This is a genomic window from Actinomycetota bacterium, assembly GCA_030684515.1.
Lineage (GTDB): Bacteria > Actinomycetota > Actinomycetes > S36-B12 > S36-B12 > UBA11398.
On sequence record JAUXVJ010000010.1, the window covers coordinates 1 to 49,252 of the forward strand.

Here is a 49,252-nt window from a genome sequence, read left to right on the forward strand (position 1 = left end):
GTAGCAGAGGGGCCAGGCGCATGGCTCCTGGCACCTCTGCTTTTTCATCTCATCTGGTGCAGGGCTGTTTTATTTTCAAACAGGTTGCAGGATCAGTTCTCAGTGCCTACCGTCCTAAGCCAACGCCCACTTTGTACAGATTCCTGATCGGAGCATCGCATTGTCTTCAGCACAACCACTCGCAGGTCGCGTCACCATCATCACGGGGGCCGGTCGAGGTATCGGTCGGGGTCACGCACTTGAATTTGCCAGACTTGGCTCGGCCGTTGTCGTCAATGACTTCGGTGGAGCTGGCGACGGTAGTGGCGGCTCACACGAGCCTGCCGACGAGGTGGTAGCTGAGATCAAAGCGATGGGCGGCCAGGCTGTTGCACAGTTCGGCGATGTCTCAGATCCCAAGTGCGCAGATGAACTGGTAGCTCTTGCCCTCAGCGAATTCGGCGATATCAATGCCCTGGTGAACAACGCCGGCAACCTGCGCGACAAGACGATCGTCAACATGGAAGTCGAAGACTTCGAGTCCGTCATCAATGTGCATCTCAAGGGAACCTTCCTGACCACCCGCGCAGTCGGCCGCTACTGGCGCGACGCGGTCAAGGAAGGCAAGGCTGCTGCGCCACGCATCGTCAACACGACTTCAGGAAGCGGGCTGTTCGGCAACTTCGGTCAGGGCAACTACTCACCTGCCAAGGCCGGCATCGCTGCCTTCACGATTGTCACCTCACTTGAGTTTGCAAAGTTCGGTGCGACGGCGAACTGCATTGCCCCAGTGGCCAAGACTCGACTACTCGGCACAGTTGGCGCTGTCGAACTCAAGGAGGGCTATGACCCCTTCAACCCTGACTACATCTCCAATGCGGTCAGCTGGCTGGGTGGACCTGATTGCACCGTCACAGGTCGCGCCTTCAGCGTGGTCGGTGGATACATCGGTGTCGGCGAGGGCTGGCAGATCGGTGATCGGGTATTCAATGAAAGTGGTCCACTCACCTACGACATGATCAATGAGCAGCTGCCGGCGGCCGTTGCGAACTCCAAGCCCAATGCCAGCCCCGGTGCCTCGCACCCCTACTCAATGCAGGACTAACCATGCCACTTGATTTCAATGCCATCGGTCAGAAGACAGAGCCAACGCAAATCAGTTGGGACTCCGATCGCGCGCTCATCTATGCACTTGGCGTAGGCGCCGGTCAGGAAGATGCCCTGAAGGAACTCCAGTTCACCACCGAGAACTCCGATGGCCATCCGCAGCAGGTCCTGCCTACCTTTGCTGTGGTGATGGGCGCAGGTGCAGCGCGTGGACCTGGCATCAACTATGGCGACTTCGATCGCAGCAAGTTGCTCCACGGTCAGCAGGCCATCCGCCTGTTCAAGCCGATCCCCGTGGCTGGCGTGGGCATGCAGTCCTCCGAGCTCACAGGCATCTACGACAAGGGCAGCGGCGCACTGGTCACGATGACCACCACCATCACCGACACTGACGGCAATGTGCTCGTTGAATCATCCAATGGCTCCTTCATTCGTGGCGAGGGCGGCTTCGGAGGCAACCCAAGCCCGAACGAGGAATGGGATCAGCCCACCCGTCCGGCAGATCACGTCATCACTCAGCAGACGCGCCCAGATCAAGCGCTGATCTATCGCCTGTCAGGTGACCGCAACCCCCTGCACAACGATCCGGTGTTCGCAGCCCGGGGCGGCTTTGGTGTTCCGATCCTGCATGGCCTGTGCAGCTTTGGCTTCGTCGGACGAGCAATCCTGCACACGGTGGCTGGTTCAGATGTAACGCGCTTCAATGCGATGTCGGTTCGCTTCTCCAAGCCGGTCATGCCGGGCCAGGCACTGACCACACATATGTGGGTTGATGGTTCCCGGGTGCAGTTCCGCACTCTCGTTGATGATGCAGTGGTGCTGGATCGCGGAGTGGCAGAGGTGAAGAGCGCTTGACCGGAAAATCAGTTCCGTCCGCCACACCCGAAACTCGTCAGTACTGGGAGCACACCGCACAGGGTGAGATCTGGATGCCCAGTTGCAATGATCACGGTTGGGTTTTTCCGCCGCGGCCACATTGCCCCAAGTGCGGCAAGCGCCCACTTGACTGGATGCAGCTCTCGGGCAAGGGCACGATCGCGTCTTTCATCATTTCGCATCGCGCAGGGGTCGGCTATCAAGATGAAGTGCCGTACTTCATCATCATTGTGGATACCGCTGAAGGTCCACGAATGGTCGGCAATCTCTATGGCGTTCCCGTCACTCCAGAAAGCGTCACAATCGGCATGCCCGTTGAAGTGTTCTTCGAGGATCGCGAAGGTGTTCATGTGCCGCAATGGCGACCAGTGGGATCCACGGTGACGCTATGAAGCCCGACGACATTGTCATTGTCGGTGCCTCGGAGTCTGAGAACATCGGCATCGTGCCGGATGTATCGGCGATGGGTCTGGCCATTGACTCGGCACTGCGCGCCTTGGACGACGCTGGCCTGACGCCGGCTGATGTTGACGGCATTGCCGGCACGATGCATCCGGCCGAACTCGCCCTGCAACTGGGAACGCGCCCACGTTACGCAGACGGAACCAATGTCGGTGGCTGTTCATACATGCTGCACGTGCGCCATGCCGTTGCGGCACTGCGTGCTGACATGGCATCTGTCGTCGTCATCATGCATGGCGAATCCGGGCGGTCACGTGTGGGCGTACCGATGATGTCAATGGACATGACGGCGGCGCCGGGACAGTTCGAACGCATCTACGGCGTTGCTGGAACGTTCTCAATGTTCACCCTGCCGGTCATGGCCTACTTGAACAAGTACGGACTTGATGAGAGCGCACTTGCCGAAGTTTCCGTGGCGCAGTCCAAGTGGGCCGCACAGCAGCCGCGTGCATTGCGACAGAAGATCGTGACCGTTGACGATGTGCTCAACTCCAGCATGATCGCCTGGCCATTTCGGGTCCTTGAATGCTGCCCGCTCACCGATGGCGGTGGATCGCTGGTACTCACCACTGCATCCAGAGCTGCCGATATGGATTTGAAGTACGAACCAGTGGTGGTTGCTGGCACTGGTTCATTGGTTGAAGGCGCTGGATCGTCCTTCATGGAAGACCTCACAAGTTTTCGAGCCTTCCGGGAATCCTCTGCTGAGGCCTTTCGCACAGCCGAGATGACCGTGGACGACATCGATCATCTGATGATCTATGACGCGTACGCGCATCTGCCCTTGTATGGGCTTGAAGACCTTGGCTTCGTCGGCAAGGGTGAGGCAGCTGAATTCATCAAGAGCGGCGCCACCAGCCCAGGTGGATCACTGCCGATGAACACCAATGGTGGCGGCATCATGTACACGCACACCGGCATGTACGGCATGTTCGCCTTGCAGGAAGCCGTACGTCAGATGCGTGGCACCTCACCTGCACAGGTCGACGGGGTGGAGACGAGCTTCGTCCAAGGCGTCGGCGGTATGTTTGCTGCTGCTGGATCGGTGATCCTGCGCAAGGTATAGGGGGCAACATGGCAAGCGATCTCATCTCGGTCAGCGCATCAGCGCAGTCCACAGCGTCAGCCGAGAAGGTGTTCGCTGCCCTGGCTTCTGGCGCGACCTGGCCGCAATGGTCTGCCATCAAGAAGTTCTCGCTCGAAAGCCCTGGTGCAGACGGCGCCGAAGGTGTGGGTGCAATCCGGCTTTGGAACAGCGGTCTGATGGCCACTCGCGAGCAGGTCGTTGAATTGCAGGCCCCGAGCAAGTTTGCCTACACCCTGCTGTCGAGCAAGTTGGTCAAGGTGCGCGACTACCGAGCTGATGTGACGGTGACTCCCACGGACACCGGTTGCACCGTTGTGTGGTCAACGGTGTTTCGCCCCAAGCTTGCTGGCACCGGCTGGTTCTGGAAACTGGCACTGAGCAAGCTCGGTGCCAGTTTGGCCAAGGGTGTTGCGGAGTACGCCGCTAAGGCTTAGTCCGCGGTGAGCAATGCACAGGCCGCGAATCCACCCACCGCGTTGCTGACGACTCCAACCTTCGGGTTGTTCGGCAGTGCGCGATCGCCTGCTGTTCCACGAAGTTGACGGGTGACTTCGATGAAGAAGTTGGCCCCGTGACGCCGACCCACATTGCACGCCCCACCGTCGGTGTTGGTTGGCAGCGAGCCGGTTGCAGAAGTTGCGCCTGAGCGCACGAATGCGCCGCTGCCGCCCTCTTCGGCAAAGCCCAGCGCTTCCAACCACTGCATGGCAATGAAACTGAAGCCGTCGTACAGGCCTGCGGTCTGCACATCCTTGGGCTTGAAGTCTGAGCGGCTCCACATGCGCTCGGCCGCCATGAATGGCGAGGAGTGCGTCATCTCGTCTACGAGGCTGAAGTCGGCTTCTTTCGTGGTGCCATTGGCCCAGGAGTCGAAGAACACTGGCTTCTGCTTCATGTCACGAGCACGCTCTTCGGTGGTGAAGATCAACGCGCTGGAGGAGTCAACGGGGTAGTCGCAGTCCAGAAGGTGCAGTGGCTTGGCGATGTAGCGCGAGTTGAGGTAGTCCTCCATGGTGAGTTCTTCATGGAAGAAGGACTCGGTTGGATTTGCCACGGCGAACTTGCGCTGGGCAATTGCGAAGGCTCCGAAGTCCTCTTCGGTTGAGCCGTACTTGGCCATGTGGCGCGTCATGTACATGCCAGCCCAGTGCGATCCAGTGAAAGATCCGTAGGGCATCGAGAACTGCATGTTGCCTGGGATACCAGCGCGTGCTCCGCCAGCAAGCATTGCTGCGCCGCCTGCCGCGCCATCCTTGTGAACCGTGCGCAGGGTCAACACCGTCTCGGCTGAGCCGGACTCGATCGCTGCGATGGCGTGCATGGCTGCAACGCTGTAGGCAGCTCCGTCGACATTGCCGGAGTAGAAGGCCAGATCCGGAATGCCGAGCATTGCTGCTGTGTGCGTGGATGACACGAACTGATGCGGGAAGCTGTGCACGACAACGCCGTCAATATCTGTCGGCTTGATTCCGGCGTCAGCCATTGCTGCAACGCTGGACTGTGCGGTCAACTTGTCCAGCGTATAGCCGGTACCGCGACTCACATCTGAGTAGCCGACGCCGACGATTGCGACGCGATTCTTCTTCGACATTACATAACTCCTGAAGTGTGGTTGCCAGTGATTACTGGGAGATTGGACGGAAGACCGGGAGCATGAATTCGTCACCGAGCGGATTGAAGGTCACCTCCACGCGATCACCAACCTTCACACTGTCTGGATCCACATCAACGATGTTCGTGATCATCTTCAGACCTGGCTGGTCATCGAGCTCAACGACTGCCAGAACAAAGGGGAGCTTGTCGGCGAAGTAGGGATGAAAGGCCTGCGTGGGAATGCAGAAGGTGTACACAGTCCCCTTGCCGGACACGGCCTTGGAGCCAAGATCAAAGCTCAGGCAGGCGCTGCAGATTGGCTCAGGGGCATGCTGCAAGTGGCCGCAGGAATTGCAGCTCTGGATGACCAATTGACCCTTGGCAGCGCCATCCCAGAAGGCTTGGGTCAGCTCATTGGGCAGGGGCAGCGGGGGTGAGACCTCGGTTGTCATATTTCTCCAGTCGATTATTCGTTGTCTTCAGGCCAAAGATCTGCGTCTGCGATACCACCCATGCCACCAGGCCCACCGTCAATCGACAGTGTCTGTCCGGTGATCCAGCTGCTGAGATCGCTGACGAAGAAGAGTGCGCCATTGGCGATGTCGATCGGCCAGCCCACTCGGCGCAGGGGGTTGCCTTGGCCCATGCTGTCGGCATCCATGCCGAAGCGCTCCCACGAGCGAAGGGCGCCTTCAGAGGCAACGCCTCCAACAGCGATGGCATTGGCTCGAATGCCCTTTGGACCCCACTCGGCTGCGATCACGCGGGTGAACATCTGCAGTCCAGCTTTTCCAGCTGAGTAGGCAGCGCCGCCCTTGACTCCACTGACTCCTGCACCGGATGACATCGAGACGATGGCGGCGTGCTCGGACTTCAGCAGGTGTGGCAGGGCTGCACGCGAGCACAGGTATGCCGAGGTCAGGTTCAGTTCGATCGAGTTGCGGAAGCGATCCGGTGGCATGTCCTTGGTGGGGAACATGTATGCGCCGCCGGCGTTGTTGATGAGGATGTCGAGCTTGCCGAACTCAGCGATGGTGCCGTCGATGAGAGCTTGGACCTGATCTTCGTCCCGCACGTCCGTCTGCATGGCGATCACCCGGCGACCGGTGTCTTCAGAGATGCTCTTTGCGACTTCCTGCAGTCGCTCGACCTGTCGACCGGCAATGACGATGTCGGCGCCATTCTCGGCGAACAAGCGCGCTGTCGCCTTGCCGATGCCGGTGCCGCCGCCAGTGACGATTGCTACGCGATTGCTGAGATCGAACGTGGTCATTCGTCACACTCCTTGGGTGCTGGGCGTGTGACCCACCGTAAGAGTTCTCGTGAGCCCTGTCTGGCGTTCAAAGAATCTCGTTCTGCATGCTCCGTACCTCGTGTAACGCTGCGCGCTACCCTCACGAGCGCAGTATTCGATTCAACGAAAGATCCCCAATGCCCATTGATATTCCTCTGACCGGTCGCGTTCTCACGGCGGAAGTCAGCGGTCCAGGCGATCCAAATCGTCCACGCCGCCCCGGCTCCATTCGACGCACGAGCTCCTTGAATATGGATTGGCCCAATGGTTGGGATTCCAGTGCACGAGTGCGCGCCCGCGCACGTGATCTGCTGACCTTGGCTGACACGACAAAGACAATTGCAGACGACGTTCTGGTTGCAACTGTTGCTGAAGGGCGGGTGTACGAATCCCTGTTCACTTTCCCTGATCGACCTGCACTGCAAGCAGTCGTCGGCCTCACACGTCCTGGAAATTCGCGAAATGCGGTCAGTGCCCTGGTCCCCGAGGAACAAGAGGCTGGCACGCCGCTCTTCCTGCTTCTGGATGACCTGCCTGCTATTGCGCTGATATCGGGTCAGGTCAAGAGCGAGTGGATTCCGACCGCGCAAGCTCTTGCGCAAAGAGGTGATAGGCCGATCCGTCGAGTGATTGGCATTTGCTCTGGCTACACCCCTGGTTCGTCGGCTTTGGACCCCGATGGTTCAGTGCGGATGATTCAGCAAGTGCAGGCGATCGGCCCGTTGACTACTGAAGCAGATCCGCAGGCTTGGCACACGCTCCAGGCTGAGACAAGTGAACCTGAGATGCGTCGTGTCCGTCGCATCGACGTCTGGAAGGACGATGTGCTGCACATCGATTCCTTCTTCCAGGACAGCTGCACCACCGCGGGCGGCGTTCGGGTCGCAGTCCACGAATACGCCCTTGAAGCAACTGCAGATCTTGAGACTGGTGTGCTCCTGACTGTGAGCGCCCAGCCGCACGTGCTTCCATTCGACAGCTGTCCGGCTGCGGCGAGCAATGTCGATCGGATGATTGGTATCCCGCTCAATGAATTCCGCTCCGCTGTGCTGAAGCAGTTGCCAGGGACATTGGGTTGCACCCATCTCAGTGACGCCCTGCGGGCTCTGGCCGAAGTGCCCTCGATGGCACGCCTTACAGCGTAGACTTCCAACCGCCGGTACTCACGCAGACCGGACTAGGCGAAAGGCTTTTCATGGCAGTCGATGTACCCCTTGATGTTCGCGTGCTCGGACCAGCGATTCCCACTCCCGCTCGTCGGCTGGGATCAGTTCGTCGAACTTCCACCATCGATGCGACTTGGCCCGCCGGTGTGGGTACCCCCATGCACCTGATTGGCCGGTCACGGGATCTCCTGACGCCGGCAGATGGCTCTACGCCCATCGTGCTGATAGAGGATTCGCTCCAGGCTGTTGTCGAACCAGATCGCACGACAACGAGCTTGACGACACCTACAGATCGCGTCGACCTTCAGCCGCTTGTCGGGGTCCAAGGCGGCGGCGGCTCGAGAGCTCGCGTTGTCCAACAGTTGCCTGACGAGGTTGCGGCCGGCACGCCTTTGTACCTTCTCCTGGACGATCTTGCAGGTGCGACTCTGGTGTCGGGCTTCGCATATACCCACTGGCGTAACCACGAAGAGGTATTCGACTTCAACTCGCCTGAAGTGAAGGCGCGCAAGATCTCGATGGTAGGTATTTGCGCCGGCTTTCAGAAGGGCGCCAGCGCTCTTGGGGTCGACGGAAATCCGCCAGCAGTGCATGCGATTCAGCCGGTACCGAATCTCATTCGCGAGGACGACGCCTTTGCTTGGCATGAGCTCTTTGAGGTGACTGAGGTGTCATCACGACGTTCACGCAGGATGGACGTCTGGCGTGAGAGCGATGAGTACGTAATCGATGCCTTCTTCCAAGATGCAGGAACTTCACCTTCGGGCCCCCGGATTGCGGTGCATGAGTACACGATCCAAGCATCTGTGAATGCAACGACGGGCATCGTCACGTCGATCCGCGCGCTGCCTCAAGTACTGCCGTTTCTTGAGTGTCCGATGGCGGCAATGAATGTCGGCCGTCTTGTTGGTCAACCATTGCGCGAGTTCCGAAGCGTCGTTAACGAACAGTTGCCTGGCATTGATGGATGCACGCACATGAACGATGCACTGCGCGCTCTTGCTGAGGTACCGGTGCTGGCAGCGCAGATTCGTTAGTCGGTTTCTGATTCTGAAATGGCCGCATCACGAATCTTGTATGCCTCAGGATCCTTTGGAGGATGCTTCATGGTGACTTCATCAGTGGTGGTGTCCAGAATTGCGTACGACAACATTCCATAAGCCCCCGGCTCACGCGTGAAGGTGAGTGAGCCAGGGTTGATGACGAGAGTGCGCCCAATCCGCTCGACCATGGGCACATGCGTATGCCCGAGAATCAAGTAGTCAGCGTCCAACTCATCACAGCGTTGAAACAGTGGATCACCGGCATACAAATAGTGCCCCTTGGGCGGCCATGGAGTCGAATGCACCATCAGCAGTGACTTGCCATTCACCGTGGTGCGAATTTCGTCCGGGGTGTTGCCGATGAAGTCCAAATTGGACTGGCGCACATGGGGTGCCGAGCGAGCACCTTTGCCGTGTGGACCCATCAGGACCCATTCGTGATTGCCTTGGATGTAGCGAATGTTGTTGTCGCGAATGATCTCGGCAACTTCGTTGCTCAGGCGATATTCATAGTGCGCATCGCCGGCACAGAGAATTTCGTCTACACCTTCGTCGATGAGTGCGCGCACAGTGAGAAGGAGGTGCTCATCCTGACAATGAATGTCAGAGACGATCCCCAGTTTCACTATGCGTCCTCATCGCTCAACGTTCCCTTGATTGCTTCAAGTCCTGCCAAGATAACGCTCTGCCTGAAGCGATCAACAGCTTCACGACCGGCTTCATCTTTCAGGAGCCTGCGCCACTCGCTTGCCAGACTAGGTGATTCTTTGCCAGTGCGCTTTGTTTCCTTGTGACTGCTGGGCGCGCCCAATTGTCGATTGATAAGGGAGGATCCGTAGCCCAAGGTGTAGATGGTGTTCAGGCCCAGCATTGCCTCGCGTTCGCTGAAACCTCCGTCACGCAGAATCTGCAGGTATCCCTGCATGAGTCGCTCACTTTGCTTCGTCAACTTCACTTCGGAGATCACCACGTCGATTCCTGGGTACCGCGCACTCGACTCCTTGTTGCGGCGTTGTTGCTCCACAAGTCGTTCTTGCCAAGTGCCGAAATCATCAGCTGGCACCTCAACAGGAGCCAGCACTTCATCGACGAGCATCGAAAGCAGATCCTGCTTGTCAGCAACGTGGTGGTAGAGCGCCATAGGTGTCACGCCGAGTACTCGTGCCAATGACCGCATGCTGAGTTGCTCGAAGCCTTCGCTCGATCCGAATTCCAGCGCAACCCGGGTGATTTCATCGCGACTCAGTCCAGGGTTTGCGGCCGGCTGGCGCCGACGCGAGGCCTGTTTGGTGGTGGCAACGGCGGTCATTGGACAAGAGTACTGGCACTCGTAAGTGTTTCGATAACGACCAACGTGAGGTGAAACACCTTCTGTCATCGGCGTGAAGAAATTCGACCAAGCCCTTGACCCCGCTATGTATACGGTGTAAACCTGAGCCCAGAGCAATACAGGTGACCTGTCCCAGGCATCGAGTTCGGGTGCTCTCCCGCTCTTGAGTCCAGGATCCGACTTATCAAGCGAAAGGCACAACCATGAGCACAAGCACAATGCTGTGGGCCAACTCGGGCGACTCGCACTTCATCGAGCCGGCTGACCTGTGGTCCAAAGAACTCCCCAAGTCCCTTTCGGATCTGGTGCCCCGATCTGTCAGAGATGCAGACGGATTGTGGGAGACGGTGTATGTCGATGGCCAGTCATTCCGCCGACGTCTGCCGTCGTCGGCAGCCGTGGAGTTCGGCAGGCTCGGTAGCAAGGCCCCCGGATTCTCAGACTTCTCCAAGCGTCTCCCCGATCAGGACGAAGAAGGGGTCTGGGCAGAGTTGGTCTTTCCTTCGCTGGGCATGTGGGCGGCTTCCTTCAAGACTCGCGAGTTACTGAAGCAAACCGCACGTGTGACCAATGACTTCTCAGCCAGCGAGATCATCGCGCTGTCTCCTCGCTTGCTGCCAACTGCCCAGGTATCCACCCTTGATGTCAATGACGCAATTGAGGAGATGCAGCGTTGCGCAGGTCTGGGCTTCAAGAGCGTCTTTCTGACAGTGAGTCCACACCCCATGCAGCAGGACTGGCAGCACGAGTATTGGGAGCCGCTGTGGGCAGCGATGGAAGAAGCCAACATGGTGATTGCATTCCACATCGGCACTGAGCCGATCGACATGGCTGCCGGTGAAGTTATCGGCGTTACATACCGCGGACCTGGAGGTGCGGTGATGAACTACACCGAGACAACGTTCTCAGGTCAGCGTGCTGTCATGAAGATGGTTGCCTCGGGCGCGCTTGACCGTCACCCGGACTTGAAGGTCATGGTCTCTGAAGGTGGAGCCACTTGGGCACCCTTCCTGGCTGACCGGATGGAAGAGGGATACCGCCAGCACCACATGGCAGTGCGGCCCAAGCTGAACCGTTCACCTCGGGAGATCATCTATTCACAGGTCTACGCCTCCTTCCAGCATGACCCAACGGCGGTAGCAGCAGTGCAGTACATGGGCTACAACAACGCGATGTGGGGCTCGGATTACCCGCATATGGAAGGCACCTACGGCCATACCCAGAAGACTCTGCACGAACTCTTCGACGATGTGCCTCAGGCAGTCTCCGAGCGCATCCGCTTTGGCGCATTCGAAGAGCTGTTCCCGACGGCACCCAAGGCACCAGCCGAAATTCGTAACTGAAACCGCAGCGAAGAAGGTGGGCTGCCAGATCGTTCTGGCAGCCCACTGCGCTGTGAATTCCGACTATTCGGTTCTTGCTGGAGAGGCAACCATGGCAGGCGAAGAAAGTGTGATGAGCGAATCCCCGCAGGAGTTCTTGCAGGAGGCCACTCCAGGGTATTGCGATGTGCAGTCCTTTGTGCCAGTCGAAGGCGGCTACGCCGGCCACTGCACATGCGGTGGCTGGGACGTGGTGATGCCCACGCAAGAGGAAGCACACGCCCTTGCCGTGGAGCACACGATGGCTATCACGCTGAAGGAATTGGCCAAGCGTGGAGCACAGGCAAGCGCGCCGGCTTAAAAATAGCTTGGCTCTAGCGCTTCAAGAAATGTTCGAGCACAATGCGCTCTACGCCGTAGACCATTGCACCTGGCCGAGGCCTTTGCATGCTTCGCACTGACCAGCGAGAGACAAGAGGGAGTACGACATGACTGGAATGCTGCAGGGACTCAAGGTTGTCGAATTGGGCGGCGGATTATCCACTGCTTTCGTCGGCAATCTTCTGGCGGACTTCGGTGCCGAGGTCATCTCGATCGAAAGACCTGGTGGCGCACAATTGCGGCGGGAACCTGGCTTCCTTTTTCTTGCACGTGGCAAGAAGAGCATCGTTCTGGACCTCGATGATCTGGCCGATGCAGAGGTCGCCCGCAAGCTGTTGGCCGATGTCGATGTCGTAGTCACACAGGAACGGGTAAGTGAACGCACGGCTTGGGGCTTAGATGCCACGAGCATTACTGCGTTGAACCCTCGCCTCATCTATGCGCAGATCACTGCCTTTGGCCTCTCGGGTTCACTCGCAGACGTCAAAGTCGATGAAGCGCTGATTGCGGCGAAGCTAGGCCTGAATCAGGCCTTCGCTGCGGCCACTGATCGACCGGGCCCCTCATGGTCGAGTACTCCCTGGGCTTCCTGGAGCGGCGCGCAGGCCACTTTGCAGGGGATCTTCGCAGCACTACGTGAGCGTGAGTCCAGTGGTGCCGGTCAGACAGTCAGCACCAGTTTGGGCCATTGCCTCGGCGGGCTTGACCCTTGGATGCAGTCCAACGCGGCGCTCGCTCAGATCTTTCCCGACGCCTTTCAGGGTGGCGGCATGGTACTGCGTGAAGATGGAGCTCCTTTCCTCAGCTACTCCTACAAGTTGCTCGTTGCAATCACCAAAGACGGGCATTGGCTGCAGTTCTCGCAGGTGCAACCGCGCCTGTTCAAGGATTTCATGCAGGCTTGTGGCCTGAACTGGATGTACACCGACGAGAAGTGGTCTGCGTTCATGACCATGTGCACCGATACCGTGATGATTCCGCCGGATGCCTCCGCCGAGATGCGCTTTGAATTCTGGAACATGCTGTACGACATCGTCCAAGCGAAGACTCTCGCCGAATGGCAGGCAACCTTCGATGAGTGGCCGAACGTATTTGCAGAAGTGTTCCGCCGAGGAACAGATCTGCTGCATCACCGCCAACTGGAGGTTGAAGGTCAGTTGGCGACCATCTCTGATCGCCAGCATGGCGAGGTGTTGCAGCCAGGAGCGTTGATCCGCTTCAGCGAGACGCCGGCTCAGCTGCATGCGGATGCCCCGCGACTCAATGAGCATGGCGATGAATTGCGTGAGCGGGCGAAGTCACTTTCGCAGGACGCGCGCCCAGTTGTCGCGGGAGCGCCAAGCACTCTGCCCCTGGCCGGTGTCACGATCATGGAATTGGGCACGTTCTACGCCGCCCCGTATGGCTCCACCATTCTTACTGATCTCGGTGCGCGAGTGATCAAGGTGGAAGCCCTTGACGGGGAGCCGATGCGTTTCCAGCAGGCGTTCCCAGAAGCCGGCGCCATGAAGGTACTTCAAGGCAAGGAGTCACTCGCCCTCGATCTCGGTTCACCTGATGCCAAGGATGTTCTGGCCCAGATCGCGCAGGGTGTCGACATCGTCATGTGCTCATTCCGGGCTGGTGCAGCTGATCGCCTCGGTGTCGGCTTCAATGATTTGATAAAGATGAATCCGAACATCATGTACCTGGACTGCCCTGGCTTTGGCGTGCTTCCTCCATATGGAGCACGTCCGGCCTTTGCCCCAACAATCGGCGCGGGCAGCGGTATCGCGATGCGCAATGTTGGAAGTCAGATCCCCGAGACCATGCCCGCATCGCACGATGAACTCCGCAAATACGGTGGCAAGCTTGCGGCCGGTGGCACGATGTCGGCTGCTCAGCCTGATGGGCTTGCCGCATTCGCTGTTGGGACGGCGCTTGCTATGGCCGCGTATCTGCAATCCGTTGGAGTTGGTGGGCAGCAGATGCTCACCACGATGCTGCTGTCATGTGGGCACGCGTTGGGAGAGACCATGGTTGAGTTCAATGGCCGTTGGGAGCCGTCGACCACAGACGACGAGATCCTCGGATTCAGTGCCTTGGAGCGACTGTACGAGACCGCAGATGGTTGGGTCACGTTGTCGGTCACCACGGATGCCGAGTGGACGCGACTCGCAACTGCGATGAATGAGCTCGCAGATCTCGGCAGCGATATTCGTTTTGCAAATGCATCGTTGCGAGCCGAGCATGACGGTGCTTTGACGCAGGCACTGGCCGGCGCTTTCGCGAAGAGGAGTGCCAACGAGTGGGAGCAGGACATGCTCAAGGCCGGCGTTCCACTCTTGGAGGTCAATACTGGCGCGGCAGAGCACATCATCATCGGTGAACTCGGCATCCAGCACGGCTGGGTCACCCGAGTGGAAAGTCCAGTCGTCGGTGAGTACCCGCGGTTGTCCCCCTTCCAGCAGTTCTCTCGTTCCCTCACTGTGGCCTTGCCGGGCAATACCAAAGGTCAGCACACGCGTTCAGTGCTGACGAAGGCCGGATTCACTGAGGAGCAGATCCTCGGTTTTGCTGAGCAGGGTCTTGTGCAGATTGGCTGAGTCCCGCCAGCAGTGCAGCCATGGATCAACTAGCTGAAGGCGACGATGCCACGCTCCGCATAGTCGGTGATCTCGGCCTCCTCAAAGCCGGTCTCCTCCAAGATCGCGCGCGTGTGCTGGCCCTTTGTTCCGCCAACTGTGGCTACCGCGCGAGAACGCGAGAAGCCGGCGTAGGGACCAAGTCGGGGATAGGCGCCGATCATTGGATGCTCGACCGTGGCAAGCCAACCGTGTTCTTCTGCGAGGGCGCCAACGTAGATCGTCTCCGGGCTGGCCTGCACGCACTCAAGGCACCCCACGTCGGCGGCAAGCAGTTGCTTCTGCCACGCGGCAGCCGACTGTTGCTTGAAGACTGCACTCAGGCGCTGAACCAGCAGTGGATCATGTTCAGCTCGCAAGCTGGAGTTCTCGAATCGTGGTTCGCCTGCGAGATCATCGAATGGCGCGAGTGCCAAGGAAAGCTTGCGCCAATCAGTGTTCGAGGGCGCCGCCAACGACACCCAGCCGTCGCTGGTCTCGTATAGGCGCACAAGCGCATTAAGTCCGAGTACTTCATCATCGGTTGAACTCGGCTCCCATCGTCCTTCGAACTCGACCATCATCTCGCCCAGACAATGACCGCAGGACTGGAGCATCGTGGTGAGCAGGGACTGTCCGGGGACTCCCCTGGCTTGGAGGTAGGCAGCCATGGCAAGCGCACTGCCAACGGCGAACGAGGCAATGCCGTCGGGCTGAGCCGAGCCACCGCCACCACCTGAACTTGCCTGCACGGCCATCAGTCGAATGGCGTCATTGTCGATGGGGACACCCTCAGGGATCTGGCTCCCGACGTTGCGCATGGCGATGCCGCTTCCTGCAGCAATCGTCGGTGCGAATGCTGGACGGCCGCCGTACGGCGGCCGGATGCCAAAGCCGGGACAATCCAGATACATGAGATTTGGATTGAGCTTGATGAGGTCTTCGGCTGTGACGCCCAAACGTTCTGCAACGCCCATGCGAAATGAGCACATGACGATGTCGACCAGCGGGATCACCTTGGCCAGGATCTCCCGCGCCTCAGGAGAGCCAAGGTTGAGACAAAGCGATTCCTTGCCCTGCAGGACTTTCATGCCGCCAGCTTCCGGAAAAGCCTGAGCGGTGCGCATCGGGTCACCCTCGATCGGCTCGATCTTGATCACGCGAGCACCCAGATCGGTGAGCATGGTCGATCCGTGTGGAGCCGCGTAGTACGTGCCCAACTCCATGATCGTCACACCCTTGAGCGGCAGGTCATTTGGCACCGCGCTCGGCACGACTGTGTGCTCGAGCGCGAGCCCATCCGCGCGCGCACGAAGCTCATCGCCATGTTCATCGAGATGTGGGGCATCGGCGCCGAGTTGCGCAGGCGTTCTGCTCATCCGAATGAGTGGTCCGGGCATGAGCACATCACCGTGGCGGCGATCCTTGATGGTGACGAGCTGCCCCTCGACTTCCATCTGCGGATGGCGCAGCAAATCAGTACCCCGGCGAAAGACCTCGGCGAAGACATTGGGCCACTCGTCGAAGATCGCCTGCCATTCCTTCAGGGTCTTGCCCTTGACGATGTCTATCAGCAGATCCCAGAACTCCATCTTCATCGCAGCATCTGCCGAAGGCGGAAGCATGACGGTGTCCGTGCCCATCGTGACGAACTCGCTCCACTTCGGATCCTCATACATCCACCCCAAGCCGCAGGCGAGCATGAAGTCGCGGAAGAGCCTGGGCTGCACTTGCGAGAACTGCAGCCAGTGGCCATCGCTAGTGATCGCCACGAGCAGCTTGTAGGTGTAGCTGGAGTTCGGGCTTCCATCAGCCGCGACGGGCGCCGAGGCGGTGAATGCCTCGGGAAAGCGCTGGGTGAGAACAGCGTTGACTTGGCCCCAAGGATCCTGTGCTCCAAGGGAGTGAGCCAGTGATGCGTCCACGATCTGCCCGAGTCCACTGGATTCTCGCTCGCGAAGGGCGGCGAAGATTCCGTGCAGCAGAGTCTGCGAGGCGCTCCACGCAGCGAAAGGAACGGTGATGAAGTTGGGCCCAGGCGCCAAAGTCAACCGCTGATTGACTGAATTCGCCCCCACCGTGGCCATGACCAGCGATTCGTGACCTTTGACATCTGCAAGCGGGCCATCCAGCCCCCAACCCGTGACAATCGCGATGACAGCTTTGGGATTGACCGACTGCACACTCTTGGGGTCCAGCCCCCATGCCTGCAAAGTCTTCTGCCGCACGGAGGTCACCACCACATCCGCCTGTGACATCAACTTCAATGCCTGCTCCGCCTGTTGCGGCACATGGCAATCAAGCACCACGCTCTTCTTGCCCCGACCAATGAACAGGTAGCCAGGCTCCTTGCGCAGGGCGATCCCGAGAGGCGGCTCAATGGTGACCACCTCGGCACCGAAGTCTGCGAAGACATTGCCGACTTGGGCTACTGAGAGCCCGTCGCCAAGTTCGACGATCTTCAGTCCCTCGAGAACTCCACCCATTTCCTAACCTCCACCGGCTAAGCGCCCAACCCCGCTCACCGAAAGAGAATTGCCATACGGGGTATAGGCGTGTGAGGACGGTAGGTCCATTAGGCCTACTGTGGAGGTGTTTCCACGAACTTCGTCGTGGTGGGCCCTCGCGCGGCACCAACTGCTCAGTCTTCAGTTAACAGAATTCCGCTTGGAACCAGCCTGACAGGGCATAAGAATCGCAAGAAAGTGCGCCTGAACAGCGAAGTTGATCTACATTGTATAGGCGCTGGGCCTCGCCAGTACTGACCGCAGACTGGACGCTTGGAAGGACATTCTATGACGATCACGGTGCCCGTTGAGCTGTTTCCCAGGGGTCCAGCGGTAGCAGCCCCTGCCCGACGCGCTGGATCGGTGCGTCGGACTTCGACCATCGACAGCACCTGGCCCGATGGTATGGAAGCAAACCGCACGGTGATCGGTCGCTCGCGTGACCTCTTCACCCCGCTCGATGGCGGAGAGCCGATTGTCGTGGCTGAAGATGTGCTGATCGCGACCGTGGCACCGGATCGGCAAATTGTCGCGATGGAGACGCAGCCCCCTCGCGATGAGGTGCAGGTGCTCGTTGGTGCGCAAGGCGGAAGTAACTCGCGTGGGCGCGTTGTGGATGCGGTTCCCGAGGAAGTTGAGGCAGGCACACCGCTGTATCTCTTGCTCGACGATCTGTCCGGAGCAACCCTCGTCGGTGGCGTTGCCTATCGGTTCTGGGAATCTGAGGAAGCCCAGGAGGAGCGAATGCGGCAGATGAAGAAACTGGTTGGCGTACGCGTCATGGAAGGCATCTGCGCAGGATTCCAGCCGGGGTCATCAGCGTTGAATGCAGACGGCAGCAACAGGGGTTTGGGTGATAGCAAGCCAGTCCCACCGATAGACAACGCGGACGACCCATGGGCTTGGCACGAGTTGACCGCTCCGCTGGAGCCTTCGCATAGGCGTTCACGCAGAATCGACCTGTGGCTTGAAGACGGCGTGGTGCATATTGAAACCTTCTTTCAGGATTCCTACACGACACCCGATGGTCACCGTGAAGCTGTCCATGAATATGTGGTGTCGGCGACCGCCGATCCCGTGACTGGTGAAGTCATCAGCATCGGTGCAGATCCTCGCGTGCTTCCGCACTATGAGTGTCCACTTGCGACGGTGGCTGTGTCACGGATGGTTGGTCAGCCGCTGCGCGGATTCCGCGACTCAGTCAACGAGAAGCTCCCAGGCATTGACGGCTGCACGCACATGAATGACACTCTCCGCTCGCTTGCTGAGGTGCCAGTGCTGGTACCTCATCTGATGTAGGGGAAGTTCTTCAATCGCTGGACCATTGGCGAGCCGCGGCACGGCATTTGATTGATGAATTGAATCGAGAAGGGCAAGGGATGACCAAAGAACCAACCACTGCGATCGCCGGCATTGGGCGCACGCCCTATTTCAAGCGCGGGCAGTCCGTACCGAGAACGAAACTCCAAATGGCTTGTCAGGCGATCAAGCATGCTTGCGATGACGCCGGCATCAGCGTCAAGGATATTGACGGCTTCGCGTACTACTCGGGCGGATTCGATACTGCACGGATCGCACAGATGCTGGGCATTCCTGAGATCACTTTCACCGCATCGCTCACAGGAGGCGGTGGAGGTTCTGCTGGCGCCATTGGGCTCGCCGCCGCTGCCATTGACAGCGGGCAAGCCAGTCATGTGGTCAGTCTGATGACCTTGCAGCAGACACCTGATGCTCGCTTGGGTGCCGCCTTCGCGACTAAGGGCAAGAGCGCGTATTCGGCACCCAGTGAATCCCATGTGGATTTTGTGGCGCCTTCGGGTCTGTTCGCTCCCGGCCAGATGATGTCAGTTCTCGCCATGCGCCACATGCACCTGTACGGCACTCGCCGCGAGGCCTTCGCAGAGATCGCCATATCTCAACGTGAGAACGCGATCAAGCGGCCTACCTCCAGATTCTCAGATCCGATCACACTCGATGACTACTTCGGGGCACGGATGATCTCTGACCCGCTCTGCCTCTTCGACTACACCCAGGAGAATGACGGCGCAGTCGCAGTGATCACCACGAGTGCCTCCAGGGCTCGGGACCTGCAGCAACCTCCGGCCTACGTGTTGGCCGCGGCGCATGGTGGCGCAGGACGATGGGGTCTGGCGTACCAGCAGATGCAGATGCCCGACGAGTACTTCACCTCTTCGGGCCATCGGCCAGTGGCCAAGCGCCTGTACGAGATAGCCGGTATCACGCCCACTGATGTCGATGTCGCACTGCTCTACGACCACTTCTCTCCCATGGTTCTCATGCAGATCGAGGACTATGGCTTCTGCGATATTGGCGAAGGTGGCGCGTTCGTCGAAGCTGGCAACATTCGCTTCGGGACAGGCACTATCCCGGTCAACACACATGGTGGAAATCTCTCCGAGGCGTACATCATCGGCATGACACATGTGTATGAAGCCGTCGAACAGGTACGCGGCACTGCGGTGAACCAGGTCAAGGATGCCCGGATCGCGCTCGCCACTGGCGGACCGGCATCTATCCCGACCAGCGGACTACTACTGAGGAATTAGGACATGAAATCTGCACTGGCACAGGCTGGCCTTGGCGAGTTCGCCACTCTCAACGTCGACACGTTCACCAAACCGTTCTGGGATGCCGCTCGCGAGCATCGCCTTGTGGTTCCGCAGTGTGACGACTGTGGAACATTCCATCTCCCACCATCGCCGTTCTGTCATGAGTGTGACGGTGAAGCGCTTTCGTATACCGAAGTCCCGGGTACCGGAGAGGTGTACTCGTTCACGATCGTGCGTCATCCAGTTGTGCCGGCGCTGGCTTCCGTGGTCCCTTATGTGATTGCAGTTGTCGATCTCGACGGAGCGCCAGGAGCTCGCTTGGTCGGCAACGTCATCGACTGTGTGCCCGAGGCTGTTCACATCGGATCGAAGGTCACTGTCGTCTATGACGACATCGATGACGATGTGACCATCCCCCGCTTCGTATTGAACTAAGGAGTCGGCCCGAAGTCCCGGGAGGTATCGAGGCAGCAGTGGCCTTGAACGCTTCACGAAAGCGTCAGGCCCCTGGGTGATACCAGGGGCCTGACGCTGATTCCACGCTTGAGTGCGGTGCTGCGAGTTATGCCTCGTCCGCTGGTGGCTGCGGAACATGCGGGAAGAGCTCGGCGAAGGCGCCGATGCGGATTCGCCGACTGACCGCTGGGTCGAGGTCGTCGCACAGTTCGTGCAGGGTCTTCTGCGTGTGACCGAACGTGCCTTCCCAGTGTGGGTAGTCGCTTCCGAACATTCCGTTCTTGTAGCCCTGGGCGGTGTACGCCGTGGTGGAGGAGCGGTAGTCATGCTGGAAGGACGCGTAGACCTGTTCGTAGAGGATCTCGCCCGGAAGCCGGTTCAGTTTCGGACTCACCGCAGCAGAGTGCTGGCGGTATGCCTCGTCCAAGCGATCGGCCATGAATGGCACCCAGCCAGAACCACCTTCGGACACGATGACCTTCAGGTTCGGCCGCTGGTCCAGCGCGCCAGAGGCAACCATCTGACACGCCACTCGTTGTCCACCAAAAGTTGTCTCGGTGTAGTTCATGACTGCACCGCCGCGCCCACGGTGCGTAACACCGGTTCGGATGTCTGGCGTGTGCGGCTCGGTGCCAATGTGGAAGGCAATGCGTGTGCCCAGGTCATCGAGCACGTCCCATAGCGGGTCGAAGAAGGGATCCACGTAGTTGTGCTGGACCTCGCCGGCAAGACCCGGACGAGTCGGCAGCGACACCGCCTTCAAGCCCAGAGCAGCAGTGCGCTTGGCCTCCTTGATGGCATCGTCGATGTCGAGCAGCGGTAGTGCTGCGGTGCAGACGAAGCGTGGTGACGTGGACTGCATCTCAGCTGCCCAGTCGTTGAGTGCCATTGAACCTGCCAGCGCAAGCTTGGGGTCGCGGATGTTGAAGGACCAGATGCCCAGCGAAGGGAAGGTCAATTCTGCCCAGATGCCCTCGATGTCCAGATCCTCCAGGCGCAGCGGGATGTTCTCCGCGCCCGGTGGACGTCGATCCTTGTCGCGGAACTCCTCTGCAGTGAGCACAGCACCGGAGATGCCGCTGCTGTTGCTTGGCATCCGACGGCGAAATTCCTGGCCATCGACGTAGACGGTCTCCCACAGGCCATCAGCGTCCTTGACGCTGCGCGGCATGCGCTCGGCAAGATCCGCTGGCAGACGATCAGCAAAGAGATTCTCCGGCTCAACGAAATGCGAGTCTCCGGAGTTGGCCCAGATCTTTCCCATGGTGTACCTCCCTGTGTCGGCGGGACACTCCTCGCCGCGGTGGATGCATGCTTGCAGGGCAGGATATACGGCGTACAGGGACTTAGGTCCCGAGTTGCGGTCCCTTTCCGGTCAGCTGGGCCCACCTGATACCGAGAAGGTCTGACCGGTGATGTAGGAACCCTTCTCAGAGAGCAGGTAGCAGGTCATCTCGGCGATCTCCTCGGAAGTGCCCGCGCGGCCCATCGGAATGCCGGCACGCATCTGCTTCTGAGTCTCCGCATCAACCGTTGCAACACGTGGCGTCTCGGTGAAGCCTGGCGATACTCCATTGATCCGCACCGTGGGCGCCAGGGCCAGGCTGGCACGTGCGGTGAAGGCATTCAGTGCCGCCTTGGTGGTGCCATAGGCAAGGGAGTTGGAACTGGGTCGCTCCGCTGAGTTCGAGGATATGTTGACAACCCCGCCTGCGCCCTTGGCGAGCATGTCGTCCTTGACCAGCCAGGTGAGGTGGAAGGCCGCGTCGAGGTTTGCCGCGAACATTGCCTTCCAGGTCCGGAAGGTGAGTTCGTGCGGATCTTGGATTTTGGTGTATGCGGCATTGTTCACAAGCAAGTCAATCGATCCGAGTTGGGCTTTCACATCCAAAACAAGTTGCTCGCGCGCCTGCTCACTGGTGATATCGGCCCGGAAGAGTTTCGCCTGCCCTCCTGAAGCATTGATCCGATCACAGGTCTCCTGCGCAAGCACAGAGTCGCTTCTGAAGTTGATGGCCACGGATGCGCCCCGCGCGGCAAGCATCTCTGAGATCGCGCCCCCGATGCCTTTGCCCCCACCTGTCACAAGTGCGACCTTGCCAGTGAACTCAAGTGCGTCAGTACTCATGGTGGTCAGTCCTTAGCTGTCGATTCGATGCCACGCGAATGACCCGAAGAGCCGGCCATACACAGTCAAGCGAAAAGACTGTACGCCGTATATACCGACCTGCGAAGGCGTTCTTCCCGAATTTGCCAATGACGAACTGTCACGTTCGTCCTCTCGTGGACTCGAAATGGGTCTGGCCAATGAGGCCGTTGACACCCCAGCCGTAGCTACCCACCGAGGAATACCTAAGGTCGTAATCAGTTGAGTGCTGTGCGAGTCGCATCGAAGACCCGCTCACAGAGTGTCACTTCATCGATGCAATCTGACGATTCACGTATCCGTCCCAATCTTCCGCGCGCGAGACCAAGATCTCGCGGATCTGATAGTCGGTTGGAAGCCAGAATTGATCGGCTTCAATTGCGTCAACCACTTCATGGCCAACTTCTTCGGCATCGCGCATCTGGAATTGGGGCCCGGGCCCGCGTGTTGGTGTGTCAGGTCCAAATGACGGCATGTTCTTGCCAATGTTTGTAGCAACGGGGCCCGGACACAGAACTGTCACCCCAATGCCTTGGGGCTTGGCGTAGAGCGCCAAGCCTTCAGATATCTGCACGATGGCGGCTTTCGATGCTGAATATGGCATCCGGTCATAGGAGTAGCTCATCAAGCCAGCAAAGGACGCGGTATTGACGAAGTGGCCGGACCCCTGCGCGAGAAAGAGCGGAAGGAATGCTGCATGGCTTCGCACGACTGAGAAGAGATTGACGTTGATGACACGGTGCCACTCCTCGATCGGTATGTGTTCCGGCAAGCCTCGTGTGATGACACCGGCGTTGTTCATAACGATGTCAACGCGCCCATATTCGGATAGCAGCTGAGATTTCAAGTCCTCGAAGGACGCGTCCTCGCCCACATCAACGCGAACGCCAATAGCGGAGCCACCAGCTGCCTTTATCTCTTCGACGACGACATGCGCTCCGTCAACATCGATATCCGCAACTACGACGATCGCACCCCTTGATCCCAAAGCGAGCGCGGTACCGCGCCCAATGCCGCTGGCAGCTCCGGTGACGACCGCGACCTTGCTCTGCACTGATTCCATCTTCAACCTCTTCAGTAGTCGTGATCAGACTTTTGCAATGCCGCGAGTGACGAGATCCTCTATGTACTCATCAGAGAAGCCGAATTCGTTCAGTACCTCCGCTGTGTGCTGGCCGAGAGTGCATCCAGCCGGATTGATTGTTGATGATCGTGAGAATCCTGCGTAGGCGCGCAATCGTGGGTACTCGCCAATGACCGGGCTCTCTGCAGACGCCAACCAGTTGTGCGCCTCTGCAAGTTCAGTCATGAACACCCGATTTGGCGGCATGCTATTGACCTCCACGCATCCAATGTCACGTGCCAGCAATTGCGATTCCCATTCAGCCGCATTCTGCTTGCTGAAGAATTCCACGAGAGCATCAGCTAGTGCTGCATCGTTGTGCCGACGCGACTCTGCACTGATAAAGCGTGCATCGGAACCAAGCCGGTCTTCGCCGCCCAGTGCCTGAACCAGACGAGTCCACTCACTTGGTTTTGGCGCACTCAAGAAGACCCAGCCGTCGCCACCTGTCGGATAGAGGCGATAGAGCGCATTGAGTCCGTACAAATCAACGCCAGCAGTCGGAGCATCAGGTCGATTGGGGTACTCGACCATAATCTCTGCAAGTGCATGCGCACAGGACTGGAGCATTGTGGTGAGCAGGGCCTGCCCAGGTATTCCCTGAGTCTGCAAATATGCTGCGAACGCCAGTGCAGTGCCGACACCAAGCGCTGCCACGCCATCGGCTTGCGCGGCTGCATTACCGCCGCCGGCCGTCAGCTTTGCGGCGAGCAGCCGGATGACGTCGAAGTCGTCAGGGACCCCTTCGGGAATCAACTGACCGACATTGCGCATCGCCATGCCGCTGCCTGCGCCAATGACCGGCGCGAAAGCGGGCCTGTTGCCGTACGGCGCCTTGAGCCCGAACCCCGGGCTCTCCAAATACATGATGTTCGGATTCAACTTCAACAGGTCCGTGGCCCCCACGCCCAATCGATCAGCAACACCCATGCGGAATGCACACAGCACGAGATCGATCGATGGGGCCATGGCTGCCAGGACATCGCGACACTCTGGCGTTGCAAGATCCAAGGCCACTGACTCTTTGCCTTGCAGGACCTTCATCGCACCAACTTCAGGGAAAGCCTGCTGAGTGCGCATCGGATCACCTTCGAGTGATTCGATCTTGATCACTCGAGCGCCAAGATCGGTGAGGATTGTCGCCCCGTATGGCGCTGCATAGAAGGTGCCAAGCTCGAGAATGGTCAGGCCGGCCAATGGCAGTCCCGGTTCGGACTTCGCTGAGAACTGCTTGGGAGCAACGGCAATATCCGCCGCTCGCTTGAGCAGTTCCTCCTGATGCTCACCAAGTCTTGGTGCGTCAGCGCCGAGCTCTGCCGGTGTGCTGTCAAAGCGGATGAGCGCACCAGGTTGGAGTACACCGCCCAGCTCGCGATCGTGGATCGTGACGAGTTGGCGCTCGACCTCCATCTGCGGATGGTGCAACAAGGTTGTCCCACGACGAAAGACCTCAGCGAACACGTTCGGATCCTCGTCGAAGGCGACCTGCCATTCGGCCAAAGTACGGCTGCGCACAATTTCGTACAGAAGATCCCAGAACTCGAAGCGCTGGGCTGAGTCTGCGGAGTCCGGCAACGTGACAGTATCGGTGGCAAGCCTCATAAATTCAGCCCACTTGGGATCCTCGTACATCCAATCCAGTCCAGCTGCGTGCATGAACGCCCTGAACAGGCGCGGCTGTACTTCGGCAAATTGAACCCAGTAGCCATCCTTAGTGATAGCGACCAGTAACTTGAATAGGAAACTTGTATTAGGCGCCCCATCACTGCCGGTTTGCGCCGTGGGTGTGAAAGCGTCTGGAAACCGTTCGGCAATCACCCCGAGGGCTTGAGTCCAAGGATCCTGGGCACCAAGGCTGTGTGCCAAGCTGGTGTCGACCATCTGACCCACGCCACTCGTCTCGCGCTCACGTAACGCTGCGAAGACACCCTGCAGAACAGTCTGCCCGGCACTCCAACTTGCGAAGGGCACAGTCGTGAATATGGGTCCCTCGCGATCCACCACTTTTTGGGGCGCATAGTTGGCACCCACCTTGGCCATCACCATGCCTTCGCTGCCCTTGGCACTCGAAAGTGGACCTGATAAGCCCCACGCGGTCACAAGTCCGAACACCAAGCGCGGGTTCACCTTCGCCAGCGTTGCGTAATCCAGTCCCCACCTCTTGAGTGTGGATGGCCTAATCGACGTCAACACGACGTCTGCTTGCGACGCGAGTCGAAGGAACTGCTCAGCGTCTGTGGGGATATTGCAGTCGAGCACCAGACTCTTCTTGCCGCGAGCCATGAACGCGAATCCGTTGGCAGATCGAAGCGCGACTCCGCCTGGCGGCTCCACAAGAATCACCTCAGCACCAAAGTCGGCGAACAGATTGCCTGCTTGTGCGATGGCAAGGCTGTCGCCGAGTTCGAGTACAAGCCTTCCAGCTAGCGGTCCGCCCATCTTTGCTCCCTGATTGAGTTGCACCCATCCGCCTCTGCGTGAACATTCCACACTTCTTCTGCGATTGCGATGGTTTGAGCGAGCGCACTCCTGCAAATCGTGCGACACCGGCGGAAAGGAGATTTCATCTGCGCGACAGATCAATTGAAGCTGTCTACTCAGTGGACGATCTCTGTGCATCTGTTGCAGTCTTGGGCGATTGACACCTGTCAGTTCGACCTGCAGTCAGCGCTGTTCGCCGACGGGATAGTGCGCTCGCTTCTATTCACAAAGCGAACACCTGTCGCTACTCTGCGAAAGTGGTCAAGACGGCAACAGCAACAGTGCGAAAGTACCCAGGCGCGCGCCCGATCTCCATTCGTGAGGCACAGAAGCAACTCACGCGCGAGCGACTGATCCAAACGGCAATCGCTGTCATGGTGGATCGCGGCTTCGAGGCCGCCACCATTGATGAGATCGCCAGCCGGGCAAATGTAGGTCGAACGACTGTGTACAAGTATTTTCATGGCAAGCCAGAGATCGCTGCTGCTATTGCAGAAACGCAGCAGGCGCAGATGATGATGGCGATCGTTGCACTGAAGAAGGTGGAGCCAGGTAGTCACGAAGATCTCTGCATATGGTTGGAACAATTCGAATCGACGTTCGCTGGCCAGGCGCAATGGATGTTCCTCATGCCTCTGACTCCTGACAAAGTGATGCACTCACTTCTGGAGCAAGACCTGGCTGCTGAAGAGATCCTGGATGAATGGTCAAGTAAGGGCTGGATGCCTGCGGTTGCAGCTCCAGCGCAATCCCTTCGATTGCTGTTCAATCTTGTCGGTCGCTGGCTGACCTATCACGCAGTGTTTGCAATACCGGAGCCAGAGCACAGTCGTGAAGCGCTCCTGGAGCTCCTGAACTGTGAAATCACCCGCATTGTTCACAGGGCTCGCTAACGAATCTTGCAAGAAAGAAGGAGGCTGGCGCAGTGCGCCAGCCTCCTTCTTTTCAATGCTGTGACTAGCCGACCACTCTGCCGGTTGCCGTTTCAACCAACTTGCCGCAGGTGGCCTTGGCGTCAGGAACAAACTTTCCGTCCTTGACGAGCAAGTACCAGCCACAGCGTGCTGGGTCACCGTTTGGGGTGACGCCAGGTGCGTAGCTGATCGGCTCAGGAAGCAAGCCGGCGCCGGTGATCTTGGTCTGCTTCCGCAGATTGTCGATGAACCCGGCACGTGTTGGGCACTTGCCAGCAAGGGTCAAGCCCTTGATGAAGGTGTCCGCCGACACAAATCCGATTGGACCACTGACGGAGTCAGGGTTCAAGCCCGCGGCGCGCATGCCGTTGGCGAAGGTGCGCACACCGGGACGACCTGGGACGCTCGTGGGCACGGTGCCGAAGGTTGTGCCAATGGCGCCTTCAAGTGCGGCAGGGGCCTGGGCGATGACCCTGGGATCTGAGAAGCCCGCAAGCATTATGGCCTTCATTGGAACGCCCTGCTGCTTCAAGGCATTCGCTACGGCGATGCCGCCATCAGAGGTAAGGATTGAGTATTCGGCATCAGCACCTGAGTTCTTGATCCGCAATGCGACTGAGGTGGCATCGAAGGTCCCGATTGGCGCGTCTGCAATGCGAAGGGCCAGAGTCATGCCTTCCAGCGGAATGCCGGTAACCGCGGCAGCTCCACCAGCCTGCGCACCGGGAGAGTTGTGGTTCACGACGGCAACCTTTGTCGCGCCTGCAGCTTTCAATCGAGCAAAAGCACCAGTGTTTCCGTAGAGCGGTGCGAAGGCACCCGTTGCACCAAAGACGTTGCGGTCGGTTCCATGAGCTGGCAGGTTGGCGAGTCCGACGACCGGCACGTTCTGAGCCTTGAAGATCGCCATCATCGTGTCGACAGTGCTTGCCTCGATGATACCGAACACGTTGTCCTGCTGGATTGCCTTGTTGGCAACGCTCGATTGGGTACCGCCATCAGCCTTGTCGTCATAGACAGTGATGTTGATCTTGCGACCATTGACGCCGCCCTTGGCATTCTGTTGGGCGATGCGCAACTTCGCGCCTTCAACGAACCCGGTGAAGCTCGAAACAGCCGGACCGGTCGTAGGAGTGATGATGCCGACATTGATGGAAGCGTTATCTACGCCAGGCGTAGTTGGGCAAGCGACCGGCTTGGTTGCTGGCGCTGGTGTCGGAGCAGCCGTGACTGTGGTGGCAGAAACTCCGACGGCCAAAGCGGCGGCAAGCCCGCCAGCAAGGAAGATCTTTCTTCCCCTGCGAGATGAGTGTGTCATGCATTCTCCTCGAACTCCTTGGCCAGCGTGACGGCCATTGATGGACTATTTGTGGTGTGGATCACCAAAGCGTGACAAGGAAACCTCATTACCGCCATACGGGGTATAGGCATCAGTGAGGTGTTATCAATTCGTGATCTAGAGGGCCACCAAACCAGCAGATATTGCAATCTCAGTGAACAGATAGCCGCGATCTGTTCGGCTATGCGACAGAGTTCCCGCAAGATTCCTGCGTAATCGCCAGTTTTCATCTAGTGCGCCGAGGGTCCCGCCCGAATACTGCAGGCATGGAGAATACGAACCGTTTGGCGGGCAAAGTCGTCATCGTTACCGGTGCTGCTCGCGGCCTGGGACGCGACTACGCGCGGTATTTCGCGATGGATGGCGCACATGTTGTGGTGGCCGATGTCAAGGACACGGCTGGCGCAGCGAATGAGGCCGGTGCCATCGGCCCCAAGGCCATCGGCGTCGAATGCGACGTGACTTCACAGGCTTCGGTCAATAACCTCGTGAACATCACGGTGCAGGAGTTCGGCCGAGTCGACATCCTGATCAATAACGCCGGCCTTTGGCGTGGCCTCGCTGAGTCGGGCCTTCTGGAGTGCCCTGACGATGTCTGGGATATTGCCTGGGCCGTCAATGTCACCGGAACCTTGCGCGCTACCCGCGCTGCGGTGCCAGCGATGAAGCTGAACTCATGGGGCCGAATCATCAACGTGTCTTCGATGGCTGCCAAGAGTGGCGGCAACTCCTACGGACTCACTAAGGCAACTGTCGAACACATGACTCGCGGTATGGCACGCGAAGTCGGAGACTTCGGAATCACGGTCAACTGCATTGCTCCCGGGATCAGCGCCTTTGAGGCTGCCGGCAGCCAACTCGCAAATGCTGACCAAATCACCAGCAGCAACCCGATCAAGAGATTCGGCACCAGTCGCGAGCAGTATGAAGCGATGGCCTACTTCTGCTCAGACGGCGCGGATTACACGACCGGGCAAACGCTTTACGTCGATGGAGGCGCAACAAGTTGAGCCCTCAGTTCAAGTTCTCCATTCAGATGCCCTTCACGCCTGACGCCGATAGTTGGGTGGAGAAGGTGCAGCGGGCCGAAGCCATGGGCTTCTATTCCGTCTCAGTTCCTGACCACCTTGGCCCCAGCCTTCCGCAGCTATCTCCGATGATTTCGCTCGCGGCTGCTGCGATGGTGACGACGAAAGTTCGCCTAGCTATCACGGTGCTCAACAACGACTTTCGCAATCCCACGCTGCTGGCTAAGGAGATCGCAACCTTGGACATCCTGTCCAAGGGTCGAGTCGACATGGGCATTGGTGCCGGCTGGCTGGAGGAAGATCTCACCAAGACCGGCATCGGCACTTGGGATCCGCCTGGCACGCGCGTAAGTCGACTCTTTGAAAGCATCACAGCACTTCGCTTGCTCTTCTCGGGGGAGCCAGTGACCTTCGATGGCGAGTACTACTCGATCCACGACTTCACGTCGGTACCTACGCCGATGCAAAACCCACTCCCGATCATGGTGGGTGGCGGAGGAAAGCGAATGTTGAAATACGCCGCAGAGAATGCACAGATCATCAGCATCCTGACCCAGATGTCTGGAACTGCTGACACTCGAAAGAACGCATTTGAAGAACAACTGAGTTGGATCCGCGAGGGTGGCGGCTATGAGCGCGAGGACCTGATTATTGGCGTGCGCGTGCTGTTCGGCGCAGTCGGTCGACCAGGCGAAGATCGAGCAGCTGCTTCAGAACGAGCAATCGGACCAACCGGTGCGCGCGTGGCTGGAGGCCTTACAACCGACGAATTGCTTGACTCTCCTTTCGGGCTTATCGGCAGCACGGCTGAGTTGGCTGAGCACGTGCGTGGAGTCAACCAGCGTTACGGCATCACCTACTTCACCGTGAGTGAGCCGCTGGCCTGGGAACTGGGCCCACTCATCGCGGAACTGGCATGACTCCATCCACCAAGTCGAAAGGCCTCACTGTGCAGCGTCTCCCAGAAGCCGAAGTTCCTGCCGAGATGAAGAATCCGAACCGCATTGTGTTGGCGGGGTACAACAACCCGGAAATGTTCAAGGGCTTTGCGAGCCTGTCCGGACGCGTGCACTCTGCATCGCGGCTGTCAGACCGCGTGCGTGAGATCTTGGTGCTGCGGACGTTGTATCGCGTTGGCTCGAGTTACCAGTGCACACTTCACGAGCCCGTTGCCTTGAAGGCTGGCGTAACGACGGACGAACTTGAAGCGCTGAAGGTGGCTGATTTCGAGGTCTTCAGCGCAGCAGAGATTGCCGCGTTGAACTTCTGTGAAGCTGCAGACGGCGTAGATACCACCGATGAGCTGTGGGCCAAGACAGTTGCACATTGGTCGCCGCAGGAGATCTCAGACATGGTGATGCTCGCTGGCTTCTATGCGATGGCTGGTCGCTACTTACTCGCCATGGGCATCGTCGCGGAGTAAGCGTCGCGCGACTTCACAATGCAATCCATTGGATTCCCATTTTGCACAAGACGAGATTCTGGAATATGCCCTATACGCTGTAGATCCCGCGCTACGGTGACGAGCAATGCAAGCAATGAGCAGCCGAGCAGCACCAAGCCAGTTCTGAGACATCGTCTCTGACTCGGCTTGTTACCGAGAGGGGTTTGCGCGTGACGATGAAGGACAAGGCCGCGATAGTTGGAATTGGGCAGACAGAGCGATATCGGCGTGGTGCGTCACTACCCAAATCGATGATGGACATGGCAATTGAGGCGACTTTGAAGGCGCTGGATGATGCCGGACTCACCGTGAACGATCTGGATGGCTTCGCGTTCTACGGTGGCGCGCCTGCAGATCCGGGTTCGATGGCGTACTTGTTGGGCGTTCCTCACGTGAAGTTCGCTGCCACACTTACCGCCGGAGGCAGTGGCGCGGCTGGCTCAGTTGGCATGGCTGCAGCTGTGATCAACGCCGGACTGGCAAATGTGTGTGTGAGTCTGTTTGTGCTTCAGCAAGTCCCCACGGGACGTTTCGGTGGTTCTTCCGAAGGCCCTCGCAAGCTCCCGACAGCTGGTGGCGGAGGTGCCTATGGCGGTGGCACGAATGTCTCACCAGAAGCGGCTTTCGTTTCTCCAGCTTCGATCATGTCCCCTGGGCACAACTTCGCCATGCTCACTCAGCGCCACATGTATCAATACGGCACCAAGCGGGAACATTTCGCAGAGGTATGCATCTCCCAGCGTGAGAACGCGATCAAGCGTCCACAGTCCGTGCGTCAAACTCCATTGACGCTTGAGGACTACTTCGCTGCGCGAATGATTTCGGATCCACTGTGTCTTTTCGACTACACGATGGAAGATGACGGAGCAATCGCCGTCATCACGACTTCTGTGGATCGTGCCCGCGATCTGCCACATCCGCCAGTGCTGATCTCCGGCAGCGGCATTGGTGGCACAGGCAATAACGCCCACCTGCTCGGCAACTTCCAGATGCCTGATCTCAGTTTCGCATCTGCTGGTGCACGCGATGTCGCAAAGCAGATGTACGCGATGGCCGAAGTTGGTCCACAGGATGTTGACGTTGCTTTGCTCTACGACCACTTCTCACCGATGGTGCTGATGCAGCTTGAGGACTTCCAGTTCTGCCCCGTGGGTGAGAGCGGTCCCTTCGTCGCTGAGGGCAACATCCGTTATGGCACGGGTTCGATCCCGGTGAACACTCATGGTGGCAATCTTTCTGATTTCTACTGTCCGGGCATGACGCACATCGTTGAGGGTGTCGAGCAAATTCGTGGCACGGCCATCAATCAGGTCAAGGACGCAGAGATTGCACTCGTCACTGGTGGTCCGTCCTCGATTCCCATGACCGGCACAATCTTGAAGAAGGATCGCTGATGTCCAATCCCACTATTCCGTTCAAGTACATGCCTTCCCCGCTGTTCACCGACCCGTACGCGGATGAGTGGACTGCGCCTTTCTGGGAAGCCACGATGCGCGAGCAGTTGACCGCGCCACGGTGCACAAACTGCGGAACCTTCCGACTGCCTCCGTCACGCTGGTGCGCAAATTGTCACCAGCAGGCCTTGGAGTATGTCGATCTTCCCGGCACCGGGACCCTGTACAGCTTCATCATCGTGCGCCATCCGCTGACTCCTGATCAGAAGGATTACGTGCCTTACCTCCCGGCAGTCGTTGATGCGGATGGAGCTCCAGGTTGTCGCTTTGTATCGAACATCGTCAATGTCGAGCCTGAAGATGTGAAGGTCGGCATGCCCGTGAAGGTCGTGTGGAATCGCGTCAGCGACACGCTCACCCTTCCCTTCTGGACTGCCGCTTAGCAAGACGAACTTCAGGACACGATCTTCTATACGTAGTACAGCCAGCCGCGTAGCATGCAACCGTTGTAGAAGTGTTGACGGTCCGTAGACCAAAGACGTTGCTAGTAAAGGGTGAACTGCCGAACACTTGCGAAGGAGTAGCGATGAAGATTTGGGCCAACTCGGGCGATTCCCACTACATGGAGCCTGACGATCTGTACAGCAATGGACTTCCGCCAGCGCTCGCCGAGCGAATGCCGCGGTCAGTGAAGGCCGAGGATGGCTCGTCGGAGACGATCTACGTCGATGGCAAGAGTTTCACCCGCGACATGCCGAAGATCTCGACTGTCGTGGGCAAGAGCGGTGTCACCCTCAGCCAAGCCCTGGAGGCGCCGGGCTCCAAGGATATGAACGTTCGCGAGAAGGATCTGGATCAAGAAGGTATCTGGGCCGAGCTCATCTATCCGTCTGTTGGCTTGTGGAACTCAATGATCAAGGACCCCTTGCTGGCGCGGGAAGCCGTGAAGGTTGCCAACGACTGGGCGGCCGAGGTGCAGCGGAAAAATATCCGCCATGTGATGCCTGCCCAGATCTCCCCGCTGGATGTAGGTGACGCCGTAGCCGAGGTTGAGCGAGTCGCGGGCATGGGCATCAAAGCAATCAATCTGCCGTGTTCCACCCCAAGCGACACCCCTGACTTCAACCGGCCTTACTGGGACCCACTTTGGGATGCAATGGTCGATACCGGCATGGTGATTGCCGTGCACACCGGTGCCGGTGGCGATGATTTCAATCCCAATAAGCATCGCGGCCCCGGAGCAGGCACCATGAACTACCTCGCCGCCTCATACAGCGGTATGGACTTAGCTGCCTCGATGGCTGCCTCAGGCGTGCTCGACAAGCGCCCCAGCCTCAAACTCATCATCTCTGAAGCAGGCGCAACTTGGGTGCCCTTTGTGGGAGATCGCCTCAATGAGGCATGGCGTCAGCACAGCGACTTCATACGGGACAACCTCACACGGACACCCAAAGAAGTGTTGTACGACCAGGTATACGCCAGCTTCCAGCACGATGAAACTGCCGTGAAGGCGCTGACAGCAATGGGCTACAACAATGTGATGTGGGGAAGTGACTACCCGCACATCGAGGGAACCTTCGGACACACGCAGAAGACCCTGCACGAACTCTTCGATGATGAGCCTGAGTCAGTGCGTCACCGAATAACTCAAGGAGCGTTCCTGGACTGCTTCCCGCACGTGGGCAGCAGTCCTTTGGAAGGCCTCGAGTAGACGCCGAGAATTGCCAAGCAATTGCATTTCAACTATACAGTGCATAGGAAATGGCCAGACGCCCAATTTGCGTGAAGGCAACGTTGCTGAATACCCAGTCTTTGGCCCCATCACTGCCACCCTGAAGGAGCATTCACTATGGAAACCGAAGTCGGAAAAATCTGGGCGAATTCCGGCGACTCGCATGTCAACGAGCCGCCGACTCTGTTCGACGCCCTCCCCGAACACCTGCGCGAGCTCATGCCTCGCAGCGTCAAGGATGAAGATGGCGCTTTTGAAACCATCTACCTCGATGGTCAGGAGTTTCGCCGTGCGATGCCGCAGGCGGCCCCGGGCGAGCAAGGCGGCCGCCCTCCCCGCATGACCGCTATGCCCAAGGACACCGATGTCCAAGAGGCGATGATGCGGATGATTGGCAGCAATGACGCGGAACATCGGCTGAAGGATGCCGATAATGAAGGAGTCTGGGCCGAAGTTATCTATCCGTCATTGGGTATCTGGGCATCAAATATCCGCACCCCTGAGCTTGCCAAGCGCGGCGCTCGCCTGATGAACGAATTCGCATTGGACTACCAGAAGCAATCAGAGCGTTTCGTCTGCACCGCTGCAATTCCGATGTTGAAAATCGACGATGCTGTTGCTGAAATCAAGCGAGCCTCCCTTGAAGGATTCCTAGGCGGCTTCCTGCCTGTCCTGCCTCCTTTGGGCCGTCCCGACTGGCACCACGAAGAGTGGGATCCCATGTGGGACGCCTTCGCCGACACTGGCATGCGCATCTGCTTCCACATCGGCACGGAGCCACTTGAGCCAACTGAGCGCACTGGCGTCTATTTCCGTGGACGTGGTGGCGCTGTGCTCAACTACGTTGAGACCACCTATGGCGGCCAGAAGGCGGTCACCAAGCTCATCGCCAGTGGGGTGCTTGATCAGCGTCGCGATCTCAAAGTGCTGGTTTCCGAAGGCGGCGCTACATGGGGGCCGTTCCTCGCAGACCGCATGACTGAGGGTTACCGCCAGCATTCCGCTGGTGTTCGTCCGGTGCTGAACCGCGAACCAGCGGACATTCTCTTCGAGCAGGTCTATGCCTCGTTCCAGCATGACTCCTCGGCAATCCTTGCCTGCTCGGCGATGGGTTGGCAGAACGTCATGTGGGGTTCGGACTACCCGCACTTCGAAGGCACCTTCGGTCACACCCAAGAGACTCTGCACGGACTCTTCGATGGTGTGGATGAAGCTGTCAGTCACCGCATTCGCATTGGCGCATTCCAGGAGCTCTTCCCGTCAGTGCCCCTGCCTGCATTCCCTGTGTGACGGGCAATCAATTCGGAACTGAGGGCTGGCATTCGCGAGAGCGACCGCCAGCCCTCAGCCATTTGGCAAGCTGTCAAGGCGCTTCGTTGCTAGCGTCAAAGTGAGGCTTCCGAGATTCCCGATTTCGGTTGTCGCGCACCTCTATACGGCGTAAGGTCGCAATTCTCCGGGTTGGCGTGGTCAATACCGGTATCCAATTACTGCGCAGCGACAGTTGCGCACATCGACTAAGTGGGGACGCATATGAGTGAGCGGATGCCCGGCTTCGGTGGTCCAGCGTTGAGTCGGCTTGTGACGCCGTTCTACGAGGCCGCCGGCCAAGGCAAGCTTGTGATCCAGCAGTGTGATGACTGCGGATATCACCGGCACGTGCCAACAGATATTTGCTACAACTGCCTGTCCTGGGACTGGCATTGGGATGACACGCTGCCCGGCACTGGCGTCGTGTACTCCTATTCATGGGTGATGCGTGCCCCCAATGAGCACATGAACAATGGCAACCCTTGGGACTTCGCCGTGGTGGAGCTTGATGGCACCACGGGTGGCCCTATTCGCTTACTCACCAATGTCTTTGGCGTCGATCAAGACTCGCTCACCGTTGGCCTGAAGGTGAAGGTTGCCTTTGACCCGGTCAAGGGGAAGTACGCAGGTGCAGGCGGTGGCTATGGCCCAGCCGGCGCCGATGCGGAAGCCACTGATGTTGGCCCGATTGCCCTTGTTGTCTTTGAACCCCTTGAAGGAGCTGCAGCATGAGCGGTGATTGGCTGAATGGAAAGGCCGCAATCGCCGGCATCGGGCACACGGCCTATGGAAAGCGCGGCGAATTCGCAGAGCGAGGCACCTTCTCGCTCGTGCTTGAAGCTGTAGTCAAGGCTTGCGAGGACGCCGGCATCAGTCCCAAGGAAATCGACGGCTGGTCTTCGTACTCCAATGACCCAAACCAGGGCGCGATGCTCTCAGCGATGCTGGGATGTGATCGCCTGCGCTTCACAGCAATGGGCTGGGGCGGCGGCGGCGGCGCCATGGGCGGCGCCTACATGTACGCAGCCATGGCAGTGGCAACTGGACAAGCAGATGTGGTCTGCGTCGTGCGGGGTGCGACGATGCCGGGCAACACCCGATTCGGCGGCATGGGTCGACCCGGCGATGGTCCGCCTCACGGCATGATCAGCCCCGGCAATTCCTTTGCTCTTGCCGCTCGCCGGCACATGGCACTGTTCGGCACCACAGAGGATCACTTCGGTGAGATCACGATCAATGCTCGTCGCAATGCGCACAACAACCCCTACGCGCGCTTCCGCGATGAGATCACCATGGAAGATCATCACAACTCACCGATGATCAGCGACCCGCTGCGCAAGATGGACTTCTGCATGGAATCCGACTTCGGCACCGCGGTCATCATCACCTCAATGGACCGCGCTAAAGACCTGAAGCAGGCCCCGGTGTCGCTTCTGTCCATGGCCATGGGCGGGCCTCCGCGCTGGGGCGATGCCTGGTTCGGTCAAGCCGCCAGCGATTCGTCAGGCATGGGCAGTCCTGTGGGCGGCCATATGTCAGATGACTTGGACTACGTCACTGGCGGTTATCGCACCCTCGCGGTGGATCTCTATAACAAGGCCGGGCTCGGTCCAGATGATGTTGACGTTGCATTGCTCTACGACCACTTCACACCCATGGTCATCATGGCGATCGAGGACTTCCAGTTCTGCAAGAAGGGTGAAGGCGGCCCGTTCGTAGCAGAAGGAAACATTCGTCGCGAGGGCAAGATCCCTGTCAACACTCACGGCGGAAATCTCGCTGAGGTCTATGCCCATGGCATGACGCACGTCATTGAAGGAGTGCGTCAGATCCGTGGAGTCGCGTCCAACCAGATCAATGACGCTGAAGTGGTGCTCATCGCAGCAGGCGCATCAATGGCCCCAACGGGAGCAATCCTGCTGGGCAAGGCCTAGTCGAATCACTCTCGGGGTGAATGGGCCGCCGCAATGCGGCGGCCCATTCACCATTTCGGGGGCACAGCCAGGGCCTCTACGCGGAAATCCGGGAACTGGGAGGCAGATCACACTGCCTTGGCTCTAGCATCAGGTCTCAATAACCGTCACAATTTGCCTCCCGAAGGATCCGGGCCCGGATCCTTCGTGCCGTTGAAAGGAACATCCAATGCCAGTCGCCCCAGGCGCTCGCCTCCGCAATGACGTCTCTGCCTGTGAGGTCGTCGTCGTCAAGGCTCCAACCCAAGCTGGTGAACTCTCGTGCGCAGGCGTCGTCATGACGACCGAAGCTCGCACCGGAACACCCACCGTTGGCGCAGGCGAGACTGTCGCCCTCGGCAAGCGGTACAGCAATGACGATGCCGGCATCGAGGTGCTGTGCGTTGCACCAGGCGAGGGACCGCTCACCTTTGAGGGTGCCGAGCTCACCCAGAAGCAGGCAACAGCACTGCCCGCATCTGACTAGTCAGCACGCTTTTTCACAGGAGCGCCCAGTTGATACTGGGCGCTCCTTCTTTTCCCAGTTACCCATCCCTTTGGAGGTTCTTCAGTGAGTGAGCTCAACCCGGACGTTCTCGTGGAGCGTCGTGGCCATGTCATGGTCATCACGATCAATCGCGAAGCCGCGCGAAATGCAGTGAATGAGAACGTGTGTCTTGGAGTCGGCGACGCGCTTGAAGAAGCAGAGAACGACATCGATGTACGTGCGATTGTTCTGACAGGCGCGGGAGACAAGTCATTCTGCGCCGGTGCTGATCTCAAGGCCATCGCTGCTGGCCAGCGCATCATCCCCGAAGGCGCGGAGCGCGAGAAGTGGGGACTTGCGGGATTCGTCGGGCATTACGTGAGCAAGCCCACGATCGCAGCAGTCAATGGTTTCGCCCTTGGCGGCGGCATGGAGATCTGCATGGCTGCTGATTTCATCATCGCTGCCGACCACGCGCAGTTCGGCCTGCCAGAGGTCAAGCGTGGCTTGGTCGCGGGAGCCGGTGGCGCATTCCGCATCATGGAGCAGATGCCTCCGCGAATCGCGCTCGAGGTGCTGCTCATGGGCGAGCCCATCAGTGCGCAGCGTGCACTTGAGCTGAACTTCATCAACCGCGTGGTTCCCATTGAGAGCCTGATGGAAGAAGCAGTGGCGTTCGCCACCGCTATTGCCGATAACGCACCGTTGTCAGTGAAAGCCAGCAAGCGCATCGCGCGCGGGTACTACGGCAACAATCGGCCAGCCGATGATGCACAGTGGTTGCACACGCGGGAGGAATCCAAGATCACGCACGGTTCGGCTGACTCTGTTGAAGGTCCTAAGGCCTTTGCTGAGAAGCGCAAGCCAGTGTGGACCGGCCGCTAGCCGCTCGCATCAAAACAGGAGGCCCCGCGGCAATTGCCGCGGGGCCTCCTTCTTGCTGACACATGCGTCTGCCTACGCGTGTGCAGTCTCGTAGCGCGTGCGGTACTCGGTCTTGGACGTCTCTGAGGTGTCGACGTCCGTAGCCAGCGAGCGAAGTGCGCCCACAGTTGCCTGCTCTTTGGGTGTGTGCTTGAAGGGATCCCAGTCGAAGAACCTTGCGACGTTCTTCCACGTGATCATGTCGATCTCCTCATCGCTGCACTTTGCCGCGTTGAGTTCCTTCAGCAGCAACTCTGGTGAGTACGGCCAGGTGCAGTCCGAGTGTGGGTAGTCGCACTCCCATGCGATGGTCTCCACGCCATAGCGCTCACGGGTGAGCAGCGCTGTCGGCTCGGTGATGAAGCACGCAAGGAAGTTGTCCTTCCACACCTGTGTCGGAGTCTTGCCCTTGGGCAGTGAATCCAGGTGCGTCCAGGAGTGGTTCACCATGTGGCGATCCATCCGATCAAGCAGGAACGGAATCCATCCCAGGCCGCCTTCAGACATCGCGAACTTGATGTCCGGGATGCGCTTGAGCACGCCGCTGGTCAGCAGGTCGGTCGCCGCGATCGTGGAGACGAGTGCGGCGAGGATGACGATGTCGTCAGGCAGCGTGTTGGCGGGACGCTGGAGAAGTCCGAAACCGCCACCGATGTGCATGCTGGCAACCATGTTCGTGTCGACCATGGCCTTGAACACTGGATCCCAATGACCGCTGGCGAAGTCTGGCTGACCGACGCCGTACGGGGTTTCTGGCATGGTGATGGAGCGGCAGCCGACGTTCTTTGCTGCGAGGCGATGGATCTCCTTGACCGACTCGTCAATGTCGAAGAAGGGGATGATGCCCATCGGGATGAAGCGGCCGGGATAGGAGCCAACGAGATCGTCAAGCAGGAAGTCGTTGTAGGCCTTGATGGCTGCCAGCGACAGCTTGCGGTCTGGCAGTGAGGCCAAGTGGGTGCCGGCGAATCCGGGGAAAGTCGGGAAGTTCATGCCGGCGAGCACGCCGTTGACATTCATGTCGCGAACCCGCTGATGGATGTCATAGGTGCCGGGGCGCATCTCTGCAAGCCCGGTCGGATCGAAATTCCACTCTTCCTTGGGCCAGGAGACAACTGCGCTCAGACCCGGGCTGCCAACGGAAACTCCCTGGAAGATCCAGGCGTCGACTTCTGGGTTGTCAGGATGCTTGACGAGCTTTGGAGCGTCGTCCTTCATGCTGGCAGGGAAGTGCGCTGCAAAGGTGTCCGCCGGCTCGATGATGTGATCGTCGATGCTCAGCAGGATCATGTCGTCAATGTTCATATGCTCCACTCTCCGTGATGTATCGCAAGGCTTTCGATACGGAGAATGTGCCGCACTGTCGGCTGTATGAGTAGGGACCTTGGTCCTGATTCACAAACACGTCGATGGGTGACGACGCGGCTGGTGCACAACAACGCCCGCCAAGTCGGACTTGGCGGGCGTTGTTGATGTGCTGCGATTAGACAGAGGCCGCCAGGAAGCGACGACGGTACTCATCCTTTGAGGTCTCCGCAGTGTCGACATCTGTGGACAGCGAGCGCAGTGCGCCCACAGTTGCCTGCTCCTTAGCGGTGTGCTTGAAGGGATCCCAGTTGAAGAAGCGTGCTGAGTTCTCCCAGGTGATCATGTCGATCTCCTTGTCACTGCAATTGGCTCCCGCGAGCTCCTTGTGCAGGAGTTCTGGTGAATACGGCCAGGTGCAGTCTGAGTGCGGGTAGTCGCACTCCCAGGCGATGGTCTCCACGCCGTAGCGATCACGCGTCTGCAGCGCGGTTGGCTCGGTGATGAAGCACGCAAGGAAGTTGTCCTTCCAGACCTGCGTCGGCGTCTTGCCGGCAGGCAGGGAATCCAGATGTGTCCAGGAGTGGTTGTACATATGGCGGTCCATCCGGTCGAGCAGGAATGGAATCCAGCCAAGGCCACCTTCGCTCATCGCGAACTTCATGTCCGGGATGCGCTTGAGGACACCACTGAGCATGAGGTCGGTGCAGGCAATGGTCGACACCAGCGCGGCGATGATGACGATGTCATCGACGAGTGCTGACGCTGGACGCTGGATCAACCCGAAGCCGCCGCCGATGTGCATGCTGGCAACCATGTTCGTGTCGACCATGGCCTTGAATACGGGATCCCAGTGGCCGCTGGCAAAGTCGGGCTGTCCAACGCCGTATGGCGTCTCAGGCAGTGTGATCGAGACACAGCCCTTCTTTCCCAGACGATGAATCTCCTTGACTGACTCGTCGATGTCGAAGAAGGGGATGATGCACATCGGAATGAATCGGCCTGGGTAGGAGCCAACGAGCTCGTCCATGATGAAGTCGTTGTAGGCCTTCACCGCGGCAAGTGCCAACTGCTTGTCAGGCATGGCCGCGAGGTGGGTTCCCGCGAAGCCTGGGAACGTCGGGAAGTTCATCCCGGCAAGCACGCCGTTGACGTTCATGTCGCGCACGCGCTCGTGAATGTCGTAGGTGCCGGGGCGCATCTCGGCCAGTCCGGTGGGCTCAAAGCCCCACTCTTCCTTGGGCCATGACACAACTGCACCAAGGCCTCCGGTGAATGACGCTTGGCCTTGGAACTCCCAGCGATCAATGGCGGGATTGTCTGGATCCTTGATCAGCTTTGGGGCTTCATCCTTGTACTTTGCAGGCATGTGGTTGTCGAACGTGGTCGGCGATTCAATGATGTGATCGTCGATGCTCAACAGGATCATGTCGTTGATTTCCATGAACTTCCTTTCAGTCGCAGGCAGGGCGCTAGGGTCAGCTGGTCGTCACGGTAAGCCTTTCGACAAGCGATGCATAGTCTTTTCCGTTAAGTCTGCTTCAGCCCTAAATGTCCAAAATCCCAAGGAGATGTGCGATGGATCTTGATCTGACTGGCCGCCGAGCGCTGGTTACCGGCAGCAGTAGCGGCATCGGTGCTGGCATCGCGGCGGAGTTGGCTGCTGAAGGTGTGCTCGTCGTGGTGCATGGACGGAACGCTGAACGAGCCAATGCCGTGGCAGCGCGCATCACGGCTGCCGGTGGTACAGCAGCTGTTGCCATCGGCGATCTTTCGACCAATGAGGGCGCAGCTGGTGTGGCAGTGCAAGCGCTCGCTGCGTTCGGTGGGATCGACATCCTTGTGAACAATGCGGGCGGAAGTTTCGATACGCCGGATCCTTCGTTCTTCAGCGTCACTCCTGAGAACCTGGTCGCAACGTATGAGGCCAACACCGTTGCCGCATTCCGACTCATTCAGGCGCTCGCGCCAGCGATGAAGGATCGTGGCTGGGGTCGGATCATCAACATCGCCACCGCAGCTGCCGTCACCCCGACATCAGCGCAGCCTGACTACGGCCCCGCCAAGGCCGCGATGGTCAATTTGTCGCTGGGCCTTTCCAAGACTCTGCGCATGACTGGCGTAACCGTGAACTGCGTGTCCCCTGGAATGATCCGCACCGAAGGCCTGATGGAGTTCTTGGGCAACTTCGCGCAGAAGCGTGGCTGGGGCGATGACATCCCCAAGGCAGAGGAGTACTTCGTGAAGGGCACCGGCCAGACCGTTGGCCGTGTTGGCGAAGTAACCGACATTGCCTACGCAGTGGTGATGCTGGCCAGTCCGCGCGCAGACATCATCAATGGCACCAATTTCCACGTTGACGCTGGAATCTCACCAGCGATCAACTAGGCGCTATTTCGCGCGACGAGCGCGCACCACCATTTCCTGTGCGATGCCTGCAACGAGCAGGCCGCTGCTGTTGTAGATGTGTCCGATGTAGTGGCCTCGTCCATGCGCCATCGACTGGGCATGCCAGTCCATGAGGTGCCATTGGTTCATGTCGGTTGCGCGGTAGAACCACAGCGCGTGATCAAGGCTGGCGGATCGCGCGTTCTCGGGGTACTCATCGAACTGCACCAGGCCAGTGAAGAAATCCGAAACGAAGGTCAGCGCGCAGGCTTGAATCTGCGGATCGTCGGGGAGTGCAGTAAGTGCGCGTGTCCAGGTCTGATCAGGCATTGGCGCACCGGGCTTTGGAGCTGCATTGATCAGCTCAATGTCAGCTGTCATCTGTAGTTCGCGGTGAATCTCCGGACCAGGGGTCGGATCAAGTGCGGGCATCGTCAGTGCCTGCACGCTGGGGCCATCCTCGGGAAACTGAAAGGAGGCCGACATATTGAAGATGACTTCGCCAGCCTGGGTAGCAACGACGCGTCGGGCTGAGTAGGAGCGCCCGTCGCGATCGCGAAAGACTTCAAGCTCGATCGGCAGCGCACTGCGACCGGCGCGCAGGAAGTAGGCATGCAGAGAATGCGGCACTTGCTCTGGGGAAACAGTCCGGCATGCGGCCAGCAGCGATTGTGCTGCGACCTGACCACCGTACAAACCGGGGAATTGGTGATCCAGGACTCGCGTGATGAAGTGATCCTCGTCGATCTGATCGATCGTCAGGATTTCCAGGAGCGAGGGCATGCAGTCTCCAGAACTGTTCGGTGAATCAATCAATAGCAAAGGGCCGACGGTATCCCGTCGGCCCTTTGACGCTGTAGAGACAAGCGCTTGGCTCAGAAGCGCTGCGCGCCATCCAGGCGGATGGTGTAGCCGTTGAGGAAGTCATTCTCAACGATCTGCTGCGCGAGCTGCGCGTACTCATCGGCCCGACCCATGCGCTTGGGGTTGGGGATGAGTGAGGCGAAGCGCTCGTTGAGCTGCTCGATCGGCACATCGCCATAGGCGTAGGTGTAGAAGGTTCCGGGTGCGATGGTCATCACGCGGATGCCGGCCGGGCCAAGATCGCGAGCGGCGGTCAGCGTCATGCCGATGACGCCACCCTTGGCAGCGGAGTACGACACCTGACCAACTTGACCCTCGAAGCCGGCGATCGATGCGGTGCCGATGCAGACACCGCGCTGGCCATCAGCATCAGGCTCGTTCTGGCTCATCACTGCAGCTGCGCGGGAGATCACGGTGAAGTGACCGATCAGGTAGATCTCCACCGAGAAGCGGAAGGCATCCAGCGCAATCGGCACACCGTGGCGGTCGACCATGCGCGAAGCACCGCCGCCAGGTCCGCCCATGCCACCGTGCACCGCGACAGCTACCCGCAGTGGGGCCATCTCCTGTGCAGCGTTGACGGCTTCGATGACGTTCTGCTCGTCGGTGATGTCAGTGCGGACGTACTGCACTGATGAGCCGAGCTCCTTGGCGAGTGCGTTGGCACGTTCGTCGTGCAGGTCAGCGATGACGACCTTGGCGCCCTTAGCGACCAGGCGACGAACCGTTGCTTCGCCGAAGCCACCGGCGCCGCCGGTAACGATGGCAGATGCGCCGTTGATGTCCATGAATCCTCCAGATATGGCAAAACTGTGGGTATTGAGTCAGGGAATTATGTCCGGGCTCATGGCCCGATGTCGGGGATACAAGAAAGTAGCCGGCAGAAATACCCTGCCGGCTACTTGTCGTGCGGTGACACAAATCCGAACTAGAAGCGCTGGGCGCCATCAATGCGGATGGTGTAGCCGTTGAGGAAGTCGTTCTCGAAGATCTGCATTGCCAACTGTGCGTACTCATCGGCATTGCCCATGCGCTTGGGGTTGGGGATGAGTGCTGCGAAGCGCTCGTTGAGCTGCTCGATCGGCACATCGCCGTAGGCGTAGGTGTGGAATGTTCCGGGTGCGATGGTCATCACGCGGATGCCGGCCGGGCCAAGATCGCGAGCGGCGGTCAGCGTCATGCCGATGACGCCTCCCTTGGCTGCGGAGTAGTCGGACTGGCCCACCTGGCCCTCGAAGCCGGCGATCGATGCGGTGCCGATGCAGACGCCACGCTGACCATCAGCATCAGGCTCGTTCTGGCTCATGACCGCGGCGGCACGGCTGAGCACGGTGAAGTTGCCGACCAGGAAGATCTCCACGGTCTTGCGAAAGGTCTCAACTGGGTAGGTCTCGCCATTGCGGCCGACCAGACGCTTGCCGGCTGCCGGCCCGCCGTGCACGGCAACGGCGAAGCGCAGCGGGGCCATCTCCTGAGCGGCATTGACGGCTTCGATGACATTGTGCTCATCGGTGATGTCCGTGCGGACGTACTGGACTGAGGAGCCCAGTTCCTTGGCAAGTGCGTTTGCGCGCTCGTCATGGAGGTCGGCAATGACGACCTTCGTGCCAGCAGCAACGAGTCGACGAACTGTGGCCTCGCCGAAACCGCCGGCCCCACCGGTGACGATGGCAGATGCGCCCTGGAACTCCATAGATCCTCCTGATTGATGTCCGATCTGCCCTGAGATTCGGGTCAGATGGGGGGCTGCAGGCCACCTTGCCTGCGCCGGGAGCGAACTTTAGCGAATCGTCTACCTTGTTTACACAGATGCACCTATTATTCTAAAGTTCTCATTGCTCAGACAGGTCCAGCCGCCAGGCAGGTGCCATGTCGGGAGCATCTCCCTGGCGCTATTCGGGCGCCTATGTCTTGTGAGGTAGTCAGTGACTGAAGCCGTCATCGTTAGCGCCGTTCGTACCCCCATCGGTACCGCCCGCAAGGGCACTCTGAGCGAGACCTCTGCGGAGGATCTGGCCACCTTCATCATCGGCGAGGCCATCAAGGCAGCCGGCATCGATGGCAATGATGTCGACGACGTGATCCTTGGCGAAGCCGGCTACGGCGGCGGCGACCTGGCCCGCTACGGCGCAGTTGCCAATGGACTTGAGGACGTTGCCGGTCAGGCGATCAACCGCCACTGCGCATCAAGTCTTGCTGCCCTGGGCAGTGCAGCAGCTTCAATCAAGGCCGGCATGGAAGATGTCATCGTCGCTGGTGGCGTACAGGCGTCCTCAGCTGGTCCCCGCACCGTCTTCCGCGTGCTTGGCACCGAGGATGAGTTCGAGACCCGGATGGCACCGACCTTCCCCCACCGCTCAGATGCCACAGATGACGTCACCTTGTCCGTGGGCTGGAACGTGGCGCAGAAGAACGACATCTCACGCGAGGACATGGACAAGTGGGCCTGGCGTTCACACATGCGTGCCGCAAAGGCGATCGAGGATGGCAAGTTCCTGGACGAGATCCGTCCGATCATCGTCAAGACCAAGGACGGCTCAACCGTTGAGTTCGCAGTCGACGAGCACCCACGTGGCAGCTCGACTCTGGAGAAGATGGCCACCTTGAAGCCCTTGCACCCCGAGATCGAGGACTTCTCGATCACGGCCGGCAACTCCTCAGGCGTCAACGACGCAGCTTCAGCTGTCGTCGTGGTCAGCGACACCTACGCCAAGGAGCACAACCTCACTGCACTGGCAACGGTCAAGGCATGGGCAGCAGCCGGTGTCGATCCCAAGTACACCGGCATGGGCGCACTCGCTGCTGCCGAGAAGGTGCTGAAGCGTGCGGGAATGACCGTTGATGACATTGATCTCTGGGAGATCAATGAAGCCTTCGCCTCTGTTCCTGTCGCTGCGTGCAAGGTCATGGGCATCGATGAGGAGAAGGTGAACATCTACGGAAGCGGTTGCTCACTGGGCCACCCAGTCGCAGCATCGGGCACCCGTCAGATCGCAACGCTCATCCACGAGCTTCGTCGTCGTGGCGGCGGCATCGGCCTTTCGACCATGTGTGCTGGCGGTGGCCAGGGCGGCGCGGTCATCATCGAGGTCGCAGGCGCGTAACTCGCAGGATTTCGAAGCCCCGTCCACCGGACGGGGCTTCGTTGCTCCACTGGCGTCCAAGCGATAGTTTCAGCCCCGGCGTCCAAGCGCTCAATCCACATCTGAATGAAGCGCGCCTCTTGTGCGCGCAGTCAAGGAGAACCTCGTGGCAGTGAACAAGATGGCTGTTGTCGGCTGCGGCATCATGGGCTGCGGCATCATCCAGGTTGCGGTGCAAAGCGGCATTGAGGCCGTCGGAGTTGAGACCAGCGAGGCAGGCGCCCAGCGTGCGCGCGATCGCATCAATGCAGGTCTGGACGGCACCCTCAAGCGCGGAAAGATCACAGAAGAGCAGGCAGCCAAGGCGCGCGAGCTCTTCAGCATCACCACAGATCTTGGAGCGGTTGCCGGCGCAGATCTTGTCGTGGAAGCCGTCTACGAGGATGTCGAGCTGAAGAACGACATCCTGGGGCGCATCGACAAACTGGTCGGCCCCGAGACTTTCATCGCCTCGAACACTTCCACGATCCCTCTGGTGATTCTGGCTGCTGCGACGACCCGCCCCGAGCGCGTCGTTGGCCTGCACTTCTTCAACCCGGTGCCGGCGATGAAGCTGGTCGAAGTCATCAAGACTCCCGTCACCTCTGACGAGGATGTGACCGCCTTGGTCGAACTCACCCAGCGCATGGGCAAGAGCCCTGTTGTGGTCAACGATGGCCCAGGCTTCATCGGCAACCTGCTGATCACCCCATTCTTCAATGATGCGATCCGCGCCTTCGAGAGCGGCGTCGCACCGATGGAGTCCATCGATGACGTCATGACCCTGGGTTTCAACCACCCGATGGGCCCATTTCGTCTGGCCGACCTCGTGGGCCTGGACATCGTCCACGCCCAGGGCGTCTCGATCTACAACGAGACGAAGGATCCCAAGTACTTCCCGCCCAAGATGCTCACGCAGTACGTGCGTCTTGGCTGGCTGGGCCGCAAGACCGGCCGCGGCTTCTACCGCTACGACTCGTAAACCCGAACTCTTCACTTCACTAGGAGACACCAATGGCCAACACCCTGCTCATCGCATTCTCAAGCGCAACCACTGAGGCACAGATTCCCGAATTGACCACCTGGTACGAGGAAACACACATCCCCGAGGTGCGCGCCGCGATTCCGTCGATCAGCAATGTCACCCGCTACCAGATCACCGATCCGATGACTGGCGAGAAGATCAATCGCTTCGTTGCCATCTACGAGATCGACGAGGCCGACATCGCAGCGGCCGCCGGTCAGCTCTTCTCGGTGGCAGCAGGTTTCACGCCGACTGATGCCATGGATAGAGAGACCCAGCCTTCGGTACTGCACTGGGCGGGCAACACTGGTTACGCGCTGTAGTACCAATCCTTTCCCAACCCACCCGTTACAAGGAGATACATGAAGCGGCAGTACAAGAAGACCGGTGACTACGGCATTGGCAACATGATCCATGTCATCCACATGTCTGACGACGTGAACAAGCTCAATGAGCTATACCACCGGGTATTTGGAGCCTTCGGCTTCATGACCGTTGACACTCCCAGCTACCTTCCCCCAGAGGATCGCTGGGCATCACTGCTGATGGTCGGCGATGTCTGCATCGAGACCATGGCTCCCAACTTCCCAGTGGATGCCACCAAGCCAGTGGGAAAGTTCTACTCCAAGTTCGGCGAGCACCTGCACTCAGTCGGCTACCAGGTTGATGACCTGCCTGGGCTGGTTGACCGCCTGCTCGCCAAGGGCATCTACATCGGCCAGCCCGGTGGCGGCAAGATCGAGAAGCTGCCCGACGACATGGCATATGTGTACCCGAACCCGCGCGACACCGGCGGCCTCATGGTCGAGCTGTGCAAGCACGAAATGCCTGACGATCCCAAGGATCAGGACATCTACACCGAGTTGATGCGCCTGTTCCGCCAGCACCCGCTGACCATCGAGCGCTTCAGCTACGTCACCTTGGGTGTCAAGGATCTTGATGCAGCAGTGAAGACCTATGTCGATGTCATGCAGGCAGTGCCGCTGCAGGAGGGAATCGATGAGGACCTGCAGTGCAAGTACTACACGGTTCAGCTTGGTGACTGCCTGCTTCAGCTGGCCCAGCCACTTGAGCCAGACACCGATCTGGGACGCCACGTTGAGAAGTACGGCAACTTCATCTTCAGCCTGCGCTGGAAGGTCGCGGACATCCAGTCAGCCAACACCTGGTTGAACTCGGTCGGCATCCGTACCACGATGCCTCGTCCGGACCTGATCGTGTGCAATGTCGAGGACACCCTTGGTGCACCTTGGTACTTCACCACCGAAGAGATCCCTGGCGATCCCTTTTCCACCGCCGCTGCGTAGTCAGCGACTGTTTGTCTGTTTCGGCCCCGCGACTTGCCGCGGGGCCTTAACTTTGACCTCTACCCATCACCCAGCAGCAGGAGTTCGCATGCAGCGTCAATACAAGAAGACCGGTGACTTCGGCATCGGCAACATGATCCATTTCGTGCATATGACTGATGATGTCGAGGAGCTCAACAACTTCTATCGCCGCGTCTTTGGTGGCTTTGTGTTCATGGGCCCGGACGCACCGACCTTCCTGCCGATCGAGGATCGCTGGGCCTCATTGCTGATGGTCTCCGATGTCTGCATCGAGACGATGGCCCCCAACATGCCGCCAGACGTCAACAAGCCGGTCGGCAAGTTCTACTCCAAGTTCGGACAGCACCTGCACTCAGTTGGGTACAAGGTTGACGACCTGGCCGGCCTCGCAGATCACCTGCTGGCCAAGGGCGTGTACATCGGTCGTCCCGGTGGCGGCAAGATCGAGAAGCTCGAGCCGGAGACGGGCTACTTCTACCCAAGCCCACGTGACACAGCTGGACTCATGGTCGAACTGTGCAAGACCGATATGCCAAACGACCCAAAGGATCTGCCCACCTGGTCAGAGCTGTTCAAGATGTGGGAATTCCACCCCATGACCTTTGAGCGCTTCTCCTACGTGACCCTTGGCTGCAAGGACCTCGACACAGCCGTTGCAACCTATGTCGACACCATGCAGGCAATTCCACTGGCTGAAGGCATCGATGAGGCCATGCAGTGCAAGTACGCGACCCTGCACCTTGGAGACTGCCTCCTGCAGTTGGCTCAGCCGCTGGAAGAGGACTCGCACCTTGGCCGCCACGTGGCCAAGTGGGGCAACATGATCTACAGCCTGCGTTGGAAGGTGCGCGACATAGACGCCGCAGAAGCCTGGTTGAACAGCCAGGGCGTTCGCACCGAGCGTCTTCGCGACAATCTGCTGCAGGCCAATGAAGAGGACACCTTCGGTGCTCCGATGTTCTTCACGACTGAGGACATTCCTGGCGATCCATTCGCCAGCTAACGAATCAAATGAACGAAGGGCCCCGGAATTCTCCGGGGCCCTTCGTTGTGCGGTGGTCCGAGCCTATGCGGAATGCGCCAATGCGTAGCGGCGGCGGTATTCGGCCTTCGATGTCTCGCTGACATCGACATCGGTTGCTCGCGCACGCAGAGCACCGACTGTGGCAT

Annotated in this window: 47 protein-coding genes; 31 read left to right on the forward strand and 16 right to left on the reverse strand. The window is 59.1% G+C overall.

Annotated elements, in window-relative coordinates; translation table 11 throughout:
• The first annotated feature begins 160 nt into the window (after window positions 1-160).
• Genes Q8M73_05515 through Q8M73_05535 form a run of 5 tightly spaced genes read left to right on the forward strand, consistent with a single transcriptional unit; the run spans window position 161 to window position 3,945 of the window.
• Window positions 161-1,084: an SDR family NAD(P)-dependent oxidoreductase gene (locus tag Q8M73_05515; protein ID MDP2288007.1), complete on the forward strand. Its 924-nt coding sequence runs from the start codon at window positions 161-163 to the stop codon at window positions 1,082-1,084.
• Between the two features lie 2 nt (window positions 1,085-1,086).
• The gene (locus Q8M73_05520) at window positions 1,087-1,941 is read left to right on the forward strand and encodes a MaoC/PaaZ C-terminal domain-containing protein (protein ID MDP2288008.1); all 855 of its coding nucleotides are present in this window, start codon (window positions 1,087-1,089) and stop codon (window positions 1,939-1,941) included.
• Complete coding sequence (locus Q8M73_05525; protein ID MDP2288009.1) at window positions 1,938-2,354, forward strand: OB-fold domain-containing protein; 417 nt, start codon at window positions 1,938-1,940, stop codon at window positions 2,352-2,354. The genes Q8M73_05520 and Q8M73_05525 overlap by 4 nt, the downstream gene beginning before the upstream one ends.
• The gene (locus tag Q8M73_05530; protein ID MDP2288010.1) at window positions 2,351-3,490 is read left to right on the forward strand and encodes a thiolase; all 1,140 of its coding nucleotides are present in this window, start codon (window positions 2,351-2,353) and stop codon (window positions 3,488-3,490) included. The genes Q8M73_05525 and Q8M73_05530 overlap by 4 nt, the downstream gene beginning before the upstream one ends.
• Before the next feature lie 8 nt (window positions 3,491-3,498).
• On the forward strand, window positions 3,499-3,945 hold the full coding sequence (locus Q8M73_05535; GenBank protein MDP2288011.1) for an SRPBCC family protein: 447 nt from the start codon (window positions 3,499-3,501) through the stop codon (window positions 3,943-3,945).
• Here the strand turns inward: Q8M73_05535 and Q8M73_05540 are convergent.
• From Q8M73_05540 to Q8M73_05550, 3 genes are read right to left on the reverse strand one after another with little or no spacing between them, the layout of a single operon-like run.
• Window positions 3,942-5,102: a thiolase family protein gene (locus tag Q8M73_05540; GenBank protein ID MDP2288012.1), complete on the reverse strand. Its 1,161-nt coding sequence runs from the start codon at window positions 5,100-5,102 to the stop codon at window positions 3,942-3,944. The two genes, Q8M73_05535 and Q8M73_05540, sit on opposite strands and share 4 nt — an antisense overlap.
• Before the next feature lie 31 nt (window positions 5,103-5,133).
• Entirely contained in the window at window positions 5,134-5,556 is a 423-nt protein-coding gene (locus Q8M73_05545) for an OB-fold domain-containing protein (GenBank protein MDP2288013.1), read from the reverse strand.
• A gap of 14 nt (window positions 5,557-5,570) precedes the next feature.
• Complete coding sequence (locus tag Q8M73_05550; protein MDP2288014.1) at window positions 5,571-6,377, reverse strand: SDR family oxidoreductase; 807 nt, start codon at window positions 6,375-6,377, stop codon at window positions 5,571-5,573.
• A gap of 158 nt (window positions 6,378-6,535) precedes the next feature.
• Here Q8M73_05550 and Q8M73_05555 point away from each other — a divergent pair, with 158 nt between their 5' ends.
• Both Q8M73_05555 and Q8M73_05560 read left to right on the forward strand, forming a co-directional pair.
• Window positions 6,536-7,543, forward strand: a complete 1,008-nt coding sequence (locus Q8M73_05555; protein MDP2288015.1) for a DUF2889 domain-containing protein — start codon at window positions 6,536-6,538, stop codon at window positions 7,541-7,543.
• 50 nt (window positions 7,544-7,593) lie between these two features.
• Window positions 7,594-8,601 (forward strand): DUF2889 domain-containing protein, encoded by a 1,008-nt coding sequence (locus tag Q8M73_05560; protein MDP2288016.1) that lies wholly within the window; start codon window positions 7,594-7,596, stop codon window positions 8,599-8,601.
• On the opposite strand, the gene Q8M73_05565 is transcribed toward Q8M73_05560, so the two are convergent.
• Together Q8M73_05565 and Q8M73_05570 are read right to left on the reverse strand one after the other, a co-directional pair.
• Window positions 8,598-9,233: a metallophosphoesterase family protein gene (locus Q8M73_05565; GenBank protein ID MDP2288017.1), complete on the reverse strand. Its 636-nt coding sequence runs from the start codon at window positions 9,231-9,233 to the stop codon at window positions 8,598-8,600. The genes Q8M73_05560 and Q8M73_05565 overlap by 4 nt on opposite strands.
• The gene (locus Q8M73_05570; protein ID MDP2288018.1) at window positions 9,233-9,916 is read right to left on the reverse strand and encodes a TetR/AcrR family transcriptional regulator C-terminal domain-containing protein; all 684 of its coding nucleotides are present in this window, start codon (window positions 9,914-9,916) and stop codon (window positions 9,233-9,235) included. Before Q8M73_05570 ends, Q8M73_05565 begins: the two co-directional genes overlap by 1 nt.
• 224 nt (window positions 9,917-10,140) lie before the next feature.
• Here Q8M73_05570 and Q8M73_05575 point away from each other — a divergent pair, with 224 nt between their 5' ends.
• From Q8M73_05575 to Q8M73_05585, 3 genes are all read left to right on the forward strand, one after another.
• Window positions 10,141-11,280, forward strand: a complete 1,140-nt coding sequence (locus tag Q8M73_05575) for an amidohydrolase family protein (GenBank protein MDP2288019.1) — start codon at window positions 10,141-10,143, stop codon at window positions 11,278-11,280.
• A gap of 91 nt (window positions 11,281-11,371) precedes the next feature.
• Window positions 11,372-11,620, forward strand: a complete 249-nt coding sequence (locus tag Q8M73_05580; GenBank protein MDP2288020.1) for a hypothetical protein — start codon at window positions 11,372-11,374, stop codon at window positions 11,618-11,620.
• A gap of 127 nt (window positions 11,621-11,747) precedes the next feature.
• Window positions 11,748-14,225 carry a CoA transferase gene (locus tag Q8M73_05585; protein ID MDP2288021.1) on the forward strand — a complete coding sequence of 826 codons (2,478 nt, stop codon included), beginning with the start codon at window positions 11,748-11,750 and terminating at the stop codon, window positions 14,223-14,225.
• 29 nt (window positions 14,226-14,254) lie between these two features.
• On the opposite strand, the gene Q8M73_05590 is transcribed toward Q8M73_05585, so the two are convergent.
• Window positions 14,255-16,729 carry a CaiB/BaiF CoA-transferase family protein gene (locus tag Q8M73_05590; GenBank protein ID MDP2288022.1) on the reverse strand — a complete coding sequence of 825 codons (2,475 nt, stop codon included), beginning with the start codon at window positions 16,727-16,729 and terminating at the stop codon, window positions 14,255-14,257.
• Window positions 16,730-17,038: 309 nt separating this feature from the next.
• Between Q8M73_05590 and Q8M73_05595 the strand changes: the two genes are divergently transcribed.
• From Q8M73_05595 to Q8M73_05605, 3 genes are all read left to right on the forward strand, one after another.
• Window positions 17,039-18,049 carry a DUF2889 domain-containing protein gene (locus Q8M73_05595; protein MDP2288023.1) on the forward strand — a complete coding sequence of 337 codons (1,011 nt, stop codon included), beginning with the start codon at window positions 17,039-17,041 and terminating at the stop codon, window positions 18,047-18,049.
• An 80-nt stretch (window positions 18,050-18,129) separates the two neighbouring features.
• Window positions 18,130-19,317, forward strand: a complete 1,188-nt coding sequence (locus Q8M73_05600; GenBank protein ID MDP2288024.1) for a thiolase — start codon at window positions 18,130-18,132, stop codon at window positions 19,315-19,317.
• Window positions 19,318-19,320: 3 nt separating this feature from the next.
• On the forward strand, window positions 19,321-19,755 hold the full coding sequence (locus Q8M73_05605) for an OB-fold domain-containing protein (protein MDP2288025.1): 435 nt from the start codon (window positions 19,321-19,323) through the stop codon (window positions 19,753-19,755).
• A gap of 127 nt (window positions 19,756-19,882) precedes the next feature.
• Here Q8M73_05605 and Q8M73_05610 read toward each other — a convergent pair whose 3' ends face one another.
• The 4 genes from Q8M73_05610 to Q8M73_05625 all read right to left on the reverse strand — a co-directional run bounded on the left by Q8M73_05610 (window position 19,883) and on the right by Q8M73_05625 (window position 25,484).
• A complete protein-coding gene (locus Q8M73_05610) occupies window positions 19,883-21,040 on the reverse strand; it encodes an amidohydrolase family protein (GenBank protein MDP2288026.1) in 1,158 nt (385 codons plus the stop codon).
• A gap of 111 nt (window positions 21,041-21,151) precedes the next feature.
• Window positions 21,152-21,904 (reverse strand): SDR family oxidoreductase, encoded by a 753-nt coding sequence (locus Q8M73_05615; GenBank protein MDP2288027.1) that lies wholly within the window; start codon window positions 21,902-21,904, stop codon window positions 21,152-21,154.
• Window positions 21,905-22,187: 283 nt separating this feature from the next.
• Complete coding sequence (locus tag Q8M73_05620) at window positions 22,188-22,985, reverse strand: SDR family oxidoreductase (protein ID MDP2288028.1); 798 nt, start codon at window positions 22,983-22,985, stop codon at window positions 22,188-22,190.
• Between the two features lie 24 nt (window positions 22,986-23,009).
• A complete protein-coding gene (locus Q8M73_05625; protein ID MDP2288029.1) occupies window positions 23,010-25,484 on the reverse strand; it encodes a CoA transferase in 2,475 nt (824 codons plus the stop codon).
• Window positions 25,485-25,783: 299 nt separating this feature from the next.
• Here Q8M73_05625 and Q8M73_05630 point away from each other — a divergent pair, with 299 nt between their 5' ends.
• Window positions 25,784-26,419, forward strand: coding sequence for a TetR/AcrR family transcriptional regulator (locus Q8M73_05630; protein ID MDP2288030.1), 636 nt, complete (start codon window positions 25,784-25,786; stop codon window positions 26,417-26,419).
• A 64-nt stretch (window positions 26,420-26,483) separates the two neighbouring features.
• Here Q8M73_05630 and Q8M73_05635 read toward each other — a convergent pair whose 3' ends face one another.
• Window positions 26,484-27,758: an ABC transporter substrate-binding protein gene (locus Q8M73_05635; protein MDP2288031.1), complete on the reverse strand. Its 1,275-nt coding sequence runs from the start codon at window positions 27,756-27,758 to the stop codon at window positions 26,484-26,486.
• A gap of 287 nt (window positions 27,759-28,045) precedes the next feature.
• Here Q8M73_05635 and Q8M73_05640 point away from each other — a divergent pair, with 287 nt between their 5' ends.
• The 11 genes from Q8M73_05640 (at window position 28,046) to Q8M73_05690 (ending at window position 38,012) form a co-directional block, all read left to right on the forward strand.
• Window positions 28,046-28,789, forward strand: a complete 744-nt coding sequence (locus Q8M73_05640) for an SDR family oxidoreductase (protein ID MDP2288032.1) — start codon at window positions 28,046-28,048, stop codon at window positions 28,787-28,789.
• On the forward strand, window positions 28,786-29,727 hold the full coding sequence (locus tag Q8M73_05645) for a TIGR03621 family F420-dependent LLM class oxidoreductase (protein MDP2288033.1): 942 nt from the start codon (window positions 28,786-28,788) through the stop codon (window positions 29,725-29,727). The genes Q8M73_05640 and Q8M73_05645 overlap by 4 nt, the downstream gene beginning before the upstream one ends.
• On the forward strand, window positions 29,724-30,230 hold the full coding sequence (locus tag Q8M73_05650; protein MDP2288034.1) for a carboxymuconolactone decarboxylase family protein: 507 nt from the start codon (window positions 29,724-29,726) through the stop codon (window positions 30,228-30,230). Before Q8M73_05645 ends, Q8M73_05650 begins: the two co-directional genes overlap by 4 nt.
• 197 nt (window positions 30,231-30,427) lie before the next feature.
• Complete coding sequence (locus tag Q8M73_05655; protein ID MDP2288035.1) at window positions 30,428-31,645, forward strand: thiolase; 1,218 nt, start codon at window positions 30,428-30,430, stop codon at window positions 31,643-31,645.
• Window positions 31,645-32,088 carry an OB-fold domain-containing protein gene (locus tag Q8M73_05660; GenBank protein MDP2288036.1) on the forward strand — a complete coding sequence of 148 codons (444 nt, stop codon included), beginning with the start codon at window positions 31,645-31,647 and terminating at the stop codon, window positions 32,086-32,088. Before Q8M73_05655 ends, Q8M73_05660 begins: the two co-directional genes overlap by 1 nt.
• Before the next feature lie 143 nt (window positions 32,089-32,231).
• A complete protein-coding gene (locus tag Q8M73_05665) occupies window positions 32,232-33,356 on the forward strand; it encodes an amidohydrolase family protein (GenBank protein ID MDP2288037.1) in 1,125 nt (374 codons plus the stop codon).
• Window positions 33,357-33,494: 138 nt separating this feature from the next.
• On the forward strand, window positions 33,495-34,667 hold the full coding sequence (locus Q8M73_05670) for an amidohydrolase family protein (protein ID MDP2288038.1): 1,173 nt from the start codon (window positions 33,495-33,497) through the stop codon (window positions 34,665-34,667).
• Between the two features lie 243 nt (window positions 34,668-34,910).
• Complete coding sequence (locus Q8M73_05675; protein ID MDP2288039.1) at window positions 34,911-35,420, forward strand: OB-fold domain-containing protein; 510 nt, start codon at window positions 34,911-34,913, stop codon at window positions 35,418-35,420.
• Window positions 35,417-36,622 carry a lipid-transfer protein gene (locus Q8M73_05680; protein ID MDP2288040.1) on the forward strand — a complete coding sequence of 402 codons (1,206 nt, stop codon included), beginning with the start codon at window positions 35,417-35,419 and terminating at the stop codon, window positions 36,620-36,622. Before Q8M73_05675 ends, Q8M73_05680 begins: the two co-directional genes overlap by 4 nt.
• Window positions 36,623-36,830: 208 nt before the next feature.
• Complete coding sequence (locus tag Q8M73_05685) at window positions 36,831-37,127, forward strand: hypothetical protein (protein MDP2288041.1); 297 nt, start codon at window positions 36,831-36,833, stop codon at window positions 37,125-37,127.
• A 132-nt stretch (window positions 37,128-37,259) separates the two neighbouring features.
• Window positions 37,260-38,012, forward strand: coding sequence for an enoyl-CoA hydratase-related protein (locus tag Q8M73_05690; protein MDP2288042.1), 753 nt, complete (start codon window positions 37,260-37,262; stop codon window positions 38,010-38,012).
• A gap of 72 nt (window positions 38,013-38,084) precedes the next feature.
• Here the strand turns inward: Q8M73_05690 and Q8M73_05695 are convergent, their stop codons facing one another.
• The gene (locus tag Q8M73_05695) at window positions 38,085-39,356 is read right to left on the reverse strand and encodes an amidohydrolase family protein (GenBank protein MDP2288043.1); all 1,272 of its coding nucleotides are present in this window, start codon (window positions 39,354-39,356) and stop codon (window positions 38,085-38,087) included.
• Window positions 39,357-39,534: 178 nt separating this feature from the next.
• Complete coding sequence (locus Q8M73_05700) at window positions 39,535-40,800, reverse strand: amidohydrolase family protein (protein ID MDP2288044.1); 1,266 nt, start codon at window positions 40,798-40,800, stop codon at window positions 39,535-39,537.
• 134 nt (window positions 40,801-40,934) lie between these two features.
• Between Q8M73_05700 and Q8M73_05705 the strand changes: the two genes are divergently transcribed.
• Window positions 40,935-41,744 (forward strand): SDR family oxidoreductase, encoded by an 810-nt coding sequence (locus Q8M73_05705; protein MDP2288045.1) that lies wholly within the window; start codon window positions 40,935-40,937, stop codon window positions 41,742-41,744.
• Between the two features lie 3 nt (window positions 41,745-41,747).
• Here Q8M73_05705 and Q8M73_05710 read toward each other — a convergent pair whose 3' ends face one another.
• The 3 genes from Q8M73_05710 to Q8M73_05720 form a co-directional block, all read right to left on the reverse strand.
• Window positions 41,748-42,527 carry a thioesterase family protein gene (locus Q8M73_05710; GenBank protein MDP2288046.1) on the reverse strand — a complete coding sequence of 260 codons (780 nt, stop codon included), beginning with the start codon at window positions 42,525-42,527 and terminating at the stop codon, window positions 41,748-41,750.
• 92 nt (window positions 42,528-42,619) lie between these two features.
• Entirely contained in the window at window positions 42,620-43,396 is a 777-nt protein-coding gene (locus Q8M73_05715; protein MDP2288047.1) for an SDR family NAD(P)-dependent oxidoreductase, read from the reverse strand.
• Window positions 43,397-43,536: 140 nt separating this feature from the next.
• The gene (locus Q8M73_05720) at window positions 43,537-44,301 is read right to left on the reverse strand and encodes an SDR family NAD(P)-dependent oxidoreductase (protein ID MDP2288048.1); all 765 of its coding nucleotides are present in this window, start codon (window positions 44,299-44,301) and stop codon (window positions 43,537-43,539) included.
• 232 nt (window positions 44,302-44,533) lie between these two features.
• On the opposite strand from Q8M73_05720, the gene Q8M73_05725 reads away from it, so the two are divergent.
• The 5 genes from Q8M73_05725 to Q8M73_05745 all read left to right on the forward strand — a co-directional run bounded on the left by Q8M73_05725 (window position 44,534) and on the right by Q8M73_05745 (window position 49,085).
• A complete protein-coding gene (locus tag Q8M73_05725; GenBank protein MDP2288049.1) occupies window positions 44,534-45,712 on the forward strand; it encodes a thiolase family protein in 1,179 nt (392 codons plus the stop codon).
• A 145-nt stretch (window positions 45,713-45,857) separates the two neighbouring features.
• The gene (locus Q8M73_05730) at window positions 45,858-46,712 is read left to right on the forward strand and encodes a 3-hydroxyacyl-CoA dehydrogenase family protein (protein MDP2288050.1); all 855 of its coding nucleotides are present in this window, start codon (window positions 45,858-45,860) and stop codon (window positions 46,710-46,712) included.
• A 32-nt stretch (window positions 46,713-46,744) separates the two neighbouring features.
• On the forward strand, window positions 46,745-47,077 hold the full coding sequence (locus Q8M73_05735) for a hypothetical protein (GenBank protein ID MDP2288051.1): 333 nt from the start codon (window positions 46,745-46,747) through the stop codon (window positions 47,075-47,077).
• Window positions 47,078-47,116: 39 nt separating this feature from the next.
• Window positions 47,117-48,061, forward strand: coding sequence for a hypothetical protein (locus Q8M73_05740; protein ID MDP2288052.1), 945 nt, complete (start codon window positions 47,117-47,119; stop codon window positions 48,059-48,061).
• Window positions 48,062-48,149: 88 nt separating this feature from the next.
• Window positions 48,150-49,085 (forward strand): hypothetical protein, encoded by a 936-nt coding sequence (locus tag Q8M73_05745; GenBank protein ID MDP2288053.1) that lies wholly within the window; start codon window positions 48,150-48,152, stop codon window positions 49,083-49,085.
• Window positions 49,086-49,252 lie beyond the last annotated feature (167 nt).

Coding starts and splice junctions, on each gene's coding strand:
- Q8M73_05520 (MDP2288008.1), top strand. CDS start 1,087: ATGCCACTTGATTTCAATGCCATCGGTCAGAAGACAGAGCCAACGCAA.
- Q8M73_05530 (MDP2288010.1), top strand. CDS start 2,351: ATGAAGCCCGACGACATTGTCATTGTCGGTGCCTCGGAGTCTGAGAAC.
- Q8M73_05535 (MDP2288011.1), top strand. CDS start 3,499: ATGGCAAGCGATCTCATCTCGGTCAGCGCATCAGCGCAGTCCACAGCG.
- Q8M73_05540 (MDP2288012.1), bottom strand. CDS start 5,102: ATGTCGAAGAAGAATCGCGTCGCAATCGTCGGCGTCGGCTACTCAGAT.
- Q8M73_05545 (MDP2288013.1), bottom strand. CDS start 5,556: ATGACAACCGAGGTCTCACCCCCGCTGCCCCTGCCCAATGAGCTGACC.
- Q8M73_05550 (MDP2288014.1), bottom strand. CDS start 6,377: ATGACCACGTTCGATCTCAGCAATCGCGTAGCAATCGTCACTGGCGGC.
- Q8M73_05555 (MDP2288015.1), top strand. CDS start 6,536: ATGCCCATTGATATTCCTCTGACCGGTCGCGTTCTCACGGCGGAAGTC.
- Q8M73_05560 (MDP2288016.1), top strand. CDS start 7,594: ATGGCAGTCGATGTACCCCTTGATGTTCGCGTGCTCGGACCAGCGATT.
- Q8M73_05570 (MDP2288018.1), bottom strand. CDS start 9,916: ATGACCGCCGTTGCCACCACCAAACAGGCCTCGCGTCGGCGCCAGCCG.
- Q8M73_05575 (MDP2288019.1), top strand. CDS start 10,141: ATGAGCACAAGCACAATGCTGTGGGCCAACTCGGGCGACTCGCACTTC.
- Q8M73_05580 (MDP2288020.1), top strand. CDS start 11,372: ATGGCAGGCGAAGAAAGTGTGATGAGCGAATCCCCGCAGGAGTTCTTG.
- Q8M73_05585 (MDP2288021.1), top strand. CDS start 11,748: ATGACTGGAATGCTGCAGGGACTCAAGGTTGTCGAATTGGGCGGCGGA.
- Q8M73_05590 (MDP2288022.1), bottom strand. CDS start 16,729: ATGGGTGGAGTTCTCGAGGGACTGAAGATCGTCGAACTTGGCGACGGG.
- Q8M73_05595 (MDP2288023.1), top strand. CDS start 17,039: ATGACGATCACGGTGCCCGTTGAGCTGTTTCCCAGGGGTCCAGCGGTA.
- Q8M73_05600 (MDP2288024.1), top strand. CDS start 18,130: ATGACCAAAGAACCAACCACTGCGATCGCCGGCATTGGGCGCACGCCC.
- Q8M73_05605 (MDP2288025.1), top strand. CDS start 19,321: ATGAAATCTGCACTGGCACAGGCTGGCCTTGGCGAGTTCGCCACTCTC.
- Q8M73_05610 (MDP2288026.1), bottom strand. CDS start 21,040: ATGGGAAAGATCTGGGCCAACTCCGGAGACTCGCATTTCGTTGAGCCG.
- Q8M73_05615 (MDP2288027.1), bottom strand. CDS start 21,904: ATGAGTACTGACGCACTTGAGTTCACTGGCAAGGTCGCACTTGTGACA.
- Q8M73_05620 (MDP2288028.1), bottom strand. CDS start 22,985: ATGGAATCAGTGCAGAGCAAGGTCGCGGTCGTCACCGGAGCTGCCAGC.
- Q8M73_05625 (MDP2288029.1), bottom strand. CDS start 25,484: ATGGGCGGACCGCTAGCTGGAAGGCTTGTACTCGAACTCGGCGACAGC.
- Q8M73_05635 (MDP2288031.1), bottom strand. CDS start 27,758: ATGACACACTCATCTCGCAGGGGAAGAAAGATCTTCCTTGCTGGCGGG.
- Q8M73_05640 (MDP2288032.1), top strand. CDS start 28,046: ATGGAGAATACGAACCGTTTGGCGGGCAAAGTCGTCATCGTTACCGGT.
- Q8M73_05650 (MDP2288034.1), top strand. CDS start 29,724: ATGACTCCATCCACCAAGTCGAAAGGCCTCACTGTGCAGCGTCTCCCA.
- Q8M73_05655 (MDP2288035.1), top strand. CDS start 30,428: ATGAAGGACAAGGCCGCGATAGTTGGAATTGGGCAGACAGAGCGATAT.
- Q8M73_05660 (MDP2288036.1), top strand. CDS start 31,645: ATGTCCAATCCCACTATTCCGTTCAAGTACATGCCTTCCCCGCTGTTC.
- Q8M73_05665 (MDP2288037.1), top strand. CDS start 32,232: ATGAAGATTTGGGCCAACTCGGGCGATTCCCACTACATGGAGCCTGAC.
- Q8M73_05670 (MDP2288038.1), top strand. CDS start 33,495: ATGGAAACCGAAGTCGGAAAAATCTGGGCGAATTCCGGCGACTCGCAT.
- Q8M73_05675 (MDP2288039.1), top strand. CDS start 34,911: ATGAGTGAGCGGATGCCCGGCTTCGGTGGTCCAGCGTTGAGTCGGCTT.
- Q8M73_05680 (MDP2288040.1), top strand. CDS start 35,417: ATGAGCGGTGATTGGCTGAATGGAAAGGCCGCAATCGCCGGCATCGGG.
- Q8M73_05685 (MDP2288041.1), top strand. CDS start 36,831: ATGCCAGTCGCCCCAGGCGCTCGCCTCCGCAATGACGTCTCTGCCTGT.
- Q8M73_05690 (MDP2288042.1), top strand. CDS start 37,260: ATGGTCATCACGATCAATCGCGAAGCCGCGCGAAATGCAGTGAATGAG.
- Q8M73_05695 (MDP2288043.1), bottom strand. CDS start 39,356: ATGAACATTGACGACATGATCCTGCTGAGCATCGACGATCACATCATC.
- Q8M73_05700 (MDP2288044.1), bottom strand. CDS start 40,800: ATGGAAATCAACGACATGATCCTGTTGAGCATCGACGATCACATCATT.
- Q8M73_05705 (MDP2288045.1), top strand. CDS start 40,935: ATGGATCTTGATCTGACTGGCCGCCGAGCGCTGGTTACCGGCAGCAGT.
- Q8M73_05710 (MDP2288046.1), bottom strand. CDS start 42,527: ATGCCCTCGCTCCTGGAAATCCTGACGATCGATCAGATCGACGAGGAT.
- Q8M73_05715 (MDP2288047.1), bottom strand. CDS start 43,396: ATGGACATCAACGGCGCATCTGCCATCGTTACCGGCGGCGCCGGTGGC.
- Q8M73_05720 (MDP2288048.1), bottom strand. CDS start 44,301: ATGGAGTTCCAGGGCGCATCTGCCATCGTCACCGGTGGGGCCGGCGGT.
- Q8M73_05735 (MDP2288051.1), top strand. CDS start 46,745: ATGGCCAACACCCTGCTCATCGCATTCTCAAGCGCAACCACTGAGGCA.
- Q8M73_05740 (MDP2288052.1), top strand. CDS start 47,117: ATGAAGCGGCAGTACAAGAAGACCGGTGACTACGGCATTGGCAACATG.
- Q8M73_05745 (MDP2288053.1), top strand. CDS start 48,150: ATGCAGCGTCAATACAAGAAGACCGGTGACTTCGGCATCGGCAACATG.